We start from the raw sequence: 57671 nt of genomic DNA, 5'->3' as shown, positions 1-57671 counted from the left end.
GCCCACCAGGTATTGAACACGATGTACAAATTTCACTTCATACTTCGCTTTCACTCTGTTTGGATTCATATCTAAAAACCGAGAGAGTATCGTTCTCACAATCCAAGGGATTAGGCAGAAAGATATGGTTGTTGCCGCAATCTGAAAGAAGTGCTTTTCCACTTCAGTTAACGACAGATAGAGTGACTTTAGAGTTTCCAAATAATCCATAATCCTTTACACCGATTAGCTAAGTACTTTTCTCAATTTACTGAGTCAGTCTTTTTAGTTCGCCTTCAAGATCCGATACGGCTTTTTGAGTTTTAAACTCCTGATACATGGCTGTTTTATCATCAGGGTCAATATTGGTACCACTCATGCTGACCATGTCATTGAAATAGCTTTCAAGAACTCTATTATCGATGGCAGCCATTGCACAGACTTGCTTTTCACCATAGATTTCACCAACGTCAAGTTTAACGATCTTTGATTGGCGAAGTCTCGATTCAGAAATCTGCTTGCTAATAGTCACAAACGTTTCCGAAACACTCGTTCCCTGATTGTTGCTTACTAACTCAGAAACATGTCGGTCCATGGTGCTCGCTTTCATGTTAATGGACTGAATCAAACTTGATCGCGCTGCGCTTTCCGCGCGCCTTTTATCGATATTAAAGCTTCCTGAAGAAGAGGCGCAGCCCACTGCAGCGAGACCGTCTGCAAACTCTGGCTGATATACCCAGCTCTCTAAGCCATCAGCGAATGCACTGACTGGCAAGCATGTTAGTGCTACTAGGGCGATATTTTGTTTTATTTGTTTAATCATTTTATCTAACCACTGTAATTGAATTGTTTGTTATCTTTCTTATTTGGAACGGACTGCCCTCAAAGAGAGACGTATCTGAGGTAAGCTCATTAGCAACAGACTGCGGCAAGGAAAAAGAACGAAACTCGATAACCTTTCCTTGTTCATTTCTGTCAACTTTAGGCTCTTTATACTGAGGGTTTTGGGCTAGCCAGCGAGATACCTCTTGCGAACTCGCCAGGCCTGGCATATGGATACTTATTATCTTGCCACCTCTATCGGTCAACGACTCAAAGCCCTTTTCGAGCATAGATTGAAAATCTTCAGCTCCCCCTTCTAAATGCACAGATGCGAGGCGAATCTCGACGTTATCACTGTCAGGTAATGCGTATTGCTGAGGTGTATTATTCCAATGAGACAGTGGAATCCATCGCTTATCAAATAGAGTAAAGGACATTGATAGCTGGGCTCGTTTTTCTCTTTTAGTTAAAGCCGAGTCGAGCTTTAAGATCATGTCTGCATCTTCAAGCTTAAGTGCTGTCTTGATCCCAGACCTTTCCAATATTTCCAGTACCTTCGCGCGAATCTGGCTATTCTCTACATGAACGAGGACTGTCGGTTGATTGAGAAGCAAGTAGTGATTCTCTGCTATCTGTTTTAGACCTCTCAGGTCAATGGATATGTCCATCAGAGCTTTAGTTTGCTCACCCGTACTTTGGTGTTCTAGTAACACCGAGTCCTGGATAAACTGAAGGCTCGCCGAGTGAATAGCACTGGCGTGCCCAGAATCAATACCCATACCAGATAAGGCTTTTTCAATCGCTAATATCTGAGCTTTAGATTCTGCAACATGCAAAGAAGCCTTGTCCTGCGACTTTTCAGCAATGACTTCTACTCTAAAGACATGCTCATCACTCGACTCATCCCATACCCAGTCACCCTCATCACTATCATTTTTCAGGAGGCTCGCTATGACATCGACACAGGTTTCACTGCCTTGTAGATAAGTATCACCTATTTGAAAGTTCAAATAACCTTTGCCTGAACTGCTTGTCACTTGTTCAGACCAAAGTCCTTGCTTAATCTTTTTTTTCTGACTGTAGGACGTGCTGTCCAAGGCCTTCAAATACGATTCAACGGCGTATTTTGGTGCCTCTTCGATTGCCGATGACTTCGCGGCTGCGCCTCTACCGTGAACACAAGATTGGTATGCAACTTTCAACTCAGGCTCTTGCCAAATGAGTTCATTTGCCATGACGCCCTGAGTCAAAAAGAGGGCGCTAGTTAGCGCCCACTTTATCGTTTCCATTACAAAACTCCACCGGATGTGATTCGGCTCGCCAGGAAGTCTTTCGGCGTACCCACGCTTACAGCGAACAGTTTCGCGTCACGAGCAGGACGATAGATACCTTCCTCAGCCTCTCCCTTGATGCGTTTCGCATCTTTGGAGCTCTTCCACTTAACGATTTTGCCCTGACTTTCGATGTCACTTGGGTTAACTCTCGCCACACCCACAGGTTCAGCAAACCCAAGGCTGTACTCGAATATCACCATAGTTTCGTTGGGTAAAATTCCAGCATTCTGACCTCGGTCTAAAGAGATACGGTCACCTTTAACGCCTAGCACCTGTGCCGTCGCTGGCACTTCAGATAACATTCTGCTAAGAGCGATACCGAATCCTCGCGAAGACATATCATTCAAGACGGCAGAAACAGCATTGGCATCATAGATGTCAAAACCACCTTCAATCTGACCAGATTGCATCCAGAATTGCATCTCACTCATCGGCTTAACATCACCAGTACGAACCTTGATCTTGCCAACGTTGGGGTAACTGATTTTTTCCTGAGTGTAAGGGTCAACAAAACCGATAGAGAAATCGAGGCTCAAATCTACGAGGTTAGTAGAGCCACCAGTGATTAACTCGCCGGTTTTAACTGCATCAATCGTCATCGCATAATCAGGGTGAAGAACACCATTTTTCATACGGCGCGTCAGCTCAGCATCTGACATCCCCGCCATGGAATCACCAAGAAACTTAACTGTTCGCTCATCGCCAGTGACAATTCTAAATCGATTCAGACCAACCAGTTGGTTTTCAAATTGATTCAATAATTGGCGACCATCATAAGCACGAACAGAAGCCAGCCAGTCATTGGGATTTTCAGTATCAGCAGTTATCGGGTCGGCCATATACAAGCGCAGTACTTTCTTGCTAAGTGGGCAATCTGGATGCTCGTTATTTACCTCAAACGTGCACTTATCAAGCCCGCGCGTGTTGTAATAAGCGGGAAGCTCTATATCACTGTCTTGAAACTGTTCAGGAGCTTTCGCATATTCATACTCTGATGCCCCTTTGTGTGCATTGGTTTTTACACGACTCTGTGGTGCTTGAGTACTTTGACAACCCACGACTACCAAAGACAACAGGGCAACGGTAATTCCATTAAGCTTCGTCATTGCTCTGACCTATACGTTCCTTGATAGCCTTGTCCGCTGCGTCCATATCTTTGATAAACTGTTGCTCTGCGCTAATCAAGCCGTTGCTATCAGTGATTAAGCCCACTCGCGTTTGCATTTCATCTACAACGAAACCAATTGGATGTTCTTCAGGGTCAATCGCTCCTTGAATAAACTTATACGCTTCAGCTTTCGCTACCGCAGTCGCGTTAGACGCGGCGAGGTTCGTCACCTCTATCGCCTGAACACCAAGCTTAATGGCCAGCTCAAGGTTAGCGTTGAAGATTTTGCTTTGAGCCTTGGTATAGTCGTTGTATTTCGATTGCATCTTAGGGTCATCATTTAGAAGCTGAACAATCTCTTCTTTTGATTTATCTGAGTGCATCGCAAAGAATTGCTGAACATCTTTGTGCTCTTTACGAATGTTTTGATACTCGCCGACTACCTCACATTGACGTTTAGTGACAGACAAAACGCCTTTTGAAGCTTGGTCGAAAGCTGGAGCATATTCGGTATAACCTTTGGTATTCTCCACACAACTTGCTTCGATATCTGCAAGTAGTTCTTCGCGGTTGTCCCACATAGATACGTTGCTTGCACAACCAGCCAAAATAGTGCTTCCAACTAACATTGTTAATAGCTTGTATTTCAAAATTACACTCCTAGTATTTTATCAAATGGCTCAGATCCTAGCTCTAATAAGAACTTCTCATAAATCGCGTCCTCGGCTTTTTCATAAGATTCAGATGCTGGGCTTGTATAGTTATAGTTTTTTAAAATGATCGGCTGAACCATGCCTACCTGACGAAGTTCAACGCGAATCGAACGGTTAATCCGAAACTGTCCATTTTTACTGGCTTGCTTTCGCTTACCAGACAAAACGATCTGATATTTGGTGCCGGTTTGAGAAGTCACTCCAATCTGTTGAGCAATCTCAGTCAAATAATCAGATATATCCGTCGTGCTTCTATCAGAAATCACGTGGATATGAGCTCTAGACTTTTGAATTGATGCTTCATGAAGTAACGGAAGTAGCCTATCTTGGTAGTGAGAAGCATCACTCTTTGTAATACCTTGCAATGCACTAGAAACCGTATAAATAGACGCCAACTCTTCTCTTATCGACAACATATGTTTTAGCGCATCAATGGGCTCGCTAGTTTTTGCCAACTTAATAATGTTCTCTATTCGCGTAATATCACTATTAAGTTTCGAGTGATACGCATTAGCTAGTTGATGGGTGTCAATACTAACCAAGACCTCATACAAATCGCCGCTGACTTGCTTTTCAACTCTATAGCCATATATAGGTAGTCGATCACTTTCCATCACCATTAGTTCACTGAATTCTTCGTTCGTTTCACCATTTTTAAACTCAACCAGTGAACGAGTTTCCACTGAAATGCTGGATACAATTTTTTGTGCAATATTCGCTACAGCGCTGCGTTCAGCTTCTTGCATACTGTGACCGGCACCCAATCCATAAATAGTGGAGCCTGAGTCAGAAGGAATATCTAGGCCAGCATTCACTGTAAGACTAAGTGATAATGCAAACAATCCAAACAACCTCACTCAGTAACCTCCGCACTGTAGTCACGCTGACGCTTAGTAACCTTCTTCAGATAATTGATGGTTTCGTCGTATGGAAGATTATTAATTAACGTGCTATAGACCTCATCCGGAGTCATGGCGTTTATCTTCTTCGCCGCAGCTTTTATTCGACGTTCTCCAAATGCTTTGGCTACATTGCCTGCTCCTGTGTTATAGGCAGCGATAATGCAATACTCTCGGCTTTTGGGATTAGTAATCTCTCTTAGATATCTTGTATTGAGAATATCCAAATAGCCTGTCCCAGCCTGTATATTGTATTCTGGCTTATATAAATCTCGTTCATTCATAGGTGCATCGATCTTGTGCACAAATCTATTTACATCATGTCCGGCACTTGTTGCGACAACTTGCATTAACCCAAACGCGGGTATTGGTGAGCGAGCAGCGGGGTTAAAACTAGACTCTGTATGCATGACAGCCAATATCAATTCTGGCTTAATATTAAATTCTTCACTTTGCTTATAGACATCATCTAGGAAAGGTTCAATACGTCGCTCAAGACTGCTGCTCGGCATTTTGACACTGAGACTCACGACTTTCTTAGCGGCAACTGGCTGTTCTTGCGCCTCTTTGCGTTGCTTTTCATAGGTTTCATTTACCGAGGTCATGCGCTGCTTGGCTTCGACAACAAGAGCTTGCTGCTGGGCTTTAACGATTGACTCATCGACTTCTACATCAGCCTGCATAGCCAATTGGTCAGCTTGTCTTTCGATTTCGTTGAGTTGAGCTTCCGTCTGCTCTACGATTTCTCGAAGAACTTTCTTCTCATTTTCAACATCATAGCTAACTACCCTCTCGACAGTGTCTATCTTCGCAGTGAATTCAAGAAGCTGGTGATCAACCTCAGCTCCAGCAAGCTCGGATTTAAGCAATTGAGAAACTTCCTCAGCGCTTGCATTGGCATCTACTAACACCTCGACAGTGACAGTATCGTTATCATAGTCAACGATCGTTCGTGTATCTTTCTCTGGGTTCTGCTTGACGCTGTAATGGCTAGCACCAATTTTTGTATCACCCCAACTAACAAGAGACGCTTCACGCTCCGCATCCCATTTCTTCAAATATGCACTTCTCCAGGCAGCATATTCTTGCATGTGTGCGATATACCAAGCTTCAAACTCAGCTTGTTCTTGTTCTGGAGAAATGAAGGCTTTAGAAACTTCGTTATCTAATTCTTCAAACGGATCAATAGCTGCATTGGCATGCAAAGCGAGGCCAACACATAGGGCAATTGTGTAGTATTTCATTTTAAGCCTTTAAGAGAAGTAGGCGCTATATTCAAATTTCGATAGCAACATTTCGATAAGCAGAGGTTCGGTTAACTCACCAATGACAAATGTATTGGCTGAACGGCTACGAATGGCACTTTTTAATTCCTGCTCTCGTTTTTCATCACCTAGAACAAATGCGTCATCTAACTTCGAAATCTTCTTATCCATGTCGCTATCAAAGGTTATATACTGAAAAGAGCCAACCATTAACGTGTTGTACATGGCATCTCGACCAAGGGATATGGAGTCAAGATAGAAGTTTGAATTCCCACTTTCAAAGTAGCTTTCATCAGGCACAGATATAACTCTGCTCAACGACTGCTGGTCCAACTGCGCGTTGCTAAATGGTATATTTACATTAAAGTCCGGCACTAAAGCCTGGATTGAATAACTTGCAACTCGCCCTTGCTTCACCGCTACGCTTAAAAGAAACTTCCGAAAATTGTAATAGTAGAACCGTACTTCTTCGTCAATTTTTGAGCTTTTAACTGCTTGTGAAACACCCGTTAGAGAAGATAAATACTCAAAAGAGTGTCCAACATTAATCTTATCGATAAGGTTGTACTCGTTGGTATTCGTAAAGGTGGCTTCCACTCTCTGGTAGTTACTGATTATTACAGCTTCAGTGTCACTCCATGTACCAATAGATACGATAATCGCGGCAACAGAAAATGCCACAGACTTAGCCTTTGAAAGGTGCTTGCTATATTCCATTATTCAACTGAGTTGCTTATTTATATTTATGTTTTTACGTTATCAGAGCAACTACACTCATACAAGCGTTTGAACCAACGTCACAAAAATCGCCCCTCGCTCACTTTGCGACCAACTATCGAATAAAACCCTAAAAAATCCATGGTCATCGTGTTTTTATATTGTTAAGTATTTTGTTATTTTTGCCAAACTATAATTTTTATCCATAGAACCAACATTAAACAAAATGATGCGCATATTATAAAGTTAATCACCGATCACATTTTGTTTGCCTCATTGCTACTAACCCTCGCATATCAAATAGCCAAAGTTAGTTTATATATGACATAAATAAATTTATATTCATCACAAAAATAAACCTTGAATGATGTTAGATACATACAGAAAAAGATCGGTTCATTAGCTTCAGTTATATTATCCTCACAACAATAATGAGAACCGATAGATACTACCTTGTTGATTGTTCGAAATAGAAGCCATTTTATATCTATATAAACTAAACATGCTCTAGTTACTCGGGCCATCTCTCTAAGATGTGCCAGCACTGACTTTTTGCACAAAGAGATTTCACGAGCCGTGTTACACAACAAAAAAAGCCACCCAAAAGGGTGGCAAATGAACCGAAGCAAAGGTGCTATCGTAAGTGGACTCGTTAAATTGAGTAGAAGAAGTACAACTGTGATTTCATTCTCAGGATAATTCCTCGGATGACGTCAAGAAATGCAAGAAAGCCAATGGGTTTATCACCGCTAACCCAAGCGAGTCCCACTGCCCCAACCGGAATGTCATAGCCCTCTGTCTCGCGGATCTTCAAACGAACAAAATGATGCTTGTTGTTAACGTTCTGACCTGTCGTTGTGCGCACTGATTGATCCAGAGCCAACAGTGTTCCTTGAGATTCACCTGTCGCTTCAACAATACCTTCAACTTCGGCGGCAAATACATGACCGGGGTAAACCGAGGTTGAAAACTCTGCAGCCTGTCCTTGATGGATATTACGAATCGCCTGATGGTTGACTCGCATCAGCACATACTTTTCATTGGTATACATCTGCAAGCGAGGCACTCGCGACAAAAGCTGACCTTCTCGAAGAATGAAGTTGGTCACAAAACCGTCCGCTGGCGCGTAAACCTTGGTACTGTCTAAGTCCCATCGGGCTCGTTCTACATTCTCTTTCGTGTTGCGAAGCTCTGCGCGTTTGCTCTCAACAGCAAGCTCAGATTTATTGATGGCGAGCTTCGCTTTATCTGAATCCACACGTTTCTTTTCAAGCTGCGCTTCGATAGTCGTCACTTTATGACGCGCTACCTCAACCAAGCTCACCTGCTTATCAATGTCACTCTCAGTAATGGTGTTGCTCACAACCGAGTTCTGCTCTTGAAATCGCTTGAGCATTTTTTTCTGTAATTGGTAATCCACGACTGCTGCGTTAAGCTGGCTTTGGGAGGTCTCAACCGCTTTAAGTGATGATAAATACGTAGACTTCGCTATTTCAACATCTTGAATTGCACTATCAAGGGACACGTCAGCGGCATCGTGTTGGATTTCAGCTTGATCCAATGCAATCTGGTAGGGTTTTGGGTCGATCTCATAGATAAGCTGCCCTTTCTGAATCTGCTGATTAGGCTCAATGTGGAGCTTTATCACCTTACCAGAAACGTTCGATGAGTCTGGGCGCAAGTGAATATGCGGAGCTTGAACCAGTGATCCGCCCGATAAGTCCATCGGCGTATAGTTAATCAGCCCTACCCAAACAAACATCAACCAACCAACACCGCCCACATAAGCAAAGCTTTTGGAGAATTTATTCCAAGGCATACCAATTAGCCTGAGCAAGTAGATAAACAGTGCCCAAACCGCTAAACCTTCTAACATGCGTCGCTCTCCGATTTTTCACTGTTCCAAATATCTCGCAATCGGACTATGGCTTTTTCCATATCCACAAATGCGATGATGACTGCCAATACCCAAACCCAGTGCCAGATAAAGCCAATCCAGGTGAGCGCGGTAATGAGCCCAAGTTGGTGATGGTCACGGCTATGCGCTTTGTTAATTGGAAGTTCATGGATCCGCCAAAATCCATAGACAGCAGCGCCAATACTGGCAACTAACACGACGGCTGACACAACATGAAGCGCAGTATCAGCCCCCGTTCCAACGAAAGGAACACTCACTAAACTCATTGATAGCTCTCTTAGTTAAATCGAGCCGGAAGTGTAAGTGAGGATGAAATAATTAGTTACATTGTGATAGATTCTATCAAAATACCGCCAATTTTGATGAAATCAATATCTAGGGAAAAGTCATGTTTCGCAACGTTCATTTTGTAAGAGTGATGGGAATCAAAGGGTTAGTAGATCGCCTTCAGTTAACTTACGGCATTACATCCGACGCCCTCGGCATTCCACACTCTGTGCTGGAATATGATATGAACCTGATTCCGATCTCGGTCCTCAATCAATTTTATGAAAACATAGAAGGTATTACTGGGGACCCTGATGCAGTGCTTACGCTCGTGCGGCAGATGGATCTCAGTAAGCTGGGGTCGTTGAGTCATTGGTTCTTTGCTGGACATGATTTAGCAACAACGATTCGTCGAATTAACTCTGGTATTACCTGCATTCAATCAGGCGCTTTTTTTGGCGGTGAGATCGTCGGCCCCATCGTTAAGTGGACCTATAGAAACGACTCGATAATTGCCAACGCTAAAGCTCAAGATGGCGTGCGAGTGGCCAACTTCATGTTAAACGTCCTCAGGCATTATTTGGGGAAAGACTTTATACCGGATAGAGTTTGCCTTCCCGGTTCATTGGCCAATAAAATGGAGTATGAAGCCCATTTCGGGTGCCGCATTGAATGGGGTCATAATAAAACCGAGGTTTGGCTGCCAAATCGCCTTCGTTTACAAGGCAATAAAGTCCCTACACTACCTCCTGAAAAGTTATCAATGAGCTTTGCCGACTTAGACGGTTATCTCGATATGCCTGATCCTCAGGATCATACCAAAGTGCTCTACGAAGTCGTTAATTACTCTCGACATTTTGGTCTACCAACGCTCGCCAAGGTATCACAGCTGTTAGGGCTATCCGAACAGCAACTACAGCGTCGGCTACAATCTTCAGGGCTTAATTTCACGTCTATCGTGGGGTTTGTGCTTTCAGGAGAAACTGTTAAGCAAATAGTATTGGGTGTTCCATTAGAAACTATCGCAAAAAGAATGGGATATACCAATATGACGAGTTTTAGTCGCATGTTTAAAAAGTACCGAGGTGTCACCCCCAAACAGTACGCACAGAATTACGCCGACGCTTATTGAATAGATCCAAACATCATCATCACAACAATCGAGCCTCCCTATCAAAGAAATAGGGACAAGCAATCTGAGTTTTTGCCGCTTCAATGCCATGCTTACAGCATAACGTAAGACCGAGTTAATGGTCATTGAGGCGCACTCAACTTACTCAGCTCATCGCTAAGCCAGTTTGGAGGAGCGCTTAACTGTTTCGCATTCAGGAGATAGATATGCACGGTGAACAAACTGGTAATGCTGGCAAATGCCCAGTAATGCATGGCGGAAATACTATACTTGGTGGTAACACTAGGCTTGGTGGAAAAGCGACAAAAAACCTTGATTGGTGGTCTAACCAATTGAACCTAAAAATACTCCATCAGAACGACACCAAGTCAAATCCGCTTGATCAAGATTTCAATTATCAAGAAGCGTTTAAAGCGCTAAATCTCAAGGCGGTAAAAGCTGACCTCGAAGCGCTGATGACAGATTCGCAAGAATGGTGGCCAGCAGATTATGGCCACTATGGTCCCTTTATGATCCGAATGGCATGGCATGCCGCAGGGACATATCGAACTTCAGATGGACGCGGCGGCGCTAATACTGGTAATCAACGCTTTGCCCCACTCAACAGTTGGCCCGATAACGGTAACCTAGATAAAGCCCGTCGCCTACTTTGGCCAGTCAAAAAGAAATACGGTAACAGCCTCTCATGGGCCGACTTATTTATCCTTGCGGGCAACGTTGCTATTGAGTCAATGGGACTGCCTACTTTTGGCTTCTCTGGCGGTCGTCAAGACATTTGGGAACCAGAAGAAGACATCTATTGGGGTGCAGAAAGCGAATGGCTTGGTGACGAACGTTATTCCGGTGACCGTAAGCTCGAGAAACCGCTGGCCGCAGTGCAAATGGGGCTTATCTACGTAAACCCTGAGGGTCCAAACGGTGAACCGACTATCCTTGCGTCTGGTAAGGACATCCGCGATACCTTTGCTCGAATGGGTATGAACGATGAAGAAACCGTTGCGCTAGTCGCAGGTGGACACACCTTTGGTAAAACCCACGGCGCGGGCTCTGAAGAAGAAATGGGACCAGAGCCAGAAGCCGCACCTCTTGAAGAGATGGGTTTTGGCTGGAAAAACAGTTTTGGCACCGGTAAAGGTGACGATACCACCACCAGCGGCATTGAGGGTGCATGGACACCAAACCCTATCCAGTGGGATAACGGTTATTTCGACATGCTGTTTGGCTATGATTGGGACCTCGTGAAAAGCCCGGCGGGCGCATGGCAATGGGAGCCGATCGGTGTCGCCGACGATCATATGGCACCAAAAGCGCATGACGCCTCTCAGAAAGTTAAAACCATCATGACTACGGCCGACATGGCAATGCGCATGGACCCTATCTATGGTCCTATTTCAAAGCGCTTCCATGAAAACCCAGATGAGTTCGCTGATGCCTTTGCGCGAGCTTGGTTTAAGCTTACCCACCGCGATATGGGTCCGAAAAGCCGCTATATTGGGGAAGAAACACCCGATGAAGACCTAATTTGGCAAGATCCACTACCGCAGGCGACCTTTAGTACACTGTCAGACAAGGACATTGCGGAGCTGAAACAAGCGATTCTATCGACAGACCTCACGGTATCCGAACTTGTTTATACCGCGTGGTCGAGCGCATCCACATACCGAGGCTCGGATTTCCGTGGCGGTGCAAACGGTGGACGTATTCGCTTAGCTCCACAAAAAGACTGGGAAGCTAATCAACCAGAACAACTCGACAAGGTACTAACAAAACTGGAGTCCGTTCGTTCCGAATTTAACACTCAGGAGCGAGGTATTTCGATTGCTGACTTAATCATTCTTGCAGGTAATACTGCCATTGAAAAAGCGGCGCAAGATGGCAATGTAGATCAGATAAGAATCGATTGACCGATCCTTCTGATGAGAGACAATCGGAAACCTGTTTATAGGTTTCCGATTTTTTATGTCTATTCAAAACTTCTTTGCCGACTTCCTCGAAGAAAACCCTGTCGATGTAGCTCAACTCACTACATTCTCTGAACACATTCCTGATGAGTGGGTCGCTAAAGCAGCCTCTCTGTCTGATAAAGCGACAATCCGTCGACGCCGATTACCGAGTGATATGGTTTTGTGGTTAATTGTTGGTATGGCTTTTTTCCGTAATGAACCCATTGCCGAAGTCGCACGGAGAATGAACGTCTGTGCAGACGGTTTGGCTGATGAAGAACTGTTGGCAAAGAGTGCTTTAACCCAAGCAAGGCAACGCTTGGGTAAAGCAGCACCTGAATGGCTATTTAGGCAATGTGGGAGAACGTGGGGGCTTGAGCGATACCCTGATGATACTTGGCAGGGCCTACAGGTTTTTGCTGTAGATGGTGCTCTTTTTAGAACAGCTGACACACCCGAACTAAGAGAACATTTTGGCTCTGGTAATACGTCTAGCAATAGACAAACCCCTCATCCAGTATTGAGGGTTGTGACCATGATGAACGTTCGCTCTCATGTCATCGTTGATGCTGCGATAAGCCCTTATCGCCGAGGTGAAATCCCTCTAGCGATGCCCTTTATCAACGCTTTACCAGACAACTCTGTGACATTACTGGACAAAGGTTTCTATGGAGCAGATTTACTCCTTTCTCTCCAAAGCAGTGGAATAAATAGACACTGGCTTCTCCCTGCAAAGAAAGGAGTCAAATATACCCTATTAGACGATAAAGAAAGCAGTGACATGCTTGTGGAAATGAAGACCTCACCGCAGGCTCGTAAGAAAAACCCTAATCTTCCTGAGAAATGGACTGTCAGGGCGGTCACTTACGAGGTCCAAGGTAAATCCAAGACGGTGTTTACCTCTCTTCCTAGAGATAAGTACGATGCTCAATCCGTGGCAGAGCTTTATCATGAAAGGTGGGAGATCGAATTAGGTTATCGTGACATCAAGAGTTCGATGCAACATAACGCTTTAGTGTTGAGAAGCAAAACAGTCGAGCTTGTCTATCAAGAGTTATGGGGACTGCTACTCGGTTATAACTTGGTGAGACGAGAAGCTAGTCAAGCCGCCGTTGAACACGGACGCTTACCTAATGAAATAAGTTTTAAGTATGCTTGCCAATTTATAGCCAGCCAGCTCAAAGTGATGAGTAAAGCGGTATCTTTAGGTAACACGCCGAAACGCCTAAAGAGCCTTCGAGGTGATTTGTCTATCCTCTTCATAGACAAACGCCCTAAGCCAAATCGGCCTAGGGCGGTAAAAATATCAAAAACCCGATACCCTGTTAATCGCAACGCAGCTCCTCTTAAGTGAACTACGTTGGGCGCAAGATGGAGGCTTCGCGGTTGAGGTGCCCTTCTCTTCAGGTCGAGTCGATGCGAACGATGAACATACAGACACCGACTCTTTTGCGGTATTAGAGCCTGAGGCTGATGGTTTCCGTAACTTCTCGAAGAAGCTGTTTACGGTGCCTGCCGAAGAAATGTTGCTAGATAAAGCACAGCTGCTTGGACTGTCTGCGCCTGAAATGACGGTAATTATTGGCGGCCTAAGAGTACTGGGGGCCAACCATAACGGTACATCACACGGTGTACTAACTGACCGAGTCGGTGTGCTCAGCAATGATTTCTTTGTCAACTTGGTCGACATGGCAACAGAATGGAAACCAGTATGCCCTCATAATAGCGCTTACTTGGGCACTGACCGAGCAACAGGTAAGAGAAAATGGACAGCCACACGCGTTGATTTAGTCTTCGGCTCCAACTCTCAACTGAGAGCACTTGCTGAGCTTTATGCGTGTGATGATGCCAAAGAGAAATTTGTCAGAGACTTTATCGCCGCTTGGACGAAAGTCATGAACGCTGACCGATTTGATCTTAAGTAGTCTCTCATAAGTCGTTAACATCAATTACTGGGGTGGCATTACGTCACCCCTTTTTTGTGTTAGCGGTTCATCGCTAAATCTTCGAAGTCAGGCTTTGCTTTAACACACTGTGAAACCGATAACACTTCTCATCAATTTTTAGTAAGTTACCTCACCTTGTCACTATTTCCGTTTATCTTTAGAACACTATCTAAGACAAAGGAAGTACCCATATGAAGTCAAAGCTCTCTATGACGGCATTATTGGTGTTGTCAGGTATCACCACTCAAGCCAACGCCTCAGAATGCGGAACCGTCACCATCGCCGACATGAACTGGAACTCAGCCAGTTTGATGGCCCATATTGATCAATTTATCCTCAGTAATGGGTTCGATTGCGACGCTGAGTTGATTCCAGGTGACAGTGTACCGACAGGCACCTCCATGATAGAAAAAGGTCAACCAGACGTCGCGCCAGAGCTTTGGACCAATGGCATCAAAGAAGCGCTAGACCAAGGGGTTGCCGACAAGCGTCTACGCTATGCCGGAAACTCTCTTACTGAAGGTGGTGAAGAGGGTTTTTGGGTGCCAGCGTACATGGTGGAGCAGTATCCTGAACTCGCGACCATCGAGGGCGTCATCAAGCACGCGGCTCTCTTTGAACATCCCGAGAACGATGACAAACATGCATTCTACGGATGTCCTGCTGGGTGGACTTGTCAAATCACTTCTGAACATCTTTTTAATGCACTAGAGTTAGATAAGCACAATTTCGAAATGATTGACCCAGGCTCTGGCGCTGCCCTATCGGGCATCATCGCCAAGTCGTATGATCGAGAAAAACCTTGGTTCGGCTATTACTGGTCACCAACACCCGTGCTTGGAAAATATGAGATGGTTAAAGTCGATTTTGGCAGCGGAACCGATATCGACGAGTATCGCAACTGTACAACCCAACCAGACTGTGAGTCTCCCAAGGTGACTATGTATCCTCCATCACCAGTCCATACTGTGGTCACTGAAGAGTTTGCACAACGTGGTGGCGATGCAAATGACTATTTCGCCAAGCGTGGCTTCACCAACAAGCAGATGAGCGAACTTCTTGCTTGGATGGAAGACAATCAAGCCGATGCCGAAGAAGCTATGTATCACTTCTTCGAGTCTTATCCAGAACTATGGAAATCTTGGGTCTCCACCGATGTCGCTACTAAGGTGGAACAATCATTGTAAGCTAACAAGGCCTTTAACATGTATAGTGTTAAAGGCCTTTTATATCAGTCGGCTGCCTACTCTAGTTTAAAGAGGCAAAATAGTCATCCCAACTTTGATGTGCTCTACTTGCCGCTTTCGCATAATGACTAGGGTTATCCGCTTTACCTTCTTGAATACCTTGATAGATACCCGCTATCACAGTACCAATAAAGTCTCCCAGCTCAGCAATGCGATCCAATCGATAGTCTTCCACAGACATAGGTTGATAAGACAAAGTAGTCTTAAATGCAGAGTTAAGGTAATCAGCGAGTTGATACTGAGTCAGCGCTTCGCCATGTAAGTTATAGGTTTCACCATTATGCTTATCTTCCGTCAACATTCTTGCATAAGCACAAGCAAGCTCTGAGCGCGTGGTGTAGCCACATCTTCCATCACCCGCGCAGTTAATGATCTTACCTAGTTTTTTGTAGCTCTCGATATACTCGATATCAGGTTCAATATAGATACCATTGCGGCCAATAACCCATTCTAGACCGCTCTCTCTCACATCTTGTTCGGTCTGTCGATTACTCTGGATAACCGGCGAAAAAGCCGTGCCTTCCTCCGCACCTTGTACGCTTGTATAAACTAACTTTTTGACCCCAGCAGACTTGGCCGCTTCTATGACATTTCGGTGCTGCTCGATACGCTTTTCAGGCGCATCCATTCCCGACACAATCAGTAGCGCATCAATACCTTGTAACGAGGCAGTTAGCTGGTCACGATCATTGTAATCACCTGGGCGAACTTCAACGCCTAAGTGTTCTGCTTTTGATGGTGTTCTGGCTAATGCCACGACATTCTCGCTCGACACAACCTCTACTGTTGCTTTGACAATGGCCGCCCCTAACTGCCCACTTGCTGCCGTTACCGCTATCTTCATCGTGCTTTCCTCATGTGTCTGTATTGATCACCTCGCTAAATTGTAGCCATTGCAAATACAACCGACAGGTTAGTCTGGGCGCTAAGATGGTCAATATCGAACCTTGACCATCAACGAACACAATAATGGACTAGGCTTAATTTCGACAACACAGTCTGACAGAGGGACAACCTATGAGTCGAAAGCTAGAAAATGCGACCAACCTTTATATGGAAGGGATCAGAGATGGACACGCACGCCAAGCCGTCACTAGATACACCGGGATTCGCTACACTCAGCACAGTACTGGTGTAAGAAATGGCATTGAAGGCTTTGTCGAGTTCTTTGAGCCCTTTATCGAGCGCTGTCATGATAGAGACATTCGAATCGTTCGCTCAGTCGTTGATGGTCAGTATGTGTTTGTGCAAGCCTACCAAAACATTAACAAAGGCGAAGCATACTGGGTCACCACTGACCTTTTTGATACCGATGAAAATGACAAGATCATTGAGCATTGGGACGTAATCTCAGCGTATGTCGAAAACTCAAACGGTGATACGGACCAGATAGCTGGACCAACAGAGCCGAATGATCTCGATAAAACAACTGAGAATAAAGAACTGGTTCGAACGTTTCTTTGCGATGTCATGGTCTTAGGTCAATCCGATGCGGCATCTAAGTACGTGGACTTACAGAACATCCCAGTCCACTCAGAATCAACGGTCGATGAACCTCAAAAGTACGTAGGTTGCTATGACCAAGTATTCAAAATCATAGGCCAAGGCAATACTGTCGTCGCCTACAGTCGAGTCCTCTACCAAGGCCAAGAACTGGCTCGTTTCGATATTTTTCGGGTGCAAGATGGAAAGATCGTCGAACTGTGGGTCAACCAAGAACCTGTGCCTCCAAAAGATGAATGGGTTAACGGAGGAAAGTTCTAACGAGCTCTGATGCTTAGGTTCATCCCTGTTGGTCAATGGTGGCTATAAGGAGGTGCAGGGATGACCTAGTTCGAAACCTGAACCTAAAACCTGTTAAAAGCTCAGTTTATTGTTCTTAGGAAGAAAACACTCTCGTCATTTCTCGATATGCTTTGGGGGAAGTGTTGCGAATGGTTTTAAAATTGCGATTAAAGCTTGATACATTTGTAAATCCAACTTCAAACCCAATCTCAGTGATAGACTTGTGCGTTTTTAGTAACAGATTAGCAGCTTCTTCAATTCTCTTCTCATTTATATAGTGCATCGGGGTTTTACCCGTTTCATGCTTAAAAGCCCGGCAGAAAGCATGCTTATTCATATTGGTTTTACTAGCCACATCATCGAGACTTATCTTTCTGAAGTAATTACTATCAATCCAATCAACTGCAGCAGATATCTTCATTTCTATCTTAACTTCGCTATATTTATCTGGCGTTTTAGAGATAATTTCAATCTCTTGGTTTCGGTCAATTTCTGACAGAAGCTGCAAAAGTGAAATAACCGCAGAAATACCTTCAAGATTGATAAGCTCTTCTATTTTAGTAAATAACAAATCTGGTGCCGAACGGATGATTAATCCATACTTTGATTGATTAATCAGCTTACTAATCCTTGTGAGCTCGGGTGTGTCAAAGAAAAACTCGCCAAAGCAGTCATAGGAAAACTGAAGGATATCAGAGCGTAGATAATGATTGTCACTATACGTTCTAAATCGATGAGGAACATTAGAGCCTATTAAAAAAACATCTCCCGATTGGTAAGAAGTCGACGAATTACCAATAATTACATCCCCTTCCCCTTCCTTAATAAAGACAATTTCCGCCTCATAATGAAAATGGAAAGGATGTTCAAACTCATTCGACTCATAGGCATAGGCAATAAATGAGCGATGTGTGCTTTTGATTGCTTCAGCTTTTGCTTTCATCTAACTTTCGCCCATAGAGTTTATTGCCACCTTCTTATTGGACACTGATGATATTTCCATTACAAGTTCAAACAGGCTCAATTAGATCTGAATCACAATTCTAAACAAAGCAAATATTTGAACATTATGTGCAAATATTTGCAAAGCTAGGATAGTCTCTGCCCGTTAGGATTTGAATAAGTCTTAACGATGTTGGAGAACACACATGATTCGCAAAGAGATCAGTACTCAAGGCGTAGCATCCGAGTTTATAGCTTCACTTATCCCATCTGCTCCAGAGAACAAGAAAACTCGCATCGCGTTTTTCTCTGTGGCGATTGAAATCCATTTTGACTGGGCGCTTGCTCGCGATACCAACCAGTCAATTGCAAATCAAGTCAAAGAATTACTACCTCAAGAACAGTTCGAACTGATTTGTGCACCAGAACCATTCCAAGACCATTTAGAGCTTAAAAAATTTCTTGATGACGCTGCTCACCAAGGTGTTGATGGTATTGTGCTTTGCCACGCTGCTTACACAACTGGTGAAATTGCGTCTCAACTAGGCACTTGGCTCTCCAAACACAAGACCCCTATCTTTAGCTTCGGTATGCCAGAACCTATGGGCAACGGCCAAAACCTATCAGCCAATCGTTTATGCTCACAAAACTTTGTTCTCGGCATATTGAACCACCTAGACGTTCGTTATCAATGGCTATTTTGTCCTCCTAGCGATGAGAAATTTGCTACAGAAATCTGCCGTTTCGCTCGAGTAAGCCGCGCAATTTCTAACATCAAAGGTCGAAAAGCCGTCATCGCGGGTGCAGGCCGCGTACCTGGGTTCTACGACTGCGAAGTCAGTGAGATTGATGTACTGAAAAAGCTCGAGCTAGGCTTTGATCGCGTCAACCTTGTCGACATCACCTCACGAATGGCTAACTTTAATCAAAGCGATATTGATGAGGTGAAGCGCCTGATCCTAAATGACCCAGATTGTAAGCTCAATAACGTACCTAATGACCAAGTCGAAGACACCATCCGCCTATCGCTTGCCCTTATGGTATTTGCCCGTGAAAACGATTACATCGGCGTCAGCTTCAAGAACTGGCCAGAACTTTTTGATCATTTCAACATTGCAGGAGACGGCGCGATGGCATTGATGAATGACCAAGGGATTCTGGTCTCTGACGAGGCCGATACCGGTGCACTTATCTCCATGATTTTGATGGATCAAGTCCGAGAGTCAGAGTCCATTCCGATGTTATCTGATATTTCCTATCTGTCTCAAGATGGCACAAAACTGGGAGCTTGGCATAACGGTTCTGCAGCAACTCGACTACGCAAAATTGGTTCTGGTTTTGAGTGCCGAAAGCACGGGATCTTAGAGAACTTTGACAGTGAAACAGCTTGGGGCATGTTGTTTGAGTTCTTGGTGGAACCGGGGCCAGTCACTGTTGCGAAATACCAATCTCCCGACATCACAAAGGTGTTTGCCTTTGAAGGTGATCTCGTTGAGTCAGACATGAAGTTCCGTGGCACTTACGGCGAAATTGATACTCACGGTCATAGCGCGGCACAAATCGTAGGTACCATCTTAGATAGAGGGTTAGACCATCATTGGATCGTCGGTCGTGGCCATTTCCTCAAAGACCTTCAACTACTCAACTACTGGTTAGGCATCTCGGAAATCGAGGTATCCAACCAAGGTGAGCATATGGGATTTGGCCGAGGGTAACACTATGAAAACCATCGCTTGTATTGGAATGGCGGTCGCTGACTTAATCGTTGGCCCTGTCGACCAGTTTGAATTTCAACAAGATGTTACGTTAGTGGATAACGTCAATATCAAAGCCGGTGGTGACGCTGCTAACGTAGCGCTTAATTTAGCCGCTATTGGAACCCCAGTCAGCCTCTATACAAAACTAGGAAAAGACCTGTTTGGCGATTGGCTAATCAATCACTACCAAACAGCTGGTGTTGATACGGCTCAGATCCACCAAACGGCACAAGAAAGCACCGGCACTGCCATTGCTCTGGTGGATAAATCCGGCGAACGCGTATTTCTTTACCGCGGTGGTACGGTTGATACGTTGTCACTTGAAGATATAGAAGTGACCTCAGTATTGTCACACGACATAGTGCATTCCAGTGGTTACTTCCTTTTACCCTCGCTGGAAAGCAACGGACTGACAGAAATTTTTTACACCGCTTCTAAAGCAGAAAAAATCACCAGTCTTGATGTCGGTTGGGATTCAACAGGCAAATGGCTGGAAACCATCAAGCCGATTCTACCCAGTCTGACCTATTTCCTACCGACTTTGAATGAAGCAAAAGCTATCAGTCGTTGCGACACCATTGAAGAATGCGCCGACTTTTTTATCAACTGCGGAGTGAAAACCGTGGTGATAAAAGCAGGAGCTAAAGGTGCATTCGTTAACGATGGCATTGACGCCTATTGGGTCAAGGGTAGCAAGGTTGACAAAGTTATCGATACCACCGGAGCTGGAGATGGATTCGTTAGCGGATTCCTTTCTGCCATCGCCCGCGGCTACACCCTCACCAACGCCGTCAAGGTCGCCAACAATGCTGGAGCCACAGTGGTTCAACAATATGGCTCTAGCGGCGTTATCAAGAATTTTGAACAGATCAATATCAAAGGATTGGAATATGAAGCAGCTATCTGAGTTGATCACTGAGTACTACAAAACGGGCAAATGCCTAATTGGATTCAACTTTAACGACATCTGGGACGGGCAAGCGATCTGCTCAGTTGCCGAAGAAAATAACCAGCCTGTGATGCTAATGGCCTATACCGCCGTGATTGACGCTCTAGGGGTTGATCTTGTTGTCTCTATGGTCGAGGGACTACGCAAACGTCACAAGGTGCCAATCTATCTGCACCTAGACCACTGCGGCGACATTCAGCAAGTGCTAGCTGCGGTTGACGCTGGGTTTGATTCCGTAATGTATGACGGCTCGCATTTAAGCCTCGAAGAAAATATCGCTAACACAAAAACGGTCGTCGATTACGCCCACTCCAAGGGTGTCATTGTGGAAGCCGAGCTAGGGAAAATACGTGGCCGAGGCTTCGATGAGAATGATGATTTCTTGGCCGCAGTAGCTGATGTCAAAGCCCTGCGCGAGCAAACGGGTGTGGATATGATCGCCGTTGGCATCGGCACAGCTCACGGCCACTACCAAGGAGAGCCTGAGATCCACTTTGACAGGCTCGAAGAGATCTACCGAGCGGTGGATGTGCCACTCGTTCTGCACGGTGGCACTGGCATCAGTGGTGAGGATATACGTCGTTCCATCACCATGGGTATCGCAAAAATCAATGTCGGCACGGCAATACACACGGCTTACATGCAGACATTAGGCAAAGAGATTGCGCTAGATGGGCTGGCCGCCTATCCACCAGTGACTATGCAAAAGGTTCTTCCTGAAATTGCACAGGAAGTCCAAAAATACTCAGCAATGGTTCAATAACAAAATCTTTCAATAAGAGCCAGAGTGATAACCCTTTGTGCTGGTGAGGTCAGGTTCTGCATATCCTCGCCAGTGCTACAATCCGATAACGTGAACAAAGGACTACACCATGCTTATACCTCTATCGTTTCTGACGGTAACAGCGCTCGTTGCCGTAGGTTCTTGGTACAAAGTAAAATCAAAGCAAAAACAAGAATCAGCCACTTCTTATTTCCTTGCTGGACGGGGTCTATCAGGGATTTTAATTGCATCATCGCTGATGCTTACCAACCTATCAACCGAGCAGTTAGTCGGGCTTAATGCACAAGGCTACACTGCAAACATGACACCGATGGCATGGGAGGTGTGCGCAGCATTAACTCTTGTCGTGGTTGCCCTCTACTTGTTACCTAAATACCTCAGTGGCGGCGTTACCACCATTCCTGAATTTATCGAAGACCGCTTCGGCAAGAGCACTATGTACTTTTGTACGTTCTTGTTCTTATTTGGCTATGTGTTCAACCTTTTACCACCAATTCTCTACACAGGCTCAGTCGCGCTAGGCGGTATCTTCGACATCTCAGGCATCTTTAATGTCTCATATTGGGGCGGTCTTTGGATCATGGTAATAGGTATTGGCACCGTAGGTGCAGCCTACGCGGTATTTGGCGGTCTAAAAGCTATTGCTTATTCTGATACCTTTAACGGTGTCGGCCTACTCATCGGTGGCGTTTTCCTTATCCCTCTATTCGGCTTAAGCGCACTTGGTGATGGTAGTGTTGTCGATGGTTTCCAACTACTGATGAATGAGCATCCAGAAAAGCTTAACGCTATTGGTGGCTCCGAAGACCCAGTTCCATTCTCTACTTTCTTTACTGGAATGCTGATCCTTAACCTATTTTATTGGGGAACCAACCAGTCCATCATCCAACGCGCATTAGGTGCTCAAAACCTGGCGGAAGGCCAAAAAGGTGTACTTTGGGCAGGTCTGCTTAAGTTAGCTGGTCCATTTTTCTTGCTACTACCGGGTATTATCGCCTTCGCTATGTTTGGCCCAGATCTAGAAAGCGGCGAAGTGGCGTACCCGAAACTGGTGCGTGAGGTGCTACCAACACCGCTGATTGGTTTCTTCGCTGCGGTATTGTTTGGTGCAGTACTTAGCTCATTCAACTCAGTACTTCACAGTACGTCAACGCTATTTACTCTGAATGTCTACAAGCCACTAATAAACAAAAACGCGACGGACCAAGACTTAGTACGTGTGGGCAAACGCTTCTCGGCAGTGGTGGGGCTAGGATCAATCTTCGTTGCGCCGTTCATCTACTATGCTCCAGAAGGCTTCTTCCAGTACTTCCAAACCATCAATAGCTTCTATATGGCACCAATGTTTACCATTATCGTCGTTGGTCTTATCACTCGTCGCGTTCCACCAATGGCTGCCAACATTGGTATCGTGTTCTTCATGACCGCATACGCACTATCGCTGTTCGTATTCCAGTTCGATATCCATTTCTTGCATCTAACTGGCGTTCTGTTCCTTGCTACAGCCATTCTAATGGTGGTGATTGGCAAGTTTGCTCCTCAAGTCAATGACTATCAACCGACTCAAGCTAACGTAGTAAACCTCGAGCACTGGGTTCACGCCAAAAAGCTTGCAGCGGTTATCTGTGTGGGTGTGATAGCACTTTACATCCTGTTCTCGCCATTAGGCATCGCAGCCTAGCCCACAAAATCACCTTGGGAGAATGCTCCCAAGGTGGCTAACTCTCGCTCTAGTAGAGGGCTTCACGATGAAAATTGAAATTGGCCAGTATTTAGGTCAGGACGGCGTTTGGCTCAAAAACGACCAAACAAAGCTTTTTGTACAGAAATTTGGTGGAATGACCCCTGAGTTTTCATCACTTTGTCGACTTGGTAGTAGTGCTCAGTGGGTCAACACTCACTGGATCCCACACTTCAAAACCCCTTTTTCAGGCAAGTTAAACCCTGCTAGCCAGGAGCAACAGACTTACTGGGGCATTGAACTCATGCGACAAGCTGCAGGCACGTTTCCATGTGCTCCTACCTTTGGACCCGGTAACAGTGAACTACTTCCACATGGCGACACCGCAAATATGGACTGGCAACTTGAAGATGCACAGCAAACGAAATCAGGGCAACAGGAGGCGGTTTATGCACATTGGAAACTAACTGGGAACTACCAAGGATTGCATTACCGAAAATGGGACATATTACCAGCATCGAGCTCAACACATTATATGGTGCTTGAAGTAATCAACCCTACCGATAAAGACGTTGAGATCAATCTCGCTTGGCATACAACACTTGGTGCCCCTTTTCTTGAGCGTGGCTGCTTGATAGAGACCAACTGCAATCAATTTAAAACCGCACCAACAGGAACTGAGTTTGATCACACCAGCGCATTGAAATCGGGGGCAGAATTTACCTCGCTGGGCGAAGCTCCGGTTTCTCAATCTCATTCCAATCACCGCAAAACCAAAGATGTATCTACAATGCCCGGCTACAACGGACTCTCAGAATTTATCTCTGGCGTCACCGATCACAGCCGTTATCTGTGGAGCGTTTGCATCAACCCTTACTTAAAAATGGCCTACTTAACACTGGTGCCTTTTGATGCTATCGAACACCAAGCCAACGCTAGCTCAATGAATTACTGGATACACTCAGGCGGTCGAGACTTTACCCCGTGGGCAGACTACCAAGGTGGCGTCGATCGCAACTATGCACTCGGCATGGAAACCTCAATTGGAGCCTCTTGTCTTGGTCTTGATTGGGCGAGAAAACATCCAAGGTATCTAGGAAAGCCGACCCACTGCACATTGGCAGCTGGAGCGTCGCTGCGTTTTCCATGTATCAACACCATTTTCGAGGTCGATTTGACAACCTCAACAGACGAACAGCAGCAGCGTCAATCTATCCACCAGCTAGTAGAGCGATATATCTCTACTTTGGACACTCGTTTCAGCGTATTTACCACGCTTACCCAAAAGGATGATTAATAATGAAAACTTATACTCTTCAAGACCAAACTCATGCCTTTATTGAAGCTTCACCACAAAAGTTCTACTTCAATGGTGAATGGCACGCCTCAGAGAAAACCATTGATGTCATCGACCCTGCTACCGCATCTGTGATCACTCAGGTATCCCTTTCACAACCTGAAGATGTCGCGAATGCTATCGGCAGTGCTGAGTCTGCATTCAAATCTTGGGGAAAAACGGAGCCAAGCGAACGCGCAGGCCTGCTACGTAAGTTGGCAGAGCTCATCCGCCGTGACTTACCTATACTTGCGGAACTTGAATCTATCGATGTGGGCAAACCAATTGGCGAAGCAGAAGGATTTGATATCCCATTTGCCGCTGAATGTTTCGAGTACTTTGCTGGTGTAGCGGAGGATACCGAGTACGAGGTTGACCTGGGTCTCGAGCTGACCGACAGCCACACTGCCAAAATCCCTTATGGCGTATCGGCATTTGTCTTCCCTTGGAACTTTCCGTTTTGTTTATGTGCATGGGGCATCGCGCCTGCATTAGCGGCCGGTAATACCATCGTTGTAAAACCTGCCTCAGAAACACCACTTTCTACTCTATACCTTGCAAAGCTTTTCAAGGAAGCAGGCTTCCCAGCTGGTGTCGCTAATGTTCTTCCGGGTGCTGGTCGTGTGGCTGGTGAAGCACTTATCAACGACCCGCGTATCAAACTGATGTCGTTTACGGGCTCAACAGAAGTTGGCCGTCACATCGGTGAGGTATGCGGTCGAAATCTTGTACCGGCGAAGCTTGAGCTCGGAGGTAAAGGCGCAGCTATTGTTTGTAGTGATGCGGATGTGGATGCGGCGGTAGAAGGGCTATCTGGTGCACTGCTATTTAACGCAGGTCAAGTGTGCTGTACTGCGTCTCGCTGGTATGTTCACGAATCCGTTTATGATGAGTTTGCTTCCAAAGCCAAGGCACATTTTGAGTCGATTAAGCTAGGTCGAGGACTTGATACTGAGTCTCAAATGGGTCCTATTTGTACTCAGAAACAGATGGCGAAGATCTTAGAGTGTGTCGCCGAGGCCCAAGCGGATGGTGCTGAAGTGATCTGCGGAGGAAAACGCCCAATGACTGGTGAGCTGGCGCAAGGGTTCTACTTCGAACCAACCTTGTTAGCAGGTGATGATAGCAATAAATGGGCACAAGAAGAGATCTTTGGCCCGGTCACTTTCCTGATCAAGTTCAGCGATGAAGAAGAGGTTGTAGAGCGTGCCAACCGTAACCAGTACGGCTTAGCCAACAGTGTATGGACTCAAGATCTAGCCAAAGCAAAAACCATTGCTCATGAACTAGTTAGTGGCAATAGCTGGATTAATGCCCACAACGTATTTGAGTATGGCCTGCACTATGGTGCGTGTAACCAAAGTGGCTGTGGTGGTGGTGTAAATAGCCGAGCTACCTTTGAAGGCTACCTACGTCAGATGTCTGTGGCAGCTAGGAGATAAGGCCATTCTATGATTATCGATCTGTTAAAACACTATGGCGTTGTCAAACAAGATCGAGCAACCGCTACCCCGCTTACGGGCGGGGTCAGTTGTGAGATTTTCTTGATTGAAGACGGCGATGACCGTTTTGTCGCCAAACGCGCTCTTTCACAGCTTAAGGTCGCTGAAGAGTGGCTTGCTGACCCAAGCCGCAATAAATACGAACAGCGCTACTTAAAATACGTTGGTGAGAAATATCCAACATGGGTACCGACCATTCGCAATAGCTTCGAAGATGAAAACCTATTCATCATGGAGTTCTTTCCCGAGTGTTTTCGCGATTGGAAGAAGTATTTACTCGAAGGAGAAATAAGGCCTCAAGTCGCCACCAATATCGGAGCGGCGCTTGGCACAATTCATGCGATGAGCTGGGACGATCAAAATGCTAAAACGTGGTTTGATTCTGATGCTAACTTCCATGAGCTCAGGCTTTCACCATACTTTGAGTTTATGCGGACAAAGCATCCTCAGCTTGAATCGCGCTTAAATGCGCTGGTTGAAACAATAGAAACCACTAAATTGTGTCTGATACACGGAGACTTTAGTCCCAAAAACATCTTAGTTGCTAGTAACGAAATCAAAATCGTCGATTGTGAAGTCGCATGGTTTGGCGACCCATCATTTGATATTGGTTTTCTTATTCATCACCTGATACTCAAGTATCTGCATTTTAATAATGAGCAATTTCTTGACCTCGCTAGTGCATTTATGGATAGCTACCAGCTTGCGTTAGGAGCAGACAAACTCGCTCAGATAAATGAATCTCACACAGTAGAAACCACCTTGATGTTGATGCTGGCACGAATCGACGGCAAATCCCCTGTTGAGTATCTCACCGAACCTCAAAGAGAAGCGATCCGAGCAAAGGTCTTTAACTTGCTAGGTCAAGATATCACATCGCTAGATTATCTATTACAAGGAGTTAAGGCATGAATATCAAATCCATCGATGCATACCAAATCTACGACTCACGCGGCAAACCCACCGTAGAAGTCGTGGTCGAACTAGACAACGGTATTGAAGGTGTGGGGTTGGTACCATCTGGGGCATCGACGGGTCAGTTTGAAGCCTTAGAGCTTCGAGACAATGTTCCAAACAAGTTCCTTGGTAAGTCGGTCTACAAAGCTATCGAAAACGTGAAAACTGAAATCGCAGATCTTTTAGTTGGTCGTCCTATCGAAGATCAAGTCGAAATCGACAAGCAGATGTGTGAACTTGATGGGACGCCAAGTAAGTCACGCCTCGGTGCAAATGCGATCTTAGGCGTTTCTTTAGCCGTTGCCGATGCCAATGCCAAGCTCAAAGGTAAGCCCCTATTCCAAAGCCTATGTGATAAACCAGGAACGCTACTGCCACTTCCAGAAATACAGTTGGTCGGTGGCGGCGCTCACGCTCAGTGGCGTACGGACATTCAAGACTTTCTGCTCATCGCAAACGGGGCAAGCAGCTATGAAGAAACACTAGAGGTAACCTTTAACATCTACCATGCCGGTGAAAAGTTACTCAAAGAGCGAGGCTTGTTAGCAGGCGCTGCAGATGAAGGAGGCTTCTGGCCAACGTTTGATAACCACAATGCGATCTTTGACTTCGTTGTTGAATGCATCAAAGAAGCGGGCTACACGCCTGGAAAAGAGGTATCGATTTCACTCGATATTGCGGCAAGCGATCTCTACCGAGATGGTAAATATCACCTACCACTCGATGATAAAAGTTACACCTCAGAAGAGTTCCTCACCTTAATGTTAGAGTGGTGCGAAAAATACCCTGTTCTTTCTATCGAAGATCCATTTGCAGATACTGACTTTGAGATGTGGCAGAAATTCACAGAGGAAGTTGGCCATAGAGTACAAGTCATCGGCGATGACTTGTTTACTACGAACCTAGAACGTATCAAACAAGGTATTGAACAAAAACTGGCTAATAGCGTGCTCATTAAGCTCAACCAAATTGGCACCGTGACTGAGACCATCGAAGCAATTCGTCTCACTCAACAAGCGGGTTGGCTGCCTGTCGTGTCAGCGCGTTCGGGTGAAACAGAAGATGCATTTATCAGCCACCTGGCCGTTGCAACCAACGCAGGTCAATTAAAGGTCGGGTCATTTACTCGTAGTGAGCGTCTGGTTAAATGGAATGAAGTTTTGCGTATTCAAAGAAAACTAAAAGGTAATGATCGATTTGTAGGAGGGAAGATTTTTACCGCTCTAGAAAATCTAAGGTAAGATGTGTGTGGGATAACTGCTAACGCGATCACTTCATACTATTTCAATTAGCTCTCGTGTCATCCATTTGCCCCAAAACTCGTTTGGGGCATTTCCTTACGTCAATTAGGTCTGGCAAATTGCCAAAAATGAATCAGAGTCCTCTCTTTGCCAACTAATTCCCTTCTACGAGCTCTACTGATAGTGATAAACTCCCCACATCAGAATCACAGAGACACCCTATGTTTATCCATCACGTTAACGGCATCGACTGGCTGGTGATTACCGCTTTTGAAGAACTTAAACCCATGTTTATTGAGGATGCGGGGGCGATTCCCTCTTGCTTCTCGATCGCCAGCGAACTGAGCCTAATTGACCAAGCTAGGCGCACTTTTGGGTATTTGCCAAGACTCGACGGCGTCATTACTGACACTGGCACTTTTCAACGTAAGAACAATGACGAAGATTTGAATCCTCAGCTTGCCTGTATTGTGGAGGAACGTGGTCGGGTGTTTATCTATCACGGCGGCTTTGTGGCTTTTGTAGATGATGAGGAAACCTTTATTACCAGAATAGGTTGAGGGTGCGCCTGTAAGACAACTGTCACGAGTTTGGTTGAACACTTAGGCTTAATTAACGTTCAAAGAATAGACGTTATTGCCGATCGTCAAACAACGAGAGGAAGATCGACTCAATAGCTATCGTTGATATTCTGTCCATTAAACGTTTATTTGAGATTTCAAATGACCTATTCGCTGGTCTAGTTGAACCAAGTCACGTCTATTTCCTACAACTCGCATCCGAGTATATTGCTCATTGACTTCTTGGCAAGTCACATGAAAATGGCTACCAGAGCACGTGAGTATCTCCGCTTTTTTCAGCCAACCCGCCAAATCAAAACCTTTCATATAGGCCAGCAATATCGGCGTTTTTATTGAAGTTGGCATAACCTCGATACCGTGACCAGAAAGTAACTCCATTAGTTCTACTTTGTAAGTCTGCGTCTGTTCTTAGGTGTCCCTTAAGTATGTTCCCATATTGCAAAGGACATGATTTGCTACCTTAATTGCTGGCAAGGACGGCGCGAATGGCAATACTGATTGATTGAGGTAGTGGGCGAGTTTCCTAGAAGATACTGCGTAACCCAATCGAATGCCTGCAAGGCCTAGCCCCTTCGAAAAGGTTCTCAGAACAATAAGATTATCAAACTCAGCGGTCACCCCAATCATCGACTCTTCAACATCTAGAAACTCACCATAAGCCTCGTCAATCAGCAGTATGGAACCCACTTCATTGCACGCTCGACACAGTTCCATCAAAGTGGTTCTTGTATAAATCAAGCCGGTCGGATTGTTCGGGTTATCGATATACACTATCGTAGGTGGATTTGATTTAAGCTCTGCCTTAAGTGCATGCAAAAGCTCATCTTCATTCCAATAGTCGAACATATTTAGAGAACGATAAGTGCCGCCTGCTATCTGGAACTCAGATACCGCTTCGACGAATTGAGGTCCAACGCCTAACATAGACTTCTCTTTGGGTAACAGCTTATTGAATATCAGCTCCAAAGCTCCTAAAGAGCCATTGGTAAAAGTCAGCTGCTCGGGCTTAGTGCCCACATAGCAAGCGGTATTAGTCGCCAACTCTGCCAAATGACTATGACAGTAATACAGATCCACTTCTTTGAGTAACTCTGCACCCAAATCCGGCGAAAGCTTTGGAGCTCCAAAAGAGTTGATACCAAGGGTACAATCTAGCGTGTAATAAGGAGCCACATAGCTCGCTTGCTCCTGACCTAATTGTTCATTGATCTGGATATTCATGCCGCCTAATACCTCGAGTTATATCAGTTGAAGAGATCTGTACTAATGATTATTGTGTTGCTGTCCTTGCAACTTCACCACGCACTATAATAGGCTCCACGTATACGTAGTAGGTCATTTGGTGACATTTCAAAGTAAAGAAAATGAGCACGCGCAATAGACAAGCCGAGTGTGGTGTGCGAGATGGTTAGATTCCTGACTACGCGGAAAAAAGGCAATGAGCCATACTTTGATAAGATTCAGATAGCAAAACGCCGCTAGTAAATGAACTGACCCCATAAAGTTGGACTCATTTCTAAGCGGCTGCTAAGGCTTGATTTCGATATGCTATCGGACTCAGGCCTTTTAACTTCAGCTTAATTCGTTCGTTATTGTAATAGTCTATGTATTCTCTAATTCTTTCAATCAGTTCATCTGCACTTTTAAAGACTTCGTTATGATACATCTCTGTCTTGAGTATTCCGAAGAAGTTCTCAGCAACCGCATTGTCTAAGCAATTCCCTTTTCTAGACATACTTTGAGCGAGCCCTTTCTTCTTGAGATGGTTTTGATACGCCTTATTTTGATACTGCCAGCCTTGGTCTGAATGCACGATGGGATTCTCATGCTTTTTAAGTGTCTTTATCGCCTTTTTTATCATGTCAGTGACCAAGGGTAATGCTGCTGACTTACGCACCTCATAACTCACGACTTCTCGGTTGAATAAGTCGATAACGGGTGACAGATAAACCTTCTGACCATCGACTTTAAACTCGGTCACATCCGTTACCCACTTTTGGTTCGGTTTGTTGGCATTGAATTCTCTTTTTAATAAGTCCGAAGCGATCCGCCCAACTTCGCCTTTGTATGATTTGTATCTCTTGGGCCTGACCTTGGACCTAAGACCAAGCTCAATCATAAGACGTTGAACTCGTTTATGGTTAATCACCATGCCTGCCTTCCTCAAGGTGCATGTGATTCTGCGATATCCATAGCGCCCTTTGTGTTGCTGATAGATATCACGTATTTGCCTTTTTAAACTCGATTCAGAGTATGACTCCTGTGTTGTATTACGATGATAGTAATACACACTTCGGGCTAACCCAGTAGCTTTGAGTAAATGGTGCAAGCGGTACTTTGCCTTGAGCTCATCGACTACGAGTGTCTTTGCTTTGCTTTTTTCTTTTTGGCTTGAGCCAAGGCCTCTAACTTTTTTAGGACAGCATTCTCTGCACGTAAATACTCAAGTTCCTCTCTTAGTTCTTTCTCTGTCATCTGCTCAGATGGCTTAGGTTTAAGAGAGTGGTTTGTCATGCAAGGTCTGCCTTTTTTCTGTGGTTTAAGCCGGGATATACCCTGCTGAGCATAAAGCTTTTGCCATTGAAATAGTATCCCTGGAGACGATAAATCAAAGTAAGCACTGGTATATCTTAAGGACCAGTTATTAATACGCATAGTCTTTAGAACTTCTAGTTTAAAGTCTTGACTATAGGGAGCTTGCTCGTGACGAAAGCTATTTTCCCCATGAATTTGATAAACCGACACCCAATAACGAATTTGGTCTGACGATACTCCGAATTTAAGGGCAAGAGCTCTTGACCCCTCGTGTTGTGCATACTTAGCCAATTTTAGCTTGAATGCTCTGTGGTGTTTGGACATAAAAAGACCCCCAGTAATTGGAATGTCCAACTATTGGGGGTCAGTTCATAAAAGCGGCGTTTTTAAAGGGTCTGGATCAAACAACTTCCCGTCAAACTTTCCATAAAAAATCAATAACTTATCGCGTCACAAAACCAGATAATGTCAAAGACTGGCACCAAAAGGTGTCAAACTCAGCAGAAACTCAAAATTTAACTCGTCAGTATGTAAGAAAGTTACACTACATTCTAGTATTACCAAAAAGCTAACGACAAAGTCGCCTGGTGGTCACGGTAAGGCAGAATTACTTGGTGATCACAGTTAGCGTTCTCCTGCGCAAGCTCGGAATTGGACATAAACGTTTTAAGAGCCACGCTTATTTAGGATTTCATGAACAACTAAAAGTATGGAACGTCACTTATACAAGAGTTCAGTAGAGCTGAAGTGGAGCACTTCGATCTCACATAAATCGAGCTTGGTCCATCCCATTTAATGATAAGTTCAACCCACTAATCAGCTTTCTTATAAATTGGTGACCATTGTTCATCACGGTTCCTCATTAATTGGTAAATTAGGTCGGTCGCTGGCTAACTAACCAAGCTATTTGAAATTGGATAGCCTAAGTTCAAAGCCAACTCGGGGTTGGTTGTACTGTTTACATGTCCTTCATTGCTGAGAATCTATCACTAGCCACTCAATGACTTATATACATGTTTTACGCTAACTCGACTGCCTCAATTAAAGTCGTCCATCAAAATACTAGGAATCCACTTAATCCCAGGTCCTTCTGTTCACAAGCACTATTGTTAACATCAATAACACGTACAAAGCTAATAAAGGCAACGCTGATTCGCTCGACAAGCTAGATGCAAAGAACGATACCAGCGCGGTAGTTAACCAACACCCAGAAAAAACCAATGCGTTAGCAATACCAGCAATGTGGTCAAACGGTGCAAGCGCTTTACCTAAAAATGGGGGAAACAGCATACCCAACGAAAAAATGACTATAGACACTGGCAGAACTAGAGCCAATATGCTCAAGCCATGAAAGACCTGCCACAAAATTGCCATTAAAATCGCGATGATAGACAATATGATGGATATAGAGGTCTTGCGACTTAGTGAAACCGAGAAGGTCATTCGATTAAAGACATTACCTGCTAACCAACACCCACCTAGCAACAAAGCAATGCGTCCGTAGAAAACTGGGCTATACCCCATAGTGTTTTGAATCAGAAACGGTGCGACCGTATTGAAAGTAGGCAGTATGCTGTAAAAAATACCACAGGTTAATGCCACTCTTTGAAAAGATCGATTGAGCAGTATCTCTTGCAAGCTATTTTTTATGCTTTCACGCTTTAAGGGATGATGTTGAATATGCGTTTCGGTAAAGGTTAGTTGCATGAGCATGGTCCCGAGTAATGTCCATACTCCTAAGAAAACAAAGACCATTTCCCAACCAAAATGCTGTTCTATATAACCGCCTACAAATGGAGACAGCGTGATCCCTAGCGCAAATGAAATCGTTATCCAGTTGACTGCTTTCAAATAGTCTGCACCTTGATAGATATCTTTAATCGCTGCTCTTCCTCCTACAGCGACAAATGAGACAGCTAGTCCTTCGATCAGACGGAACACAATCAAAAACTCAATGTTAGCGGCTGTGACGGAGGCAAACATTGCAAAAGACAATAAAAGGCCGCCCAACAACATTGGTCTTTTACGTCCATATGCATCAACAATAAACCCAGCAAGCATCTGGCCTAACCCAAAACCAAGAACAGCGGCCGAAAATACCCATTGACTATTAGTCTCTGAAGTAGCGAAAGATGACTGAATCGACGGTAAAGAGGGGACTATAATATCAACAACTACACCGCCCAGCGCTATCAGCATATACAGCAAAGCAGCGATGAATTTCTTGTTATCTTCTAACATGTGTTGTGCTCTCAGAGTTTAGATTGCTGGAGTAAGCTAACTCATAGTTATTGAACTAAGCCTCTGGACGCGATTAGGAGCAAATTGTCGGCCCATTCTTCTGTTGTAACGACCATACTTAGTCAACTAGTCATTGTGACTTTTGGCAGCCTATCGCGAGCTTGGCGTAAACAGCTACATAACTCTAACCAAGTTTGACTCTCGCTTGCATCATAAATCATCCTGGCGCACTCGAGGATACTCAAGCCATAACGCGGAATACAGGCGGTAACCAGCTCGTTTGATAGCTTTAATGCTTTCTCTTGCGCATCTGTAAATGATATGGCACGCAACTGCGCATCATTTAAGAGTGTCCCGATCTTTAGATCATAACGATTCATAAATATCCCCTTTATTCAACAAAGTGCCTTAGAGGCGTAACAACGGCAACGTTAAGCTCTTTCGAGCTTAGGGTCGATCATTGATGCCACCCCTCTATATTAAGGTGAATGGCTATGGCAGCTTGTAGGAAAACACTTAATTAAGAGAAGTGCGTCTTTTCACAAACGACATAGATACATTCTATACTAGGAGTACTGTTTGCTTATGATAGAGGTGGTTGTGCTTAGAGTTCTCGTTGTTGATGATTCAGAGATAAACTTCATGGTCTTAGAGAGTATGATCTCCATCTACGATACGGATGTCGAACATGCCCATAACATAAATGAGGCGGTGCACCTTTTGTCTAATTCTCTGTATGACGTGGTTGTATTAGATATTTTTTTGGAAGATGAACTTGGTACTGACCTTTTCTTAAAAGAGGGACACCCTAGCCCTAATATGACCTACTTGTCTTGCAGCGCTGAAGCAGGCGTTGAAAACCTCCACTTTCAAGGTCACATTTCAAAACCATTTAGCAACTCACAAGTCGAAGAAGTTTTTTCTGCTATTGTTAATGAACAAACCTCTGAACTCGTTTCGCCCCAAAGTATAAAAACCGAACTAAGCTCAAAATTCCTAAAGCCTTACATTCGAGAAACTCTAAAGCTTCTTAAACTGATAGATACTCAGGTGAAAACTAATGATTTCCAACAAGCTAGGAAGAGTTCTCACAAGCTTCTGGGCAGTTCATCTCTTATCACTTCGCAACACGAGACTTATGCACTTATAAAAGACTTACACCAAGTATTACAATCTAATGACGCGCAAGGAGCATTGATTACAAGTACGTCCAGCCTAATAAAGAAAATAACACGCTCAGTCGAAACCCTAAGTGAATAGCCTTAACTTTCTCGAAAAGACATATAAGTAAATTCCTACAAAATAGACACCCTAAAAGGATCTACTCTGACTTCATACTTAGAAGGGTGAGTGTTATGAAGTCAAAGAAATCAAACGTAGGCTATATCGCTTTGTATAAAACTCTACTCAGAACTGTTGCCATATTTGGACCAGCTCTATCTTCTCTTTTGATACTTACAACCATATTTAATGACAGTAACTATTTTTAGGAACTAGATGTTTGCATATCAGTGTTAATGTTCATTTCCTTCGATCTTATGTTTGAAAATTGTTGTAAACAGTCTTCCGTCAGAGCATCTAAAATGTAAAGCTGAATATATTTGAGTTCACAGATATATCATCAGCAAGCAATCACATAAACATGGAGATAAATATGGTTAGACCTCTATCTGATATCGTTAAATTCATCCTAAAGTACAACCAAGACATTAATCGAAAAAGTGAAGAAGCAAGCGCTCATTATAAAAAATCGAAGAGTAAGAATATTAGTAACTTATCGTCATAGTCAATTTTATGGTTTCATCCTAATTAAGTAAGCATACTTTAGGAGGCAAAAATGGCTCACCGCCACAACAACAATGTAACTAATCGACGCATGTTCTTGAATAAATATCAGGATTGCTCAAACCTAAGAGGGCTAATTAAAAAATCGAGAAAAATGCAAACTAGACCAAACATACAAAGAGAGAAAAACGGCAATTTTCTTGCCAATGACAAGCAATGAATCACTGATAATATTGCTAATAAATCCAGGAGCTAGATATATAAACAACAAAGCTAACATTACTACGTCCCCAACTAAACCTGTATTAGTTGTAGTTAAAGTTAGCATCTAGCTCCCTTAATTCAATAATGTTTTTTACATCGTGTTTTTTCAAGATCCTGTGCTTATAAGTACTGATAGTTTTCTCGCTTAAGTTCATAATGATAGCAATTTCCTTGTTTTTCAAACCAGCCATCAGGTGATGCTTTACAAGTGTTTCTCGCTCTGAAAGTTTAATTACCACTTTGTTAGACTCTGTCAATTGTGCTTTGTGGTCTTTATGCCCAGTGTTGACTACTTTTAAGATTTTTCTCCGAAACGACTCCGTATCCATGTTCTTGGTGAAATATCCATCAGCCCCCATTTTTAAAGCTGTCTCCACGAATGAGGTGCTTGTTATACTTGAGCAGAATAGCGTCTTGCCTGAATAACCCTTGCGTTTAAGTCTTCGATATAAGTCAAATCCATCACCTTCTTCGAGTTGAATGTCTAAGATTAAGCAGTCAATCTCTTCTTGCTGAAATATCTTTAGCGCCTCATTTGCCGTATTGGCAAGGTGCACGCGAAAATGAAGAGATATTGAGGACACTAACTGGCGAATGGCTTCTCCAACTAAAGGGTGATCATCTACGACCAAAAACACTACCTGACCCTTAACTGACTGACTCATTGATGTCACCTCTTTTGATTATCTATTGATAATAGCAGTGTTTCTCTCGTCCAACTTTATCACACGCTGTGCGATACTTTGAGATTGCACCAATTTTTTCTTCAAGTCATTAACTTGCATAGGACTTATGCCACCTTCTGATGATTCGATTTGCTTACAAAGCTGATACATCGATTGAAAACCGATATTACCTACAACGCCCTTCACCTTATGGATATACCGCCGAAGATCTTGTTCTTCAGCAATGTCAAAATCTGTTTCATTAAACTCATATAGAAATTTACTCAACAATTGTAGATACAGATCTACATTACCCGACAGTTTTGACAAAGCTGAATCTAGGTCCAGACCACACTCATCTCTCATTGCTAGCTGAAGCAGATTCACTCTACTCATCACTTCTTGTCTTGTAATCATGAGTTCAGCCATTTTTTTACTCAGCTCATCAAAAACAAATGGCTTGCCTATCAGCGCATTCATTCCACATTCCCCAATCCTCTCTGCATTTTCAGCAAATACATCTGCTGTTAACGCTATGATCGGAAGATCTTTGTAATCCTGCTTCGTTCTGATAATTTCCGTAGTCTGATATCCATCTAGAACGGGCATGTGACAGTCCATTAAAACAATATCAAATGTCTCTTTCTCAAGATTTAAAAGTGCTTCTTTTCCATTCTCCGCAATCGAAAAGCTAATATGATAGGAAGCCAAAAAGTTAGCAATGAGCTCTTGATTGATTTCATTGTCTTCGACAACGAGAACTCTGCGGTACACGAGTTCAGCAAAAAATGCCGGTAGGTCTTGATGGGAATCATCTTCGAGATAGTGACTGGTATCCCCTTCCACAAAACCAGTATCAACATTAGGTTCACTCAGCCAATTTGCGTACTGGGTTACTTGTGCAGAGGTTAACGGTAGCTCAATAATTTGCCTTTTAAACTCCATGCCTGAGGAACTCATCAGATCAAGTACCTTCGAACAGTTGAGATAAGTAACGATATAGAATCGACAACCGACGCTCCTCATCGCCTTCTCTATCTCTCGAATAGAATACAGGTTTACCTCTAAACTTGAACTTTGGTTCCACCTGTAAAGAATGACACTCGATGCGTTCAAAACCTCCGAATGCCCTTCCAGAAACTCAGCAATCGAAGAGAATGAGGCAAACCTTCGTGTATAAGGAGCGATTTGCGAATGCAAGGCTCGGTTAGAGTGCTCGTTGCTATCTATGAGAATTAAATCAGTGTCGGAACTGCGATTGATCGTGACAGTTTTGGATGGTTTCGCAAACTCTAGGCTATAAGAAAACGTTGAGCCTTCGCCCTTTTTGCTTTGAACATTAATAGATCCACCCATCTTGGCAATAATACTCTGACAGATCACTAAGCCTAATCCGGTTCCGCCATAATTGCGTGTTGTGGATGTATCCGCTTGAGAAAATGAGTTAAACAACTTTGCTTGCTGCTGCTCCGTCATACCGATACCTGAGTCCGTAACAGAGAAGCTTATAAAACACTTGTCTGACTCGAGAGAACCTTTCCCTAACTCAATATTAATATGGACGTATCCGCTTTCAGTAAACTTTATCGCATTTGAGCCTAGATTAATGAGGACTTGTTTGAGCCTCAAAGCATCACCAACGACTTCATTTGGTACACTTCGCGAGAGGTGAATTATGAGCTCTAAGTCTTTCTTACTCGCTTGCTCCTTTAATATAAGAAGTGTTCCATCTATAACCTCTTGAAGCGAGAATAAGCTCTCCTCTAGCTCAAGTTTTCCCGCTTCTATCTTCGATACATCTAAGATGTCGTTGATAATACTAAGTAGATAATTTGCGGAGTGACCTACTTTACTAACGTATTGCTTCTGTACGAGTTGATCATCTGTTTGTTTTGCTAGTTGCGTTAGACCAATAATGGCATTCATTGGGGTACGAATCTCATGGCTCATATTTGCCAAAAAGCTTGATTTAGCTTCATTAGCCGCTTTTAGCTTATCGTTTGCTAGCTTCAATTCATCAATCAACCCCTTAAACTGGTGGTTTGCTCGTTTGACCAAAAAGCCTAACCAAACGATAGCGAGGACAAACCCCGTACCAAGAAAATAAACGTACAACGTGTTGTCTCTTGCTACCGTCATGTGTTCGAAGGACTGGTCCCGCATCGACTTAAGTAGGGCCTCTGTCGCGACAGCAATGGCGACCATTCTAGCTGTGCTTTTCTGTAACTCATTGTCTGTTTGTTCAAACTCTTCAAAGCTCTCGCTATAGCGTGCGAGGAGAGTTTTGAATTCCTCCACATTGTTGATTTCTTGTAGACTTAATTTTTCTCTGTCGTAGCTTTCTAGTCGTTCTTTTAGCAACTTGAGTATTGCACTTACTTCAGTTGCATGAACAGTTTTAGAGCTTTGGTATCTTGCTATTGAATAGTCCCTTTCAAGCTGTCTAGCACGATCGATTTGCTTAATGAATGCATAAAGTGTTTGTTCAACTTCTGAGCCTCGTAATACATCTCTCTGCGAATCAGCGAGTTGACTTTGAACTCGTTCAAACACTTGAGCTTCACTATTTCTAAGGTTAAAAGCTAACTGTGACAATCGATATGAAAAGTCTCGAACCTCTTCAATTGATTGGTCAGTACTTTGTTGGTCATTTTCAACTTGGAACCTTGAGACCTTATTCACCGAAAGACTGTATATTGCGGTCAAATCTTCTATCTTTTGTAAAATATCCAGACTGTTTTCGTCTTTCATTCCAAGCCGAAGGCGCTGCAAATAACCATTGATTAGCCCCATTTCTCTTTGCCAACGACGATACTCTCTACGACTACCGGTCGCTATATATTCCTCGAAATTACTACTTGCAGAGTCAATGGAGTTTGAGAGAAGTTGTACAATCGAGAAATTTTCAGCGACTTCACTTGAGTCGATACGAAGCTGATTCGTATTTGCACGAGCTATCTCATTTTGCTTGACGCGAGCGGCATAAAAGCCGTCGAGCACGCTATCGGCCTGCCTTGCACTTAATACCATAGACTCTCTTTGCACCTCATAATCGATGCTTAAGCGAACATATGACTCAAATACCTCCTTGTACTGAATCAACTCATTCAGTAATTTTCCAGATTGGGAGTGCTCACCGCCTTTCAGTGGGGTATCAGAAATATTTCTCGCTAGATGAATCACTTCTTCAATAGCATCATGAGCTGCGTCTGAATCTTTTGCTTCCAGATCTCGAGCAAAACTCAACTCATTGAGCCGCGCCCTGTCAAGAGTGGTGATGATTGCAGTTACATGCTCATACCTTTTAACGGTAGAGTACACGTTTTCAATAGTCTTAACAGTAAACCCGCCAAGCACAAAAAGCGCTATTGCGACGACAAGAAAGCCGACATTAAGACTGTTGGTCTTTAGGTAAGACAGGGAGTAGTTGCGAAGCATTTACAACTTTACCATCCTTGGTAGTTTGCTTATTAATTAATAATTTAGACGTGTTTCTTGTGCATGTCGAGAAAGATTAAAAACCGATCTTTAGACTAGTGATATCGCACTAAAGACCTAGGTTTGGACGGAAATGTTAGTTTTTGAGTAACGCTCTCTCAAGCTTCGTTTCTATAAGCCAGTCCCGGCTCTTGGCACAACAGAAAATCTTGCTTCAATCCAAAATTTAGGCTGATAACAAATTACTCAGATTTATAGCTGAACTAAATGCGACCGCTGCTCTTCACTTAATGATGTGATCGATTGCACCTTCAATTGACTGACACTACTGCTATTCATTGATGCCATATCTGAGTTTGGTAGCTTCCACATAGCGCCCGTCGCAGGGTCCACAATGAGAAGCCCAATAAAACCTCCGAATAGTATGTTTCCAACATACCAACCATCGACTTTGCTTGTAATTGTGTGTGTGACAGGTTCGAAACCATCTTTAGTGTAGGTTATTGTATAGTCAGCACCGTCGAAAAAACCGTTAGAGGCATTTAGCGTAATTGTTGAAGGAGTCGTGCCCTGATCAATGGTTGTACCATCTTCATTTTTTATTTCGTAACGCGCTTGTGTGGGTTGACTTGCAATGTTGAGAGGATAGGTATCTTTACTCACAATTGTTGCGCAGCCAGAAAGGTAGCTAGCAGCGACCAATAACACCATTGCCTTTTTATACATATTCTTTACCTCGATTAAATATTGTCAATTAGTATATAAACCTCAATTAAAACCAATAGAAGTAGGAGTTATCTGATATTGTATACTTCATAGTAATTCGTAAAATGAAATCAACTATTTGAGAGTTGGATAAGCTCTAAAAAACATAACCTATGCCTATATTTGACCCAAGAAGCGTGTCATATTTAATCTGAAAATTAATTTTTGATAGAGTATATGTAACACCAATATTGGCCCCATATCCTAGTTTAGAGTTATTTTGCTTATCTGCTTCTACGTAGTAATGCCCGCGATAGCCTAGTATGTGGTACTTATCATAGAACTCAGCATAGGTCGTCTGTGATGCTAGAGTAGCACCTATTGTTAGCCCCCATGAGCTGCTTATTCCATAGGTAGCAAACGGTGATAGGTAAACGTCAACGTTATCAACATATCCTTTGAAATCATCACCGACATCATGCCCAAATTGTTCTGAGAAACTGTAGTAATCCCCTTTCGGTTGAAACCCTAATCCTATTGACATTCCAAATCCTAGTTCATTGAGTTTGAGGTTCTGGAAATAAACGCCTACGGTATTTGAGTTAGGAGCATACTCTACGCCAAGACTTTTACTATCGTTACTAGCAAAAACTACTATTGGTAGCAAACTACAACTCAAAATAATCACTTTTCGCATAAGAAGCCTTATTGAGATCTATTGATTCTATAACCTGATCGTACTCTTAATCTAGATATAATCTGTAGGAATTTACTTAACATTTACAAATACCGCAGCCCTTAGTAATTCCTGCCTGCATTCAAAATAAGTAAATTCCTACAATAAAAAACTCAGAGTACCCGTAAGCTAGTGATATGAGCTAGTTAATATAAGATTCGATTTATGAAAAAAGTGGTTATACCTGCTCTATATTTACTTTTATTATTTTGGTACTGGGAAAAAACTCCAGGAGTTATCTCAAATAAAGCTACCGAACAAAGCCCACACTTCAAGTCTGCAAATTTTACCCCTTACAATCGACAAACGGCACCCAATTCGAAAATTACATTATTTGTTACAAGTCAAAGTGAGGTCGATATACCAATTCTTAGTTTTGCATCCATTACACCTAATTTAATCAACGAGCCAAGCATGCTGTCTGAACTGCATTTCTCAACCTATGAGCATTACATCGATGATGTTTACTCTGAGCATTTGATTTCACCGAGGCTCACTGAAAACACATCTTTTCAGCCCTCAACCTTCATAGAAAGCACCTTCGCAGAGAGCAAATTTAGGATCGACCATGCAGACCGTATCGGTTATTCATCTGCGACAGAAGATCACTATACTCCGAAAACACTTGATGTGTTTCAACCAAGCAATAAGATAGAAGTTCGAGGCGAAAATGGGAATGTCGTGTTTACAGTATTCAAAAAATCAGACCAGCTTAGCGTGTTAGCTTCTGAGGAGTAATGAGCACAGCGCGCGCAGATACAAGATTCCTACCTCAACACTAATGACAACAGTACAAGAGAATTTGATAACGTTCAGATAGCAAAACGCCGCTTATAAAAGCGGCGTTTTTAATGTGGTTGGAATCAAAAAGCGTCCATGCATTAGCAATAAATTCAACAAGTTAAAGAAAAGTAAAAACCATAATGTATCCCAATATGAAACCATAAAGTGTCCTAATTTTTCTCCAACTCAAATTTGTCTCTGAAGCTGAAAGAAAGTTACACCAAGTAAGGTCATAAGTTTGAACTTTGCAGGTTTCGGAGGCTCATTACTTAACGCATAAATCTCTTGAAGATCTCACTGCAACCAACAATAACTATTTTTTATGATGTGTACGATACGATGGCGCCGATTAAGCAGTTGATTGAGTCTGGATGGTAGGTAGCTACTTTTGGAAATAGCAAAGCAACCCTGGACAGAACTACTCCATCCCCAATAAGCAAAAACCGCCAAAAGGCGGTTCTCTAAAGGGTGGGATCCCAGCCACATCTCGGCACACAAATCACACGCTGCGGCTGCTGTCTTCCGACCCTGACCGAGTTCACATGCTATTGTTGCGAGAGGACCAAAACCCCATAGATTCTGACGCTTTTCGCGAATGGATGATATTATCAGTATTATTCGCCAAATTGCAAGAACTTATCCGCGGTAAAGCAAACCTCGACAGCTTCTAACTACTGTCTACTAATCAGCAGTTGATTTTGAAACTCCTCTTTATTCTGTCATTCAGAAGTTGAGCTATCTCCGGGTTGAAATCACATCTGGATAGAAAGCACACACTGAATAGAAAGCACTGAAACAAACTTTTGGACAGAATGAGTTATGTGTTTAGTTAAACACAGATTAGTAGAAATAAGGCTATCTCTACTACTCATTGAATTTCAGTTCCGTAAGAGAGCGAAAAAGCCTTCAGCTTCATTATATACTAAGATTCATTGAGCATATCCACGAGATAATGAAAAGGGACTGGATATCGGTAGCAACGACAAGCCGTCAGTACCAAAGGAGCCTTACCTTCAGTAACGGCTGACATACTTTTGAACGAGTCAGCATTGAGACACTCTTGCGTTATGTGTTCTAGCACCGCGCTTCCATTCATTGGAAAATCTGTTGATGCCGAACCATGCGGACGAGAGTTAGAGTACATATCTTGCTCACTACTTTGGTTTGGATACCAATACTGTAACGTGCTATGTGTAAGTTTCTCTTTGGTAAACTTTTCCAAATCTTGGCTTACTGAATCTAGTTTATAAAAAGAGCAAAAAACAGCTAACAGCGGGTATAAGACGCTAGCCTCCGTAACTTTGTTCTTATAATCACTGTTGGTCTTATCTTTGTTTCTGTGAGCAAGCAACTTTTCGTAAGAGTTGTTCACGATTGGATACATGCCATCACACTCGAAAGTGAAAATACACTTATCGACCACCCCCGAGAGCCAACTCTGCACAAAACTGTCAAGTTCTGAATTATTTGAAAGCAAAGTTAAAGCTAGACCAAGATCAATTGCCTGTGAGTCTTTATACGGAGACAGCAGCATTGGGTTATTAACAGCCAAAAGATTAATTGCATTCGTTACCTCTCTGAGGCGAAGCCGTAATTTTTCTTGCTCTTCAGTCTCGCCATCTGTTGGTGTTTCTTCAGCATAACTCTTAGAGAGTGAATCTAAAATCCAATGACCTTTAACCGCTAGGCGCCCTAGCACATCAAACAGCTTAATGTTTACATCAATAGAACATGGCGAATGAACCGCATGAGAGAGCGCGTATTTAAGTCCAACATATGGAATTAAACATCGGTCCACATAACAGTCAGTAATTTGTTGATACGTATCCAAAATACTATCGAATGACTTTGAGGCCTTGTTCCTTCCTGTGTAGTGGTCTTTAACTTTATCCCAAGCCAGCAGTAATGCTCGCTCCGATGAAAGATATGCAGCTTCTAAATTCCCACCGTCACGACACCATGAAAATAAGACCCATAAACAAACGTTAACCCGAGTTATGGACGATGCAATAGAATCGGCATCAGTGGCATTTGACAAAACTTCATCAATCAATAGCGAGAAATGTTTGTCTGAACTCTCAGCCTCCTCAAGTAAAGCCAAGGATTTTCTTAACAAAGCCTGACTAGAGTTGGGTAATAGTTCCTCTTTAAGTAAATGTTGTTGAATAAGCTCAGAGAGCTTATCGCCATTCCACTCTTCAAAAGAAACATTATCACGCGTATTCCGCTGCTCATAGCCAGAGACCTCTTGCCTAATCCCTGAGCCAACATCTCCGCCAAAACATAAGCAGATAACTATTTTTTTATCCCTATGTTCAGGTGGTAGACGACTGGGAATAAATGAATCCTGAATCTCATCTAACGAGGGTCTAAGAGCCTGATCGGCTTTTCCATTCCAAGTTTCACGAGTAAGGTTCCCCGACTTTACTGAGAACAAATAGACTTTTTCTTCCTGATCATTTATTTGCCCTACAGCCGCTATATCAACGCCGTACTCTTTGACTCCACGGGTCGGTGAAATGAATACATTCATTCCCATACTACTCAATAGATCGGGCAATACAGCATCCAATTCTTTGCGCTCTTTGAGCGAGGCTAAGTATTGCTTAAGAATTAACTTCATCTTTCATTCTCTCACAACGGTAAACTCGTAGAACATAATCGAGTGATTCTGGGTCTAAAACGTTCAACCTTGGCATTTCAGTCGAATGGGAAAAAGACTGCATTTGCATCTCTTGCCGTACTTGCCCTCCATCCCCCAGTTGCATGTAAAAAATTGAGCTATTGCCATACAAGAGAGTCTGCTTCGTTGCTATTAGATCGATAAACGATCCTCTTGATGCATCTTCGTAGGCTGTCTGGATACTCTTGTTAGATTCTTTCCAATAAACGCTGATATTTTCTCTAGGTGCCATCAACTCTTTTAGCCCAGAGACTTTTTCAATATCTGAATGATAAGCTTGAAGCTTACCAAGTAATCGCTCACATGGGTGTGCTTGAAAGCCTTTATCAATGCATGATTGGAAGAATCGCTTAAGCTCCCCTGGATAACTGAAAAGCAAGGGTTCATACAAAACCTGTTCAAGCTCATTACGAGTAGTTTTCGAAGCAGTTTCGTAAATAGATAGAATGAAGCTTGCAGCCGCAACAGGCCGAGTAAACAGCCAGCCGACAGCCTTGCGGCTAACAAACACTTGCTTCACCTCATCACCTAGCAGTGCCACTTCTGCCTCTAGCTCGACATCCTTGCCCGTAACATCATGAAGTAGATCTAAAACACCGTGGCAAAGTGTGGAATCACCAGACAAAAACCACTTTGTAACGATGTGATTAAGTAGATTACTGTGCTTGCTCAGTAGCTCTCCGGAAAAGTAATCCAACTGGGGGAGCTTCACGCCTACATTCAAAGTCGATTCTAATAGCTTTAGGGCAAGGGGGGAGTCCCCCTTCTCAACTAGACTGACCAATATATGGTCGACATTATCTATAGTACCTTTGTGCTCCGGGGATACATTGGCCAACTGTTTTACTAGAAGCTCTAGAACACCCTCCGGTAGGTCGGCTCGCTGAAAGGCAACAATATGTGATATCTCATAGAGAACCTCTGGACGAGCTCCCTCAACAAACGTAATTAGAAAATCTTCAATCTGCGACCAATAAGCTGGGAATGCATCTCCGAAGTTAATTGTTGATCGCAATATCGAAGCACAACAGCCACTTTCACGTTCGCCACAGGTTCTGCTGCTAAGTAGCTCCCAAATGACATTGGCCTGCGTTTCACATACCTTAAGCCTTCCGAGAGTAAAATAGGCCTGACTTCTTACCATCTCATTACTATTGGCAATTAGGTTTTCTGTAGTTTGGATAGCGTCGTTCACACGATCTGAGCCGTATGCGAGGATTGAGCTAGAGAGAAAAGGAGCAAATGAACTTAGCTCACTTTGTGCGAGGATAAATCCAACACTATCGCTGGGGCGATGCGCTTCCACTCTACAGAAACGTTCAAAGGCTCCATAGACGCCACCAATGGCCAAATCTCTTCCAGCCTGCTGCGTAAGATGAAGCAAGCAGCACAGGACATCTTCAACACTTGCATCTAGTGAAGGTAGTACGCTTTCAAAGGTATGCAGAACAGTGAAAAAACCGTTTTCCCTTACGCTGTTATCAAGGCTCCCGACAGTTTCTATGAGATTAATTTTATCTGAGTTATGCAGTTCAGATAGTGCGTCATTTAAGACTTTCTCTTCTTTTTCTATTTCTTGAACATACAAATCATTAATCTGTGTCAGCAAACCATCTGCTGTTCCACTTGCAGTTAGCAACCTAACTTTTGTTTCCTCTAATGACATTTCTTGCCCCTAACTAGACAGCTACGAAACACTTTGTTGGATAAAAAAAAATAGGTCAAACATAAGGTGCTCGAATTGAGAGTTAGAAAGAGCCTAAAATGTTTTGGGGCACTTCCGAGTTACGAAGTGCATCCTGTGACGGTTCTGGACAGAAACGTTTTAGAATTGATGGTCTATGGCGTTTCTGTCAGATTAGGAAAAGTATGTTGGGGGCCTTAGACATTTGTTATATGTATTTAAACAACTCGGCCCTCAAACTCTCGGGTTCAACTGCCGACCCCAAGAGTGACTTAATTTGCTCGATATAATCTTTATTAGTACCAACAACATATCGATGACACTGATTATATGTAGCCATTGCTAAATAAGTTGTAAACATCGGATCTAGGTTCATTGCGTGATTTTGAACTGGTGAAAAGGTGACCAACTGATTGTTCGATAGAGGCATAATAAACTTAGAATTAAATGCTGACATTTGAGCCAAGTCATCAATGAGTAGTGGATTATCACCCGTTAAAAAGTTGTTCCAATCACCGTTTTCTGGCGAAACATGATGGACTTTCCATGTCTCGTAATCACTATCATGCACCCTGAAGTCAAACGTTAAGAGGGGTAACATGAAGCTACGAAAGTAATGCCTGAACCCAGAGTCATTATCCAATGCTTCTTTGACTAATTCACAATCGCCAATATTGACCCCATTCAATGTAATTCTGCTTCCAAACTGTGCTAGGTCTAGGGTTTTAATGTACTGTCTTACAAAGGGATCGAGCAAAGGCATTCGCCAAAATTGAAAGGCTACAAATACCTTGAGAAGATATATGCCTTCTTTGGATATTAACTCATCTACCGACAACCCTTTACGAACTGAGTCAAAAAACTGTCCCAGTGGCGCTTCAATTGTCCCATAGAGCTTTTCCAATGCATCAGTTCGTACACCTCGATGTGTAACTGTATTTCTATGCTTTTCGAATAGTATCGTTCGAGGCGTTTGCTTATCTTTCTTGAATAAGCTCAACTGCTTATCGAATACTTGAATGCGACCTGTCTCTGCTACAAAGCCTCGTAGGTATAGTTGCGGAACATAATGATGATTAATTGAACTCAAAATTCACCTCATACATATAGCCTCATTAAGGTGTGAGTCGCGCTTGGCTGTAATTGAGCTAAGCTAAAATGCCAAGCATTGCGAATCACTCTAAAATGCTTTGTTAGCTTTCGTTTGGCCAGTTAGTGATATGCATAGGTATTGAAGCTCTGCCTTCAAGTAACTGAGATAAACCTTTACGAATTTGCTCTTGCTGGTTTTCAATATCTCCATGAGCAACAGGTGAATAGGATGAGTTTTTGATGTGCGTTTTATCAAAGCTGTAATCCAAAACTAACGCCATTTTATGCAAGAGCTCGATTAAAAGTTCAACACGCTTAAGATTCCATTGTTCAGGTGACATTGAACGATCTCTAAGCAAGTCTAAATATGCCTTCCACGCTTCCACAACTTCTTTTTCTTTTTTGTGGCTAGTATTAAACTCTAGATCAATGCGATTTAAAGTCATTACATGATCCCAGTGTGTAGTGTAGGATCTCGTCGCCATTAGTGTTTTAAAGATATCAAGTTTACGTTGTTTCGCAGCGCTCTGGACATCTAAATATTTTGTCAGTTGCACAGCTACAATTGGCCCCAGGAGAACAGCTAAAATCATTAGCCAATCAGATATTGTCATTGAAAGTCCCTTTTTTACATTGCTTGAAAGCTAATACACCAGTTTAATAAAATACACGTTTGCCATCGTTGAGCTAGTTCTTGTTGTAAGGATTTCGTGCGATAACCATGCACTTCTGAGGTATCGTGGTAGAACGCTAACGCCCGCTTAAGTGGTGAGCAACGCAATACGGTGCTCTCCCACACTGCCTTAATCACTTAAATCAACGCATAGTAAAATGCCAAGCGTTGCGAATCTGTCTTAAAGCGTTTGCTGTGTGTTTTCTTAAAACCCATATTATCCCATTAAATTCTAAGTATCTTAACGTTTACTCATTTGGTGGGCGAAATCTGCTAAGATTTCCTCGTCAAAACCTTCATCGTAAAGAGACTCCATACTTTCTCTTATATCAGGGTCAAGTGCTTGGGTCATGCCAGTGAGAACAGAACCTTCTTCTCCCATAACGGCATCCTTTAACCACTTATCGAAATAGGTCTCTATAACCTCTTCCTTCACTCTCTCCCACCATTTATCTCCGGAAACAGGGTGAATCCCTTTAAAGCTATATCCTACGCGCTCACCGTTATCGTAAGTCATCAAATATATATTCCCTACTATAGGGTTTGGATAGTTTCTATCCATAAAAGACTTCCAAGATGCTAAATCTCCTTTTATACCTAGAGGCGCTGGTACCCAAACAACCTTACTCATATATAACTCCCAGTCTGTAACTTAATCTTTGTATAAATATCTGCGTCTTCCGCGCGAAGCACATAACACCGAATTAAAGGGGGACACAACGCCAAGACCCAACCTAAACCATTGTGCTATAAACACAAAAGCTAAAGCCAAGCGTTGAGAATCTCCCTTAAACTCTTTGCTACGTGTTTTTTGAAATCTGCGAAAGTGTAAATTTTTTTAAGTCTTCGCAATCATCAGTATCGATACCAAAACGCCTATATATGCCAGCATATTGTTCCCAACTCATAACTTTCTTTTCAAACTCTTCCATACCACGCGCAAAGTCAAAAATGTTATCAATTAATACTTGAATATGAGCTAAACTATAAACGCAAGATTTATAGTAAGAATAGTTTGAGCCAGTCTCTAAGGGCATTGACTGCATTCTTGAGTGATGAATTTGCAATAGCATCAAAATATTTGCCAAGTAGTCCGCGATTTCAGGCTGTGCGTGTCGAATACAATCTTGAAATACAGCCACATGAAAGTCCGGGTATGGGGTTACGGTGGCAGTCAACTTATCTCTTCGCAGCTTTCTCGAACGCCCTCTTTCATATGACTCCACAACAATTTTACTGCTTTCTTCACAATACTCGCAAAGCTCGCTTAAGGCCTTTGGTAATAGCGCTTTCGAAGCAATAAACTCTCGTTCAGTTTGTTTATTTGCATTGTATCTTGATATGTTGAAGGCTATTACGCTAGAAGCAAATGCTAAAACGCCGACGTTTAGAGCTTGCCATGTATACCAAACAGAATGAACATGCTCCCAATTGAAATTTGAAGTTACAAATGGAAACACGAGCATTGAAAATAGATACAGAACAAACGCCAATAACGAAATTTTGTTTGCAACTTTTAACATCAAGTCTAAGTCAATTTTTCTCATTAACGTAAATCTACCTCGTTACACATAACGCTTTAAATACAGTCTTTCCCGTCTTTGCATTCTACCTATGTTGCTGCTGTTTACTATGAAACTCAACTGGTATCAATCTGTTATGTGAATCGGCATATAGTTGTGGGGGCGACATACGGAAAAACTCCATATTAGAGATCAAAGTAAGGAATAGGTTAACTTAGTTTACTGGAGTACTGGCTAGATTTTCCGTTCGCAGGTTCTAAGAAGGTTTGGGGCAAAAGTGAGCTACAGCCTACCCTAAATTAGCGTTTAACGAATGAGCTAAGGTATTGCAACTCCCTTATCGATTTGTCAAAGCTACTAATCCACTACATCAAGGAATGAACTGACCACCTCATCGAGATCTTGTTCTTGGTTTTTGTGTAACTTTTTAAAGGCTTTCTCAAAGATCGGTGTTTGGAAAACATAGGAGGATTTTAGTCAAAGCTTTAAGCCACAAGCTTGCCTGCTTCTCTTTCCGCCTTGCCGATAATAACTTGCTTAACAAACTCATAAGGCAAATTAGGATTATCCTTCATCAGTACGCCAATTTTTGCCCAATGTTCGATTTGTTTTGACGTTGTACGATTAAGCGCTTTCGCTATAACAGCCGCTTTCATCTGCAAGCTCTTGGTCAATTCTTATGTTTGTGGTTGCCACGGCGTTGCCCTTGATTTTTGATTCTCGTAGTTTGAATCGTAGCAATCTACCACAGCAACTGCCAATGAACATCTTGGCCTAAAGAGGCAAGAGTCGGGAACGCGATTTCTCCCTGCGAAAGGAGAGGTAAGCGTACTGGGCATCGGAGAAACTTAGTCAAATACAGCTCATTGAAGTGCGCTGGCAGATAAATTTTGAATATAGGGTAAAATTGTAATCACCTTAGGTAAAATTGAAATTGACCCGCTATTCATGCTGGCTAACTCCTAGCTTCTTTTGATTGTATGACTGTAAGATAATCAAGATTATAGGCATCGATATAGCGTCGCTACAACGACTTCCGCGAAGGGGATAGATAGTTGCTTACAACACTATACCTAAACAAGATTGCTAAGTGGGCTCTTAAACTACTAACGAAAAGCCAAGCCCCTTAAGTAATTTTAAGGGACTATTTTCTTTATCTTTCTACTCGCATAACTAGTCGCACATCATCAATATAACCAACCAAGTCATCTGCAGGCTCACCTAGGTAACTGAGTGAGAACTCGTCAATTCGAACCTCAAGTTCATTATCTGTATACTGATCGCTTGCTAGAATTTGCTCCGACGTGAAGTTAGTGGTGTCGATCTCCATTAGGGCAAATAGCTCCAGCGAGTCATAGTCCTGGGTATTAAAGTCAAGCGTGACTTGACGGAAGCAATCCTTGACACTGCCTCGCGGCGCCTCATCGAGATCTTTTACATGAGCTCTCGCGTGTGCAACGATGCTGCCCTCACCGGGTAGACGCACGCCGTAGTACAAGGTACTTAATGAACTATCGCCTTTGTTATCACAATAATAGAGCGCATAGGTCATATCGGTATTGGTCGGTAACTCATCCACTATTTGACTCATGCCAGGTTTCGAGTCGAAATCGTGGCTTGATTCGCTATCCTTGAAACGAATTCGCGCCGAGCCATTACCGCCTGCGGCATCATTAAAGGCACTGTCGCCAGAGCTCCCAACATCCCCGAGTCCATCAGCGCTGCCCTCATAGGTTTTCCATACCTCGCTGGATCCAGAATCGGCTCGCCACTGCCCAAGCTGATGGTCAATGATATCGGCAAAAACCGTGACGCTATCAGGCATAGCGAGGACGAGGGAGACAACACTGTCGCTCTGCGCAGTAAACTCTTGACTAACCCATGTGTAATCAGTCACATTTTGCCCTTGCAGCTGCACCTCATCGCCTAATGAGAGTTGATAGCTACCTTTAACAAACGCGGACAAGGCGTAGCGAGTGTTTGCTTGCAGCGCAACATCTTGGCTGGCGACACTGGCCGATTGAAGCTGCAGGCTGCTATCTCGAGAGAATGCCTGCTCACCAGCCACTATCGATGCATCCTGATAACTCCAGTCGCTCAGTCCGTCATCAAAGGCTGGATTTTGCAACGCGACTTCAATCATGATTGCTTGTGGCTTATCGAGTTGGTAGCTCAACGGACCTACGTCTTGATAACTCAGTGGCGCGTAGATAATTGATGATGTCAGTAACTCGTCAGCCCCCGAGGCGGTGGTTTCACTGCGTACTTGACCGTCGAGATCGATCACCACGTCATCAAACTCGCCCTTTTCATAGCCGGCAACGGCATCGAGATTGGGTGAGTCCACAGATGGTCGATAAACCCCACTCTCATCTTGGACTAACTCAGCGCTATAGAACTCAAAGCCAGGTTCTCCAATCTGTAGGGTGTCACTGTCGGCAAACTCTTGACCAAACACTATGTTCCCTGCCACTTGTGTCGATGCATCAAAGCCTCGCTCCGACTGTGTTAGCACCGGGCCTATTGCCTTATCAATCAGGTTATTGGCTAAATAGGCCTGTTTTGGGGCCGTCGATTTAGATCCACCATCAATGTTTAAGCTGTTGACGCTGTCGACGATGGTATTGTGTGCGACATGAACGTTCTCGAACTGTTGGTAACCATTGTCACCGTCTCCTGCCCCATCCGAACCCATCAGTACGATACCACCGTGATGGGTGGTGTTCTTGTAGCGAGCTCCCTGAATGTAGTTGTTAGTGACCACATGATCGCCATCCACCAATCTCAGACCGCCTGCAAATGGATAGTCTTGGCTTAAGATGAAGTTATTACTAATCGTGGCACCGCCACCGTGACGAGTAGTGATTGAGCCATAGCTGTTTAACACAGTGTTAAAGCTAATATTGTTGTTTGTGGCCTTGTTTGAAACCACCTCAGCTTCACCCTGGATGTTTTCAAATAGGTTGCGCACAATCAGTGAGTCACCGTCGTATTGATGGGTATCACTTAAACCGGTACGAATCGCTTCATAATTGTTATCACTGCTTTGAGCATACATCTGCCCTTCTGCGGGCGCTCGGTTGGCAATGTAGTTGTTGTAGACAATGATCCCTTCCGCAAGCTCAGCTAGCTGGGTTTGTTCATCCCAATCATCCGAGACCCAGCGATTGAAGGAGATCATTGGTGATGCTGTGGTCTTGCCGCTTAGAATGCTATGATCGAGCCAGTTATTTTTGCCATAGATATGCACCCACTCGCCTGACGCGCTGTCTCCGGAGGTGATACCCTCATTGGCGTCAACATCAATGATGGCAATCTCGGTAATACGACAGTTGTGACACAGATTGTGAGTACCAAAACGGGTCGCGATCAGGTTGCTACTACTGCTAGTCGCACCATCGAAGACTAGCCCTTGTAGATGAACATAGCTGCCACCCATGGCAATTTTCGCGTTGCCGGTAATCACCGCCTTACCAGGGTTTTGTGCCGCGACCTTGATTGGACTCTCAAGAGAACCAGCACCACCATAGGTAATCTCGAGATCGCTGTACTCTCCATCCGCAAGACAGAGTGTCGTGCCCGCCGTCATATCTTGAGACACCGCATTTTCCAGTGCTGACGTCGAATCAAACACCTCTGAACATTGCACTGAAGGTACGGTTAGTATCGCCTCAGGTAACAAAGCTGATAGTAGATCGTTCGACTCTCCAGGCACCTCTGGTGGTGTGGTTTCTTCTCCACCCCCGCCGCTCTCACCACTTGGTGTTGTTGTAGAGTCTTCACTACAGCCAACTCCCAGTATCATAATTAAAATTAAACTCAACTTGGACAGTTTCATCAAACAACTCACTTTTCCGACATATTAGGATTTGTATTACAATGTTACAAATTTCCCATGTCGTCCGTGACCCGTTCTACAAAACCACTTAAAATGCATGGGTTTGAATGCAAACTGTGATGCTATTCATCTAGTTGTTGTTTATTCAATAGCATTTTCAACCTCGTAGATAGCGTTATTTTAGCTTGGTCACAGACTCTGATGTTGATTTAGGAAAGTAATATTTGAACAGGACTATTTTGTTTTTGTGTAGAACAGCTCTGCAACGTTTTCACTCTGCTGTTTCGTTTAACATGCTTGTACTGAGCTAGAATAATAAGACTAGTTGATACGTCTACGCGTTGCTCTCTACTAAACTCCAATCACTATAGCTATATAGAAAACCTGAGCAAAACCCTTATAAGTGATAATATCAAGCCAAAATTAGCACCTCTCTACGAACTAGACTTTTCATGCCAACACTTCAAGAGTAGTTAACATCAAAATAAAAATTTTAGCTTTTTAAGAGACTGTTCTACTAAAATCATCCAGATAAAGGTTAAGTATGCTATTCGAAGGAATCTGTCCCTGCTGCAATAAACTATGTGTAATGGTCCGTGTAAAGAGAACTTTCATTGAAAGATATGTAACAGCTAGAACAAAAAAGAAGTTTCAGTGTCAGCTTTGCCATGAAATAGCTTTGATATCCATGCCTGGCACACCGGGATATTAAAAATACAACTCGCATATAAAAAAAGCCTAATGTCTGCCGAAACAGACATTAGACTAGTTATGAACAACAGTTGCTCACCAATAGCGTCTATTTGCTAGGTACTTCCAGCTCACAGGAAGTACGGTCTATAGTAACAAAAAATGTTGGTTCTTGATTAGCACAGATCGCTTTTCGATACCCGACATGCTAACTGAAATCTACTTGATTAACTATTCCTCTAGAAAAGGAGAATTCAAGTCATGACAATGTAAAGAGGTATATCAAAACCACAAATAGATAAACTACAGACCTTCTAGAAAAAGAAGACGAAACGGTCGACACCAATGTACTAAGGTAACTAGTGGAACGACCCGAAAGAATCGCTTGAGTGTTAGCAAGAACTAAATGTGTTCATGCTAAATGCTAACCAGATTGCGTCTAGTAGCGTTAAAATGTTTTTAACTTAGTATAATTGAGATATGTGTTTTGACTTGTTCTAGCCTACGCGACTATCTAAATAGCAGTCATTTACCATCACAAAGAAGATCTTATAGCTATAAACTTGAACCTATAGTTAATCACTTTGGTAAGTGTATAGGTTATGAATGTCTAGCAGACACTGAGTTTTTAACTCAAGTAGAGAGGACGAATCTTTTTCAGTTTGATATAAACTCTGCATACTATCTAAGTAGTTTAATCTCTCGTTGGTTTACTTTAGTCAACTCTCAAAAATGTATGTCACCATTTTATTCCAAACAAATATTTATTAACGTTGAGCGATGCAACCTTTGTAACAATTCATTGATAAAAGAACTAGTGATACTAAACGGATTTCTTAGAAGAAAGAATATAAGGCTTGTTATAGAAATAACAGAGAGAGAATTTATATTCTGTGGGAAATGTCCAAAAATTGAAATAGGACTAGAAGTTCTAATTAGGTCAGGAGTAATACTGGCCGCAGATGATTATAATACTTCAAGTCAAGACATAAGAGAAAGAGAAATAGTCAAAGGACTATATAAATTCGTAAAGATAGAATATGAAGGGCAAGAGTCTTTAAGAAGTATCATCTCTGAAATAGAATCTTTACACCAAGGGGCAAAAGTAATAATTGAACGAGTGGAAGATAAAAAGTTTATAGACGAAATCAATAAGACACTCATTGGTTCAACTTACTATATGCAGGGTTATGCATTCAACAATATTATTAAAATTTGACTTCTAAAGGTGTGATGTTTGGAGTTAAGTTTAATAGGTGCAACTTTCGACATAACTACGTTGCATTAAATCCTATATTATTCTTTTTTGAAAAACGCTTGTCATGTTACTTTAGAATCCAGAGAGAAACGATGTTAATGAAAAAAGAAAAGCTAAACTATGTAGAGTTTGCTGCCAGAGATCTGATCCAAACAAAACAGTTCTTTCGTGAAGCCTTTGGTTGGACTTTTGTAGACTATGGTGACGAATATACAGCTTTTTCAGATCAGAAAATTAATGGAGGGTTCTACAAAGCGGAATTGTTTTCGGATAACAGAGAAGGCGGTGCACTGTTAATATTCTATAGCTCTTCTATTGAGGCAACGTATGAAAGAGTATTGAAATGTGGTGGAGTAATAGTTAAGGAAATATTCGATTTCCCGGGGGGCCTACGTTTCCACTTTAGCGAACCTAGTGGCAATGTATTCGCGGTCTGGTCCGAGCGTTATCAATCATAGAGCTTAAACTATATTAAGGAAGAGTTAGGAGTAAAAGCTATGAGAAGAAAAACTCTAACAGATTTCATAATTTGTTGTATATACATAATGTTAACTCTTTCCTTTGGATTGTACTTGATAGTTAGACTTGGATAGAACCTAAAACCACATCATTGTTATACGAGGCGAACATTCTTAAATCATTAACGTAATATTGTTCCTATTCGCAACGTATAGTGATTACAAATTAATGAGCAATTCTATGGTAAATGAACTAAGTTTACCCAAATATACAATTTTATAATAGTAAATAGCATGGATTTAGACACGAATAAGAAAACCAATCTAGGTGTTACATATTGCCCAGTATGCCTTAGATTTGAAGTATACAAACAGACTAAAAAGAACTTACTTGAGACAATTTTCTTTAAGAATCTAACTAAATGCAGGTGCATCCACTGTTTAAGTAGTTTTTATTTTATCCCTGAGAACAAAAAACTTAACATGTTCTTTGTATCATTTGTTAACTTATTCTCTGATGTAAAATGGTTCAGTACTGGAGACCATATGCGATGAATCAAAGTGAATTCAATGCTTTTATCGCTCAGATAGAAGACCTTAATCTAAGACAAAAGCAAACTTTGATTAAGTTGCTCAATCAAATAGAAAAAAAGGAACATGAGAGCACTCAGATACTAAGCTTGGAAGAGTTGGACTTTCTCCAGAAAGTCGCCACAATGAACACTGTCACATGAACTTGTTTAAGTTGCATAATCCGCAGTTCTTACAGTTAATGACACATTCAAGTTTATTTTTTATTTTTGGTAGAATAACTTGATTAGAAATAGCTTTAACAATATTAAATCTAATCAAATAGACTCCTAGCTTATCTTCTTTTCTCCTTGGTCTATAATACTGAACAATTTCCGCACCAAAAACTAACACACAGAAATCAACGACAAATTTACCAGCCACAAAAATGTAGACTACTTCCTTATTTTTCCACAGTTTCTCAAGGTAGTAACATGAAGCTTGAACTACTAACTCAAAAAAGTGCTCTGAATTCATAAAGTAACCTAGTTGTACAATGCAAGCTCTATCTTCTTCAAGTTTAATGGTTTTAGGCAGCGAAGAAAAGTCATCTGATTGAAAGTCTAAAATAGTAGACCAATGTCCAACAACGGTTCCTCTTTGGTTTTTCAAAAGTATAGTATGATGTTTACGATTTTCTAAGTTCAACAACTCTACACGAAATTGCTTCAATGCAGATACATTTGAATAGAATTGTTCAAAATATCTTGAGTGCTCTTGGTTATTATGTGTAACAATCTCACTGACAATCTTATCTGGTACATTTTGATAGGATAGTACGCTTAAAGACAAATCCAAAGATTTTATTAAAGCATCAACAATTATAAGCGACTTTTTAGAGTACTTTTCATGATTACCCACAACGAGTATAAAATCGATCGGGTTTTTACCTAGAACTTTAGCTATTAATAGCTGTTTATAGAATGCAGGTCTACTTCTTCCATTAATCCAACGAGAAAGTGTTATAGCGTCCAAACCACAGAACTCTTCATAGTATTTATTTTGTAATAATGCAATCAAAGTCTTCCTTGATACATGTTGGTCCTTTAGCCAACTAGATAACAGACTTCCGAAAGTTATACTCTGCATTGTATTTCTTATCTCCTTTAATCATTGATGCAATACTATAAGCACGTATAAGTTCAAAAGTGCTCAGGTTAAAATTGGTCGTTTTCAACATTTCGGGTTGCTTGGGAAATAAAATCTGCGTGACCACCATCATCCAGAATAACGGTATATTTTATC

General features: G+C 42.8%; 46 protein-coding genes, 1 other RNA gene and 4 pseudogenes (2 of these 51 cut by a window edge). 19 read left to right on the top strand and 32 right to left on the bottom strand.

Features of this window, described 5'->3' with window-relative positions; genetic code table 11:
* From J4N45_RS05195 to J4N45_RS05150, 10 genes are all read right to left on the bottom strand, one after another.
* On the bottom strand, nucleotides 1-210 hold the start of the coding sequence (locus J4N45_RS05195; RefSeq protein ID WP_252013918.1) for a mechanosensitive ion channel family protein. Its footprint begins 969 nt before the window's first position; only the first 210 of its 1179 coding nucleotides appear in the window; it begins with the start codon at nucleotides 208-210; its stop codon lies off the left edge, out of view.
* 37 nt (nucleotides 211-247) lie between these two features.
* Nucleotides 248-802, bottom strand: coding sequence for a hypothetical protein (locus tag J4N45_RS05190; protein ID WP_252013917.1), 555 nt, complete (start codon nucleotides 800-802; stop codon nucleotides 248-250).
* Nucleotide 803: 1 nt separating this feature from the next.
* Nucleotides 804-2090, bottom strand: coding sequence for a hypothetical protein (locus tag J4N45_RS05185; RefSeq protein ID WP_252013915.1), 1287 nt, complete (start codon nucleotides 2088-2090; stop codon nucleotides 804-806).
* Nucleotides 2090-3241 carry a hypothetical protein gene (locus tag J4N45_RS05180; protein ID WP_252013914.1) on the bottom strand — a complete coding sequence of 384 codons (1152 nt, stop codon included), beginning with the start codon at nucleotides 3239-3241 and terminating at the stop codon, nucleotides 2090-2092. The genes J4N45_RS05185 and J4N45_RS05180 overlap by 1 nt, the downstream gene beginning before the upstream one ends.
* Complete coding sequence (locus J4N45_RS05175) at nucleotides 3228-3893, bottom strand: hypothetical protein (RefSeq protein WP_252013913.1); 666 nt, start codon at nucleotides 3891-3893, stop codon at nucleotides 3228-3230. Before J4N45_RS05175 ends, J4N45_RS05180 begins: the two co-directional genes overlap by 14 nt.
* A 2-nt stretch (nucleotides 3894-3895) precedes the next feature.
* Nucleotides 3896-4798 (bottom strand): hypothetical protein, encoded by a 903-nt coding sequence (locus tag J4N45_RS05170; protein WP_252013912.1) that lies wholly within the window; start codon nucleotides 4796-4798, stop codon nucleotides 3896-3898.
* Between the two features lie 11 nt (nucleotides 4799-4809).
* Nucleotides 4810-6099: a transglycosylase SLT domain-containing protein gene (locus J4N45_RS05165; protein WP_252013911.1), complete on the bottom strand. Its 1290-nt coding sequence runs from the start codon at nucleotides 6097-6099 to the stop codon at nucleotides 4810-4812.
* 9 nt (nucleotides 6100-6108) lie between these two features.
* Nucleotides 6109-6801, bottom strand: a complete 693-nt coding sequence (locus tag J4N45_RS05160; protein ID WP_252013910.1) for an ETEC_3214 domain-containing protein — start codon at nucleotides 6799-6801, stop codon at nucleotides 6109-6111.
* Between the two features lie 688 nt (nucleotides 6802-7489).
* Nucleotides 7490-8713 carry an HlyD family secretion protein gene (locus J4N45_RS05155; RefSeq protein WP_252013909.1) on the bottom strand — a complete coding sequence of 408 codons (1224 nt, stop codon included), beginning with the start codon at nucleotides 8711-8713 and terminating at the stop codon, nucleotides 7490-7492.
* Nucleotides 8707-9021, bottom strand: coding sequence for an MFS transporter (locus tag J4N45_RS05150; RefSeq protein ID WP_252013908.1), 315 nt, complete (start codon nucleotides 9019-9021; stop codon nucleotides 8707-8709). The genes J4N45_RS05155 and J4N45_RS05150 overlap by 7 nt, the downstream gene beginning before the upstream one ends.
* A 122-nt stretch (nucleotides 9022-9143) precedes the next feature.
* On the opposite strand from J4N45_RS05150, the gene J4N45_RS05145 reads away from it, so the two are divergent.
* From J4N45_RS05145 to J4N45_RS05125, 5 genes and pseudogenes are all read left to right on the top strand, one after another.
* Complete coding sequence (locus J4N45_RS05145; protein WP_252013907.1) at nucleotides 9144-10154, top strand: AraC family transcriptional regulator; 1011 nt, start codon at nucleotides 9144-9146, stop codon at nucleotides 10152-10154.
* Nucleotides 10155-10360: 206 nt separating this feature from the next.
* A pseudogene (gene katG, locus J4N45_RS05140) lies at nucleotides 10361-12040 on the top strand (catalase/peroxidase HPI); the annotation flags it as partial.
* A 73-nt stretch (nucleotides 12041-12113) separates the two neighbouring features.
* Nucleotides 12114-13451: an IS4 family transposase gene (locus J4N45_RS05135; RefSeq protein ID WP_252012245.1), complete on the top strand. Its 1338-nt coding sequence runs from the start codon at nucleotides 12114-12116 to the stop codon at nucleotides 13449-13451.
* Nucleotides 13414-14022: pseudogene (locus tag J4N45_RS05130) on the top strand (peroxidase family protein); the annotation flags it as partial. The gene J4N45_RS05135 and the pseudogene J4N45_RS05130, both read left to right, overlap by 38 nt.
* A 212-nt stretch (nucleotides 14023-14234) precedes the next feature.
* Nucleotides 14235-15230 carry an ABC transporter substrate-binding protein gene (locus J4N45_RS05125; RefSeq protein ID WP_252013906.1) on the top strand — a complete coding sequence of 332 codons (996 nt, stop codon included), beginning with the start codon at nucleotides 14235-14237 and terminating at the stop codon, nucleotides 15228-15230.
* Between the two features lie 61 nt (nucleotides 15231-15291).
* Here the strand turns inward: J4N45_RS05125 and J4N45_RS05120 are convergent, their stop codons facing one another.
* Nucleotides 15292-16134, bottom strand: a complete 843-nt coding sequence (locus tag J4N45_RS05120) for an SDR family oxidoreductase (protein ID WP_252013905.1) — start codon at nucleotides 16132-16134, stop codon at nucleotides 15292-15294.
* Between the two features lie 173 nt (nucleotides 16135-16307).
* Here J4N45_RS05120 and J4N45_RS05115 point away from each other — a divergent pair, with 173 nt between their 5' ends.
* Nucleotides 16308-17054 carry a nuclear transport factor 2 family protein gene (locus J4N45_RS05115; protein ID WP_252013904.1) on the top strand — a complete coding sequence of 249 codons (747 nt, stop codon included), beginning with the start codon at nucleotides 16308-16310 and terminating at the stop codon, nucleotides 17052-17054.
* 115 nt (nucleotides 17055-17169) lie between these two features.
* On the opposite strand, the gene J4N45_RS05110 is transcribed toward J4N45_RS05115, so the two are convergent.
* The gene (locus tag J4N45_RS05110; RefSeq protein WP_252013903.1) at nucleotides 17170-18018 is read right to left on the bottom strand and encodes an AraC family transcriptional regulator; all 849 of its coding nucleotides are present in this window, start codon (nucleotides 18016-18018) and stop codon (nucleotides 17170-17172) included.
* 205 nt (nucleotides 18019-18223) lie between these two features.
* Between J4N45_RS05110 and J4N45_RS05105 the strand changes: the two genes are divergently transcribed.
* The 9 genes from J4N45_RS05105 to J4N45_RS05065 all read left to right on the top strand — a co-directional run bounded on the left by J4N45_RS05105 (nucleotide 18224) and on the right by J4N45_RS05065 (nucleotide 28784).
* Nucleotides 18224-19732, top strand: a complete 1509-nt coding sequence (locus tag J4N45_RS05105) for an L-fucose/L-arabinose isomerase family protein (RefSeq protein ID WP_252013902.1) — start codon at nucleotides 18224-18226, stop codon at nucleotides 19730-19732.
* A 4-nt stretch (nucleotides 19733-19736) separates the two neighbouring features.
* On the top strand, nucleotides 19737-20681 hold the full coding sequence (locus tag J4N45_RS05100) for a carbohydrate kinase family protein (RefSeq protein ID WP_252013901.1): 945 nt from the start codon (nucleotides 19737-19739) through the stop codon (nucleotides 20679-20681).
* Nucleotides 20665-21486 (top strand): class II fructose-bisphosphate aldolase, encoded by an 822-nt coding sequence (locus J4N45_RS05095; RefSeq protein WP_252013900.1) that lies wholly within the window; start codon nucleotides 20665-20667, stop codon nucleotides 21484-21486. The genes J4N45_RS05100 and J4N45_RS05095 overlap by 17 nt, the downstream gene beginning before the upstream one ends.
* Before the next feature lie 109 nt (nucleotides 21487-21595).
* Complete coding sequence (locus J4N45_RS05090; protein ID WP_252013899.1) at nucleotides 21596-23188, top strand: solute:sodium symporter family transporter; 1593 nt, start codon at nucleotides 21596-21598, stop codon at nucleotides 23186-23188.
* Nucleotides 23189-23255: 67 nt separating this feature from the next.
* Nucleotides 23256-24485, top strand: a complete 1230-nt coding sequence (locus J4N45_RS05085; protein WP_252013898.1) for a hypothetical protein — start codon at nucleotides 23256-23258, stop codon at nucleotides 24483-24485.
* Nucleotides 24486-24487: 2 nt separating this feature from the next.
* Entirely contained in the window at nucleotides 24488-25966 is a 1479-nt protein-coding gene (locus tag J4N45_RS05080) for an aldehyde dehydrogenase family protein (RefSeq protein WP_252013897.1), read from the top strand.
* A 9-nt stretch (nucleotides 25967-25975) separates the two neighbouring features.
* Nucleotides 25976-26938, top strand: coding sequence for a phosphotransferase family protein (locus J4N45_RS05075; protein ID WP_252013896.1), 963 nt, complete (start codon nucleotides 25976-25978; stop codon nucleotides 26936-26938).
* A complete protein-coding gene (eno, locus tag J4N45_RS05070) occupies nucleotides 26935-28224 on the top strand; it encodes a phosphopyruvate hydratase (protein WP_252013895.1) in 1290 nt (429 codons plus the stop codon). Before J4N45_RS05075 ends, eno begins: the two co-directional genes overlap by 4 nt.
* Nucleotides 28225-28445: 221 nt before the next feature.
* Nucleotides 28446-28784, top strand: a complete 339-nt coding sequence (locus tag J4N45_RS05065; protein ID WP_252013894.1) for a cytosolic protein — start codon at nucleotides 28446-28448, stop codon at nucleotides 28782-28784.
* Between the two features lie 138 nt (nucleotides 28785-28922).
* Here the strand turns inward: J4N45_RS05065 and J4N45_RS05060 are convergent, their stop codons facing one another.
* From J4N45_RS05060 to J4N45_RS05040, 5 genes and pseudogenes are all read right to left on the bottom strand, one after another.
* Nucleotides 28923-29183, bottom strand: a complete 261-nt coding sequence (locus tag J4N45_RS05060; RefSeq protein ID WP_252013893.1) for a hypothetical protein — start codon at nucleotides 29181-29183, stop codon at nucleotides 28923-28925.
* 30 nt (nucleotides 29184-29213) lie between these two features.
* The gene (locus J4N45_RS05055; protein WP_252013891.1) at nucleotides 29214-30026 is read right to left on the bottom strand and encodes an aminotransferase class I/II-fold pyridoxal phosphate-dependent enzyme; all 813 of its coding nucleotides are present in this window, start codon (nucleotides 30024-30026) and stop codon (nucleotides 29214-29216) included.
* Between the two features lie 295 nt (nucleotides 30027-30321).
* Nucleotides 30322-31161: pseudogene (locus J4N45_RS05050) on the bottom strand (IS3 family transposase); the annotation flags it as partial.
* Nucleotides 31161-31664, bottom strand: a complete 504-nt coding sequence (locus J4N45_RS05045; protein ID WP_252011666.1) for a helix-turn-helix domain-containing protein — start codon at nucleotides 31662-31664, stop codon at nucleotides 31161-31163. The gene J4N45_RS05045 and the pseudogene J4N45_RS05050, both read right to left, overlap by 1 nt.
* A 750-nt stretch (nucleotides 31665-32414) precedes the next feature.
* Nucleotides 32415-33581 (bottom strand): MFS transporter, encoded by a 1167-nt coding sequence (locus J4N45_RS05040; RefSeq protein ID WP_252013890.1) that lies wholly within the window; start codon nucleotides 33579-33581, stop codon nucleotides 32415-32417.
* Nucleotides 33582-34166: 585 nt separating this feature from the next.
* On the opposite strand from J4N45_RS05040, the gene J4N45_RS05035 reads away from it, so the two are divergent.
* Nucleotides 34167-34841, top strand: coding sequence for a response regulator (locus J4N45_RS05035; RefSeq protein ID WP_252014654.1), 675 nt, complete (start codon nucleotides 34167-34169; stop codon nucleotides 34839-34841).
* Between the two features lie 830 nt (nucleotides 34842-35671).
* On the opposite strand, the gene J4N45_RS05030 is transcribed toward J4N45_RS05035, so the two are convergent.
* The 4 genes from J4N45_RS05030 to J4N45_RS05015 form a co-directional block, all read right to left on the bottom strand.
* The gene (locus J4N45_RS05030) at nucleotides 35672-36295 is read right to left on the bottom strand and encodes a response regulator transcription factor (protein ID WP_252013888.1); all 624 of its coding nucleotides are present in this window, start codon (nucleotides 36293-36295) and stop codon (nucleotides 35672-35674) included.
* A gap of 18 nt (nucleotides 36296-36313) precedes the next feature.
* Entirely contained in the window at nucleotides 36314-39652 is a 3339-nt protein-coding gene (locus J4N45_RS05025) for a hybrid sensor histidine kinase/response regulator (RefSeq protein ID WP_252013886.1), read from the bottom strand.
* 333 nt (nucleotides 39653-39985) lie between these two features.
* Complete coding sequence (locus J4N45_RS05020; RefSeq protein WP_252013885.1) at nucleotides 39986-40459, bottom strand: hypothetical protein; 474 nt, start codon at nucleotides 40457-40459, stop codon at nucleotides 39986-39988.
* Nucleotides 40460-40595: 136 nt separating this feature from the next.
* Nucleotides 40596-41135, bottom strand: coding sequence for a hypothetical protein (locus tag J4N45_RS05015; RefSeq protein ID WP_252013883.1), 540 nt, complete (start codon nucleotides 41133-41135; stop codon nucleotides 40596-40598).
* A 204-nt stretch (nucleotides 41136-41339) separates the two neighbouring features.
* Between J4N45_RS05015 and J4N45_RS05010 the strand changes: the two genes are divergently transcribed.
* Nucleotides 41340-41912 (top strand): hypothetical protein, encoded by a 573-nt coding sequence (locus J4N45_RS05010; RefSeq protein ID WP_252013881.1) that lies wholly within the window; start codon nucleotides 41340-41342, stop codon nucleotides 41910-41912.
* Nucleotides 41913-42428: 516 nt separating this feature from the next.
* Here J4N45_RS05010 and ffs read toward each other — a convergent pair.
* From ffs to J4N45_RS04965, 9 genes and pseudogenes are all read right to left on the bottom strand, one after another.
* Nucleotides 42429-42525: signal recognition particle sRNA small type (ffs, locus tag J4N45_RS05005), an RNA gene on the bottom strand.
* 354 nt (nucleotides 42526-42879) lie between these two features.
* Nucleotides 42880-44580 (bottom strand): hypothetical protein, encoded by a 1701-nt coding sequence (locus J4N45_RS05000; RefSeq protein ID WP_252013880.1) that lies wholly within the window; start codon nucleotides 44578-44580, stop codon nucleotides 42880-42882.
* Nucleotides 44564-46306 (bottom strand): hypothetical protein, encoded by a 1743-nt coding sequence (locus J4N45_RS04995; protein WP_252013878.1) that lies wholly within the window; start codon nucleotides 46304-46306, stop codon nucleotides 44564-44566. The genes J4N45_RS05000 and J4N45_RS04995 overlap by 17 nt, the downstream gene beginning before the upstream one ends.
* Before the next feature lie 226 nt (nucleotides 46307-46532).
* Entirely contained in the window at nucleotides 46533-47414 is an 882-nt protein-coding gene (locus tag J4N45_RS04990; protein ID WP_252013876.1) for a DUF4238 domain-containing protein, read from the bottom strand.
* A gap of 103 nt (nucleotides 47415-47517) precedes the next feature.
* Complete coding sequence (locus tag J4N45_RS04985) at nucleotides 47518-48030, bottom strand: DUF6680 family protein (protein WP_252013874.1); 513 nt, start codon at nucleotides 48028-48030, stop codon at nucleotides 47518-47520.
* A gap of 300 nt (nucleotides 48031-48330) precedes the next feature.
* A complete protein-coding gene (locus J4N45_RS04980; RefSeq protein ID WP_252013872.1) occupies nucleotides 48331-48720 on the bottom strand; it encodes a hypothetical protein in 390 nt (129 codons plus the stop codon).
* Nucleotides 48721-48889: 169 nt separating this feature from the next.
* Nucleotides 48890-49636: a hypothetical protein gene (locus J4N45_RS04975; protein ID WP_252013871.1), complete on the bottom strand. Its 747-nt coding sequence runs from the start codon at nucleotides 49634-49636 to the stop codon at nucleotides 48890-48892.
* A 461-nt stretch (nucleotides 49637-50097) separates the two neighbouring features.
* A pseudogene (locus tag J4N45_RS04970) lies at nucleotides 50098-50308 on the bottom strand (TA system antitoxin ParD family protein).
* Between the two features lie 457 nt (nucleotides 50309-50765).
* Nucleotides 50766-53450 carry a polysaccharide lyase 6 family protein gene (locus J4N45_RS04965; protein WP_252013869.1) on the bottom strand — a complete coding sequence of 895 codons (2685 nt, stop codon included), beginning with the start codon at nucleotides 53448-53450 and terminating at the stop codon, nucleotides 50766-50768.
* 1492 nt (nucleotides 53451-54942) lie between these two features.
* On the opposite strand from J4N45_RS04965, the gene J4N45_RS04960 reads away from it, so the two are divergent.
* Both J4N45_RS04960 and J4N45_RS04955 read left to right on the top strand, forming a co-directional pair.
* Nucleotides 54943-55359 carry a hypothetical protein gene (locus J4N45_RS04960; RefSeq protein WP_252013868.1) on the top strand — a complete coding sequence of 139 codons (417 nt, stop codon included), beginning with the start codon at nucleotides 54943-54945 and terminating at the stop codon, nucleotides 55357-55359.
* A gap of 137 nt (nucleotides 55360-55496) precedes the next feature.
* Complete coding sequence (locus J4N45_RS04955; protein WP_503056085.1) at nucleotides 55497-55856, top strand: VOC family protein; 360 nt, start codon at nucleotides 55497-55499, stop codon at nucleotides 55854-55856.
* 726 nt (nucleotides 55857-56582) lie between these two features.
* Here J4N45_RS04955 and J4N45_RS04950 read toward each other — a convergent pair.
* Both J4N45_RS04950 and J4N45_RS04945 read right to left on the bottom strand, forming a co-directional pair.
* The gene (locus J4N45_RS04950) at nucleotides 56583-57446 is read right to left on the bottom strand and encodes an XRE family transcriptional regulator (RefSeq protein ID WP_252013865.1); all 864 of its coding nucleotides are present in this window, start codon (nucleotides 57444-57446) and stop codon (nucleotides 56583-56585) included.
* A 137-nt stretch (nucleotides 57447-57583) separates the two neighbouring features.
* A protein-coding gene (locus J4N45_RS04945) for a fimbria/pilus periplasmic chaperone (protein WP_252013863.1) crosses the window boundary here: on the bottom strand, nucleotides 57584-57671 show its final stretch. The gene runs 599 nt beyond the window's last position; the window shows 88 of its 687 coding nt (coding positions 600-687); the start codon falls outside the window, past its right edge; its stop codon occupies nucleotides 57584-57586.

The sequence above is a fragment of the Vibrio sp. SCSIO 43140 genome, assembly GCF_023716585.1.
Lineage (GTDB): Bacteria > Pseudomonadota > Gammaproteobacteria > Enterobacterales > Vibrionaceae > Vibrio > Vibrio maritimus_B.
This window is presented reverse-complemented; position numbering and strand designations above follow the sequence as displayed.

Excerpts from the sequence above, each read along its gene's own strand:
- J4N45_RS05000 (WP_252013880.1), bottom strand. The coding sequence starts at position 44,580 with ATGAAGTTAATTCTTAAGCAATACTTAGCCTCGCTCAAAGAGCGCAAA.
- J4N45_RS05085 (WP_252013898.1), top strand. The coding sequence starts at position 23,256 with ATGAAAATTGAAATTGGCCAGTATTTAGGTCAGGACGGCGTTTGGCTC.
- J4N45_RS05115 (WP_252013904.1), top strand. The coding sequence starts at position 16,308 with ATGAGTCGAAAGCTAGAAAATGCGACCAACCTTTATATGGAAGGGATC.
- J4N45_RS05165 (WP_252013911.1), bottom strand. The coding sequence starts at position 6,099 with ATGAAATACTACACAATTGCCCTATGTGTTGGCCTCGCTTTGCATGCC.
- J4N45_RS05185 (WP_252013915.1), bottom strand. The coding sequence starts at position 2,090 with ATGGAAACGATAAAGTGGGCGCTAACTAGCGCCCTCTTTTTGACTCAG.
- J4N45_RS05150 (WP_252013908.1), bottom strand. The coding sequence starts at position 9,021 with ATGAGTTTAGTGAGTGTTCCTTTCGTTGGAACGGGGGCTGATACTGCG.
- J4N45_RS04965 (WP_252013869.1), bottom strand. The coding sequence starts at position 53,450 with ATGAAACTGTCCAAGTTGAGTTTAATTTTAATTATGATACTGGGAGTT.
- J4N45_RS04955 (WP_503056085.1), top strand. The coding sequence starts at position 55,497 with ATGAAAAAAGAAAAGCTAAACTATGTAGAGTTTGCTGCCAGAGATCTG.
- J4N45_RS05180 (WP_252013914.1), bottom strand. The coding sequence starts at position 3,241 with ATGACGAAGCTTAATGGAATTACCGTTGCCCTGTTGTCTTTGGTAGTC.
- J4N45_RS05155 (WP_252013909.1), bottom strand. The coding sequence starts at position 8,713 with ATGTTAGAAGGTTTAGCGGTTTGGGCACTGTTTATCTACTTGCTCAGG.
- J4N45_RS04995 (WP_252013878.1), bottom strand. The coding sequence starts at position 46,306 with ATGTCATTAGAGGAAACAAAAGTTAGGTTGCTAACTGCAAGTGGAACA.
- J4N45_RS05105 (WP_252013902.1), top strand. The coding sequence starts at position 18,224 with ATGATTCGCAAAGAGATCAGTACTCAAGGCGTAGCATCCGAGTTTATA.
- eno (WP_252013895.1), top strand. The coding sequence starts at position 26,935 with ATGAATATCAAATCCATCGATGCATACCAAATCTACGACTCACGCGGC.
- J4N45_RS04985 (WP_252013874.1), bottom strand. The coding sequence starts at position 48,030 with ATGACAATATCTGATTGGCTAATGATTTTAGCTGTTCTCCTGGGGCCA.
- J4N45_RS05035 (WP_252014654.1), top strand. The coding sequence starts at position 34,167 with ATGATAGAGGTGGTTGTGCTTAGAGTTCTCGTTGTTGATGATTCAGAG.
- J4N45_RS05090 (WP_252013899.1), top strand. The coding sequence starts at position 21,596 with ATGCTTATACCTCTATCGTTTCTGACGGTAACAGCGCTCGTTGCCGTA.
- J4N45_RS05060 (WP_252013893.1), bottom strand. The coding sequence starts at position 29,183 with ATGGAGTTACTTTCTGGTCACGGTATCGAGGTTATGCCAACTTCAATA.
- J4N45_RS05030 (WP_252013888.1), bottom strand. The coding sequence starts at position 36,295 with ATGAGTCAGTCAGTTAAGGGTCAGGTAGTGTTTTTGGTCGTAGATGAT.
- J4N45_RS05015 (WP_252013883.1), bottom strand. The coding sequence starts at position 41,135 with ATGCGAAAAGTGATTATTTTGAGTTGTAGTTTGCTACCAATAGTAGTT.
- J4N45_RS04980 (WP_252013872.1), bottom strand. The coding sequence starts at position 48,720 with ATGAGTAAGGTTGTTTGGGTACCAGCGCCTCTAGGTATAAAAGGAGAT.
- J4N45_RS05100 (WP_252013901.1), top strand. The coding sequence starts at position 19,737 with ATGAAAACCATCGCTTGTATTGGAATGGCGGTCGCTGACTTAATCGTT.
- J4N45_RS05125 (WP_252013906.1), top strand. The coding sequence starts at position 14,235 with ATGAAGTCAAAGCTCTCTATGACGGCATTATTGGTGTTGTCAGGTATC.
- J4N45_RS05040 (WP_252013890.1), bottom strand. The coding sequence starts at position 33,581 with ATGTTAGAAGATAACAAGAAATTCATCGCTGCTTTGCTGTATATGCTG.
- J4N45_RS05020 (WP_252013885.1), bottom strand. The coding sequence starts at position 40,459 with ATGTATAAAAAGGCAATGGTGTTATTGGTCGCTGCTAGCTACCTTTCT.
- J4N45_RS05145 (WP_252013907.1), top strand. The coding sequence starts at position 9,144 with ATGTTTCGCAACGTTCATTTTGTAAGAGTGATGGGAATCAAAGGGTTA.
- J4N45_RS05075 (WP_252013896.1), top strand. The coding sequence starts at position 25,976 with ATGATTATCGATCTGTTAAAACACTATGGCGTTGTCAAACAAGATCGA.
- J4N45_RS05110 (WP_252013903.1), bottom strand. The coding sequence starts at position 18,018 with ATGAAAGCAAAAGCTGAAGCAATCAAAAGCACACATCGCTCATTTATT.
- J4N45_RS05010 (WP_252013881.1), top strand. The coding sequence starts at position 41,340 with ATGAAAAAAGTGGTTATACCTGCTCTATATTTACTTTTATTATTTTGG.
- J4N45_RS05120 (WP_252013905.1), bottom strand. The coding sequence starts at position 16,134 with ATGAAGATAGCGGTAACGGCAGCAAGTGGGCAGTTAGGGGCGGCCATT.
- J4N45_RS05190 (WP_252013917.1), bottom strand. The coding sequence starts at position 802 with ATGATTAAACAAATAAAACAAAATATCGCCCTAGTAGCACTAACATGC.
- J4N45_RS05135 (WP_252012245.1), top strand. The coding sequence starts at position 12,114 with ATGTCTATTCAAAACTTCTTTGCCGACTTCCTCGAAGAAAACCCTGTC.
- J4N45_RS05065 (WP_252013894.1), top strand. The coding sequence starts at position 28,446 with ATGTTTATCCATCACGTTAACGGCATCGACTGGCTGGTGATTACCGCT.
- J4N45_RS04975 (WP_252013871.1), bottom strand. The coding sequence starts at position 49,636 with ATGAGAAAAATTGACTTAGACTTGATGTTAAAAGTTGCAAACAAAATT.
- J4N45_RS05080 (WP_252013897.1), top strand. The coding sequence starts at position 24,488 with ATGAAAACTTATACTCTTCAAGACCAAACTCATGCCTTTATTGAAGCT.
- J4N45_RS05055 (WP_252013891.1), bottom strand. The coding sequence starts at position 30,026 with ATGAATATCCAGATCAATGAACAATTAGGTCAGGAGCAAGCGAGCTAT.
- J4N45_RS05095 (WP_252013900.1), top strand. The coding sequence starts at position 20,665 with ATGAAGCAGCTATCTGAGTTGATCACTGAGTACTACAAAACGGGCAAA.
- J4N45_RS05045 (WP_252011666.1), bottom strand. The coding sequence starts at position 31,664 with ATGTCCAAACACCACAGAGCATTCAAGCTAAAATTGGCTAAGTATGCA.